This is a genomic window from Hoeflea sp. CAU 1731 (assembly GCF_039888615.1).
Classification (GTDB): Bacteria; Pseudomonadota; Alphaproteobacteria; order Rhizobiales; family Rhizobiaceae; genus Flavimaribacter.
Genome location: NZ_JBDQQS010000019.1, coordinates 55,689 through 111,462, shown reverse-complemented (window position 1 = coordinate 111,462; position 55,774 = coordinate 55,689). Strand labels below are relative to the sequence as shown.

Annotated in this window: 56 protein-coding genes (1 of these 56 running past the window's edge); 10 read left to right on the top strand and 46 right to left on the bottom strand. The window is 61.2% G+C overall.

Going from position 1 to position 55,774, the window contains the following annotated elements; genetic code table 11:
- The 3 genes from AAFN47_RS23920 to AAFN47_RS23910 all read right to left on the bottom strand — a co-directional run.
- Positions 1-671: the beginning of a sensor histidine kinase gene (locus AAFN47_RS23920; RefSeq protein WP_499811789.1), read on the bottom strand. The gene continues 733 nt to the left of window position 1, outside the view; 671 of the gene's 1,404 nt are visible here — the first part of the coding sequence; it begins with the start codon at positions 669-671; its stop codon lies off the left edge, out of view.
- Positions 672-684: 13 nt separating this feature from the next.
- Positions 685-1,434: a response regulator transcription factor gene (locus AAFN47_RS23915; protein ID WP_499811788.1), complete on the bottom strand. Its 750-nt coding sequence runs from the start codon at positions 1,432-1,434 to the stop codon at positions 685-687.
- 137 nt (positions 1,435-1,571) lie between these two features.
- Complete coding sequence (locus AAFN47_RS23910; protein WP_499811787.1) at positions 1,572-3,101, bottom strand: Do family serine endopeptidase; 1,530 nt, start codon at positions 3,099-3,101, stop codon at positions 1,572-1,574.
- 288 nt (positions 3,102-3,389) lie between these two features.
- Here AAFN47_RS23910 and AAFN47_RS23905 point away from each other — a divergent pair, with 288 nt between their 5' ends.
- Entirely contained in the window at positions 3,390-4,421 is a 1,032-nt protein-coding gene (locus tag AAFN47_RS23905; protein ID WP_499811786.1) for an alcohol dehydrogenase catalytic domain-containing protein, read from the top strand.
- Between the two features lie 72 nt (positions 4,422-4,493).
- Here the strand turns inward: AAFN47_RS23905 and AAFN47_RS23900 are convergent, their stop codons facing one another.
- The 9 genes from AAFN47_RS23900 to AAFN47_RS23860 form a co-directional block, all read right to left on the bottom strand.
- Complete coding sequence (locus tag AAFN47_RS23900) at positions 4,494-4,970, bottom strand: SRPBCC family protein (protein ID WP_499811785.1); 477 nt, start codon at positions 4,968-4,970, stop codon at positions 4,494-4,496.
- Entirely contained in the window at positions 4,963-5,301 is a 339-nt protein-coding gene (locus AAFN47_RS23895; protein ID WP_499811784.1) for an ArsR/SmtB family transcription factor, read from the bottom strand. The genes AAFN47_RS23900 and AAFN47_RS23895 overlap by 8 nt, the downstream gene beginning before the upstream one ends.
- A 185-nt stretch (positions 5,302-5,486) precedes the next feature.
- Positions 5,487-5,696: a hypothetical protein gene (locus AAFN47_RS23890; protein ID WP_499811783.1), complete on the bottom strand. Its 210-nt coding sequence runs from the start codon at positions 5,694-5,696 to the stop codon at positions 5,487-5,489.
- The gene (locus tag AAFN47_RS23885; RefSeq protein WP_499811782.1) at positions 5,683-6,810 is read right to left on the bottom strand and encodes a C4-dicarboxylate TRAP transporter substrate-binding protein; all 1,128 of its coding nucleotides are present in this window, start codon (positions 6,808-6,810) and stop codon (positions 5,683-5,685) included. The genes AAFN47_RS23890 and AAFN47_RS23885 overlap by 14 nt, the downstream gene beginning before the upstream one ends.
- Positions 6,811-6,838: 28 nt before the next feature.
- Positions 6,839-8,149, bottom strand: a complete 1,311-nt coding sequence (locus AAFN47_RS23880; protein ID WP_499811781.1) for a TRAP transporter large permease — start codon at positions 8,147-8,149, stop codon at positions 6,839-6,841.
- Positions 8,146-8,655 (bottom strand): TRAP transporter small permease, encoded by a 510-nt coding sequence (locus AAFN47_RS23875; protein WP_499811780.1) that lies wholly within the window; start codon positions 8,653-8,655, stop codon positions 8,146-8,148. Before AAFN47_RS23875 ends, AAFN47_RS23880 begins: the two co-directional genes overlap by 4 nt.
- Before the next feature lie 24 nt (positions 8,656-8,679).
- Entirely contained in the window at positions 8,680-9,834 is a 1,155-nt protein-coding gene (locus tag AAFN47_RS23870; protein WP_499811779.1) for a DSD1 family PLP-dependent enzyme, read from the bottom strand.
- A 40-nt stretch (positions 9,835-9,874) separates the two neighbouring features.
- Positions 9,875-11,353, bottom strand: coding sequence for an NAD-dependent succinate-semialdehyde dehydrogenase (locus tag AAFN47_RS23865; RefSeq protein WP_499811778.1), 1,479 nt, complete (start codon positions 11,351-11,353; stop codon positions 9,875-9,877).
- Positions 11,350-13,092 (bottom strand): GMC family oxidoreductase, encoded by a 1,743-nt coding sequence (locus AAFN47_RS23860; protein WP_499811777.1) that lies wholly within the window; start codon positions 13,090-13,092, stop codon positions 11,350-11,352. The genes AAFN47_RS23865 and AAFN47_RS23860 overlap by 4 nt, the downstream gene beginning before the upstream one ends.
- A 228-nt stretch (positions 13,093-13,320) precedes the next feature.
- Here AAFN47_RS23860 and AAFN47_RS23855 point away from each other — a divergent pair, with 228 nt between their 5' ends.
- Positions 13,321-14,127: an IclR family transcriptional regulator domain-containing protein gene (locus tag AAFN47_RS23855; protein ID WP_499811776.1), complete on the top strand. Its 807-nt coding sequence runs from the start codon at positions 13,321-13,323 to the stop codon at positions 14,125-14,127.
- Between the two features lie 17 nt (positions 14,128-14,144).
- Here the strand turns inward: AAFN47_RS23855 and AAFN47_RS23850 are convergent, their stop codons facing one another.
- From AAFN47_RS23850 to AAFN47_RS23795, 12 genes are all read right to left on the bottom strand, one after another.
- A complete protein-coding gene (locus AAFN47_RS23850) occupies positions 14,145-14,954 on the bottom strand; it encodes a carbohydrate ABC transporter permease (protein WP_499811775.1) in 810 nt (269 codons plus the stop codon).
- Positions 14,951-15,856 carry a carbohydrate ABC transporter permease gene (locus tag AAFN47_RS23845; RefSeq protein ID WP_499811774.1) on the bottom strand — a complete coding sequence of 302 codons (906 nt, stop codon included), beginning with the start codon at positions 15,854-15,856 and terminating at the stop codon, positions 14,951-14,953. The genes AAFN47_RS23850 and AAFN47_RS23845 overlap by 4 nt, the downstream gene beginning before the upstream one ends.
- 46 nt (positions 15,857-15,902) lie before the next feature.
- Positions 15,903-17,165, bottom strand: a complete 1,263-nt coding sequence (locus AAFN47_RS23840; protein WP_499811773.1) for an ABC transporter substrate-binding protein — start codon at positions 17,163-17,165, stop codon at positions 15,903-15,905.
- Positions 17,166-17,177: 12 nt separating this feature from the next.
- Positions 17,178-18,278, bottom strand: a complete 1,101-nt coding sequence (locus tag AAFN47_RS23835; RefSeq protein ID WP_499811772.1) for an ABC transporter ATP-binding protein — start codon at positions 18,276-18,278, stop codon at positions 17,178-17,180.
- A 1-nt stretch (position 18,279) separates the two neighbouring features.
- The gene (locus AAFN47_RS23830) at positions 18,280-19,044 is read right to left on the bottom strand and encodes a DeoR/GlpR family DNA-binding transcription regulator (RefSeq protein ID WP_499811771.1); all 765 of its coding nucleotides are present in this window, start codon (positions 19,042-19,044) and stop codon (positions 18,280-18,282) included.
- Between the two features lie 107 nt (positions 19,045-19,151).
- Complete coding sequence (locus AAFN47_RS23825) at positions 19,152-20,819, bottom strand: ABC transporter permease subunit (RefSeq protein ID WP_499811770.1); 1,668 nt, start codon at positions 20,817-20,819, stop codon at positions 19,152-19,154.
- The gene (locus tag AAFN47_RS23820; protein ID WP_499811769.1) at positions 20,816-21,811 is read right to left on the bottom strand and encodes an ABC transporter ATP-binding protein; all 996 of its coding nucleotides are present in this window, start codon (positions 21,809-21,811) and stop codon (positions 20,816-20,818) included. Before AAFN47_RS23820 ends, AAFN47_RS23825 begins: the two co-directional genes overlap by 4 nt.
- Before the next feature lie 50 nt (positions 21,812-21,861).
- Positions 21,862-22,911, bottom strand: a complete 1,050-nt coding sequence (locus AAFN47_RS23815) for an ABC transporter substrate-binding protein (protein WP_499811768.1) — start codon at positions 22,909-22,911, stop codon at positions 21,862-21,864.
- Between the two features lie 316 nt (positions 22,912-23,227).
- Positions 23,228-23,575 (bottom strand): hypothetical protein, encoded by a 348-nt coding sequence (locus AAFN47_RS23810; protein ID WP_499811767.1) that lies wholly within the window; start codon positions 23,573-23,575, stop codon positions 23,228-23,230.
- Positions 23,576-23,880: 305 nt separating this feature from the next.
- Complete coding sequence (locus AAFN47_RS23805) at positions 23,881-24,381, bottom strand: YHS domain-containing (seleno)protein (RefSeq protein ID WP_499811766.1); 501 nt, start codon at positions 24,379-24,381, stop codon at positions 23,881-23,883.
- Positions 24,382-24,503: 122 nt separating this feature from the next.
- Positions 24,504-25,115, bottom strand: a complete 612-nt coding sequence (locus tag AAFN47_RS23800) for a pyridoxamine 5'-phosphate oxidase family protein (protein WP_499811765.1) — start codon at positions 25,113-25,115, stop codon at positions 24,504-24,506.
- A gap of 3 nt (positions 25,116-25,118) precedes the next feature.
- Positions 25,119-25,580 carry a nuclear transport factor 2 family protein gene (locus AAFN47_RS23795; RefSeq protein WP_499811764.1) on the bottom strand — a complete coding sequence of 154 codons (462 nt, stop codon included), beginning with the start codon at positions 25,578-25,580 and terminating at the stop codon, positions 25,119-25,121.
- 123 nt (positions 25,581-25,703) lie between these two features.
- Between AAFN47_RS23795 and AAFN47_RS23790 the strand changes: the two genes are divergently transcribed.
- Complete coding sequence (locus tag AAFN47_RS23790) at positions 25,704-26,582, top strand: LysR family transcriptional regulator (RefSeq protein WP_499811791.1); 879 nt, start codon at positions 25,704-25,706, stop codon at positions 26,580-26,582.
- Between the two features lie 133 nt (positions 26,583-26,715).
- On the opposite strand, the gene AAFN47_RS23785 is transcribed toward AAFN47_RS23790, so the two are convergent.
- The 10 genes from AAFN47_RS23785 to AAFN47_RS23740 all read right to left on the bottom strand — a co-directional run bounded on the left by AAFN47_RS23785 (position 26,716) and on the right by AAFN47_RS23740 (position 38,004).
- Positions 26,716-29,325, bottom strand: coding sequence for an autotransporter outer membrane beta-barrel domain-containing protein (locus tag AAFN47_RS23785; protein ID WP_499811763.1), 2,610 nt, complete (start codon positions 29,323-29,325; stop codon positions 26,716-26,718).
- A gap of 319 nt (positions 29,326-29,644) precedes the next feature.
- A complete protein-coding gene (locus AAFN47_RS23780; RefSeq protein WP_499811762.1) occupies positions 29,645-30,883 on the bottom strand; it encodes a bifunctional alpha/beta hydrolase/OsmC family protein in 1,239 nt (412 codons plus the stop codon).
- Positions 30,884-30,922: 39 nt separating this feature from the next.
- On the bottom strand, positions 30,923-31,393 hold the full coding sequence (locus AAFN47_RS23775) for a cytochrome c-type biogenesis protein (protein ID WP_499811761.1): 471 nt from the start codon (positions 31,391-31,393) through the stop codon (positions 30,923-30,925).
- Positions 31,390-33,381 carry a heme lyase CcmF/NrfE family subunit gene (locus AAFN47_RS23770; RefSeq protein WP_499811760.1) on the bottom strand — a complete coding sequence of 664 codons (1,992 nt, stop codon included), beginning with the start codon at positions 33,379-33,381 and terminating at the stop codon, positions 31,390-31,392. Before AAFN47_RS23770 ends, AAFN47_RS23775 begins: the two co-directional genes overlap by 4 nt.
- A gap of 3 nt (positions 33,382-33,384) precedes the next feature.
- Positions 33,385-33,822, bottom strand: a complete 438-nt coding sequence (gene ccmE, locus AAFN47_RS23765) for a cytochrome c maturation protein CcmE (protein ID WP_499811759.1) — start codon at positions 33,820-33,822, stop codon at positions 33,385-33,387.
- A complete protein-coding gene (gene ccmI / locus AAFN47_RS23760) occupies positions 33,819-34,955 on the bottom strand; it encodes a c-type cytochrome biogenesis protein CcmI (RefSeq protein WP_499811758.1) in 1,137 nt (378 codons plus the stop codon). Before ccmI ends, ccmE begins: the two co-directional genes overlap by 4 nt.
- Positions 34,956-35,153: 198 nt before the next feature.
- A complete protein-coding gene (locus AAFN47_RS23755) occupies positions 35,154-35,576 on the bottom strand; it encodes an RT0821/Lpp0805 family surface protein (protein WP_499811757.1) in 423 nt (140 codons plus the stop codon).
- A gap of 76 nt (positions 35,577-35,652) precedes the next feature.
- Positions 35,653-37,050, bottom strand: coding sequence for an ATP-binding protein (locus AAFN47_RS23750; protein WP_499811756.1), 1,398 nt, complete (start codon positions 37,048-37,050; stop codon positions 35,653-35,655).
- Positions 37,037-37,711 (bottom strand): response regulator transcription factor, encoded by a 675-nt coding sequence (locus AAFN47_RS23745; protein ID WP_499811755.1) that lies wholly within the window; start codon positions 37,709-37,711, stop codon positions 37,037-37,039. Before AAFN47_RS23745 ends, AAFN47_RS23750 begins: the two co-directional genes overlap by 14 nt.
- Positions 37,712-37,746: 35 nt before the next feature.
- Positions 37,747-38,004, bottom strand: coding sequence for a hypothetical protein (locus AAFN47_RS23740; protein WP_499811754.1), 258 nt, complete (start codon positions 38,002-38,004; stop codon positions 37,747-37,749).
- 340 nt (positions 38,005-38,344) lie between these two features.
- Between AAFN47_RS23740 and AAFN47_RS23735 the strand changes: the two genes are divergently transcribed.
- A complete protein-coding gene (locus AAFN47_RS23735) occupies positions 38,345-39,727 on the top strand; it encodes a metallophosphoesterase (protein WP_499811753.1) in 1,383 nt (460 codons plus the stop codon).
- A gap of 5 nt (positions 39,728-39,732) precedes the next feature.
- Here the strand turns inward: AAFN47_RS23735 and AAFN47_RS23730 are convergent, their stop codons facing one another.
- Positions 39,733-40,194 (bottom strand): YcgN family cysteine cluster protein, encoded by a 462-nt coding sequence (locus AAFN47_RS23730; protein ID WP_499811752.1) that lies wholly within the window; start codon positions 40,192-40,194, stop codon positions 39,733-39,735.
- 145 nt (positions 40,195-40,339) lie between these two features.
- Here AAFN47_RS23730 and AAFN47_RS23725 point away from each other — a divergent pair, with 145 nt between their 5' ends.
- The 4 genes from AAFN47_RS23725 to AAFN47_RS23710 all read left to right on the top strand — a co-directional run bounded on the left by AAFN47_RS23725 (position 40,340) and on the right by AAFN47_RS23710 (position 44,740).
- Positions 40,340-42,490 carry a transglycosylase domain-containing protein gene (locus AAFN47_RS23725; RefSeq protein WP_499811751.1) on the top strand — a complete coding sequence of 717 codons (2,151 nt, stop codon included), beginning with the start codon at positions 40,340-40,342 and terminating at the stop codon, positions 42,488-42,490.
- A 6-nt stretch (positions 42,491-42,496) separates the two neighbouring features.
- Positions 42,497-43,087, top strand: coding sequence for a DUF1214 domain-containing protein (locus AAFN47_RS23720; protein ID WP_499811750.1), 591 nt, complete (start codon positions 42,497-42,499; stop codon positions 43,085-43,087).
- The gene (locus AAFN47_RS23715) at positions 43,080-43,625 is read left to right on the top strand and encodes a DUF1254 domain-containing protein (protein WP_499811749.1); all 546 of its coding nucleotides are present in this window, start codon (positions 43,080-43,082) and stop codon (positions 43,623-43,625) included. Before AAFN47_RS23720 ends, AAFN47_RS23715 begins: the two co-directional genes overlap by 8 nt.
- 143 nt (positions 43,626-43,768) lie before the next feature.
- Positions 43,769-44,740: a hypothetical protein gene (locus AAFN47_RS23710; RefSeq protein WP_499811748.1), complete on the top strand. Its 972-nt coding sequence runs from the start codon at positions 43,769-43,771 to the stop codon at positions 44,738-44,740.
- Here AAFN47_RS23710 and AAFN47_RS23705 read toward each other — a convergent pair.
- From AAFN47_RS23705 to AAFN47_RS23695, 3 genes are read right to left on the bottom strand one after another with little or no spacing between them, the layout of a single operon-like run.
- Positions 44,727-45,068, bottom strand: coding sequence for a DUF1491 family protein (locus tag AAFN47_RS23705; protein ID WP_499811747.1), 342 nt, complete (start codon positions 45,066-45,068; stop codon positions 44,727-44,729). The genes AAFN47_RS23710 and AAFN47_RS23705 overlap by 14 nt on opposite strands.
- The gene (locus AAFN47_RS23700) at positions 45,068-45,916 is read right to left on the bottom strand and encodes a peptidoglycan-binding domain-containing protein (protein WP_499811746.1); all 849 of its coding nucleotides are present in this window, start codon (positions 45,914-45,916) and stop codon (positions 45,068-45,070) included. Before AAFN47_RS23700 ends, AAFN47_RS23705 begins: the two co-directional genes overlap by 1 nt.
- A 7-nt stretch (positions 45,917-45,923) precedes the next feature.
- Positions 45,924-47,693, bottom strand: a complete 1,770-nt coding sequence (locus AAFN47_RS23695; protein ID WP_499811745.1) for an ATP-binding protein — start codon at positions 47,691-47,693, stop codon at positions 45,924-45,926.
- Between the two features lie 334 nt (positions 47,694-48,027).
- Here AAFN47_RS23695 and AAFN47_RS23690 point away from each other — a divergent pair, with 334 nt between their 5' ends.
- The gene (locus tag AAFN47_RS23690) at positions 48,028-48,318 is read left to right on the top strand and encodes a hypothetical protein (RefSeq protein ID WP_499811744.1); all 291 of its coding nucleotides are present in this window, start codon (positions 48,028-48,030) and stop codon (positions 48,316-48,318) included.
- A gap of 66 nt (positions 48,319-48,384) precedes the next feature.
- The gene (locus AAFN47_RS23685) at positions 48,385-48,807 is read left to right on the top strand and encodes a SufE family protein (protein ID WP_499811743.1); all 423 of its coding nucleotides are present in this window, start codon (positions 48,385-48,387) and stop codon (positions 48,805-48,807) included.
- A 155-nt stretch (positions 48,808-48,962) separates the two neighbouring features.
- On the opposite strand, the gene AAFN47_RS23680 is transcribed toward AAFN47_RS23685, so the two are convergent.
- The 8 genes from AAFN47_RS23680 to AAFN47_RS23645 all read right to left on the bottom strand — a co-directional run bounded on the left by AAFN47_RS23680 (position 48,963) and on the right by AAFN47_RS23645 (position 55,554).
- Entirely contained in the window at positions 48,963-49,385 is a 423-nt protein-coding gene (locus AAFN47_RS23680) for a Ros/MucR family transcriptional regulator (protein ID WP_220230166.1), read from the bottom strand.
- Positions 49,386-49,655: 270 nt separating this feature from the next.
- A complete protein-coding gene (mnhG, locus tag AAFN47_RS23675) occupies positions 49,656-50,000 on the bottom strand; it encodes a monovalent cation/H(+) antiporter subunit G (protein WP_499811742.1) in 345 nt (114 codons plus the stop codon).
- Entirely contained in the window at positions 50,000-50,332 is a 333-nt protein-coding gene (locus tag AAFN47_RS23670; protein WP_499811741.1) for a cation:proton antiporter, read from the bottom strand. The genes mnhG and AAFN47_RS23670 overlap by 1 nt, the downstream gene beginning before the upstream one ends.
- Positions 50,329-50,802 (bottom strand): Na+/H+ antiporter subunit E, encoded by a 474-nt coding sequence (locus tag AAFN47_RS23665; RefSeq protein ID WP_499811740.1) that lies wholly within the window; start codon positions 50,800-50,802, stop codon positions 50,329-50,331. The genes AAFN47_RS23670 and AAFN47_RS23665 overlap by 4 nt, the downstream gene beginning before the upstream one ends.
- Entirely contained in the window at positions 50,799-52,370 is a 1,572-nt protein-coding gene (locus AAFN47_RS23660) for a Na+/H+ antiporter subunit D (protein ID WP_499811739.1), read from the bottom strand. Before AAFN47_RS23660 ends, AAFN47_RS23665 begins: the two co-directional genes overlap by 4 nt.
- A gap of 17 nt (positions 52,371-52,387) precedes the next feature.
- Positions 52,388-52,765, bottom strand: coding sequence for a Na+/H+ antiporter subunit C (locus AAFN47_RS23655; RefSeq protein ID WP_499811738.1), 378 nt, complete (start codon positions 52,763-52,765; stop codon positions 52,388-52,390).
- Positions 52,765-53,184, bottom strand: a complete 420-nt coding sequence (locus AAFN47_RS23650) for a Na+/H+ antiporter subunit B (RefSeq protein WP_499811737.1) — start codon at positions 53,182-53,184, stop codon at positions 52,765-52,767. Before AAFN47_RS23650 ends, AAFN47_RS23655 begins: the two co-directional genes overlap by 1 nt.
- A gap of 12 nt (positions 53,185-53,196) precedes the next feature.
- A complete protein-coding gene (locus tag AAFN47_RS23645) occupies positions 53,197-55,554 on the bottom strand; it encodes a putative monovalent cation/H+ antiporter subunit A (protein WP_499811736.1) in 2,358 nt (785 codons plus the stop codon).
- Between the last annotated feature and the right edge of the window lie 220 nt (positions 55,555-55,774).

Sequence of the window (55,774 nt, the reverse complement as noted above, 5' to 3'; positions counted from 1 at the left end):
GAAAGCCGGTCGAATTCGTCGTTCGATCCCTGGATCGGAAGCCGCTGACTGAGGTCGCCGGCCAGGATCTTTTCGCTCGCCCGCGACATTCGCTCGATGCGACGCAAGGCGCGACGGCCGAGGAAGAACCAGATGACCAGGGCGCCGGCGACCATCATGCCGAGCGCAAGCGCCAGCGAACCGCGCACGAGCGTGCGAAACTGGGTCGGCTCCCTGAGGTCGCGCCCGACCAGAAGCCGCATGCCGTTGGGCAGCAGAATCACTTCAGCGAGCGCCGTGTGGATCGGGGTTTCGGGCGTCTGTGTGAACCGACCATAGGTAAAGGCCGTTTCCGTCCAGCCCTGCTTGTCGAGCACGCCCGTCTGGATGCTCTCCACATTGCCGGCGATCACCTGTCCGTTCGGAGCGGCGATGAGGTAGAGATTTGCGCCAGGCTGGCGCGACCGGCGGTCGATATAGCTGATCAAAAGCGTAACGCCGCCGGTGCGATAGGCCCGACCAAGCAGCTCCAGTTCCTCATGCACGACTTCCTGGGTCTGGTCGATCATGATCCTCGACGTCAGGCCAGAAATGTAGAAGACCAGAACAAGGGCGCAAATCAGGAATAGCGCGAAATAAAGCGCCGACAGTCTGACGGCGGTCGTTCGCAACACCATTCCCAAGCGACTCATGACGAAGCGGGCCCTAGCTTTCCGCTTTCAGGATATATCCGGCGCCCCTGACGGTGTGGAGAAGGGGCGTATCGAAATCGCGTTCGATCTTCGAGCGCAGCCGCGAAATATGCACGTCGATGACATTGGTCTGGGGATCGAAATGATAGTCCCAGACATTTTCGAGCAGCATGGTGCGGGTGACCACCTGGCCGGCGTGTTTCATAAGATACTCCAGCAGCCGAAATTCACGCGGCTGCAGCAGGATTTTCTGCCCTCCCCGGTGAACTTCATGGGCAAGGCGGTCAAGCTCCAGTTCGCCGACGCGGTAGACCGTGTCGTTATCGCGGGTTCCCTTGCGCCGTCCGAGCACTTCCACGCGGGCCAGCAGTTCCGAAAAGGAATAGGGTTTGGGCAGATAGTCGTCGCCGCCGGCGCGCAATCCGGTCACGCGGTCGTCGACCTGGCCGAGCGCCGAGAGGATCAGCACCGGCGTGTCGATGGACTTTTCGCGTAGGGCGCTGACGATGGACAGTCCGTCGCGCTTCGGCAACATGCGGTCGATCACCATCACGTCGTAACTGTTTTCGGTCGCCATGTAGAAGCCGATATCGCCGTCGCTGGCGTGATCGGTCACCATGCCCGCTTCATTCAATGCTTTCGTAAGATACGCCGCCGCCTCGAGGTCATCCTCGACAATCAATATTTTCATAGGTGCACCATTGAGCGCTCCGCGCTCCAATATGAATTTCGACAGTGCACACGATACTGGTTGCGTACTCATACAGCAATCCACACGAGTGTTGCTTTTGCAGATCAAGTGGCCTCAACGTGAGGAAGGCAGCGAGCCGATGGGGGCTCGCTGCCACAGTTTCGAGCGTTTGGTCTGGGGGCGACATGATAGACCGCCTGCCCGAACTGTTAGCCATGCGCGACCGGAAGCGCGACGAAACGGCTGTTGTTTTCGTTACGCAACTGGAACAGCACTGCCTTTCGGCCCTGTTCTCCGGCTTCTTCGACGGCTTTGGCGATATCCTCAATGGAGCCGACCTTCGCGTTGTTGACGGCGACGATGGTGTCGCCCTGCCGCATTCCGCGCTCTGCGGCAGGGCTGTCAGGATCAACAGATGTGATCATGAGACCTTCGCCTTCTTCCGCCGGCTGAACCGTCAGGCCAAACTCCTCGAGCTCATCGCCCCTATCGGGTTTGCCCGGCGTTTCGTCTTCGGCGGCTGCTGCTGCAGTTTCCTGCAATTCGCCGATTTCGACCGCAATGGTCTTGCTTTCACCCTGGCGCCAGACGGTGACGTCGGTCTTTTCGCCCGGATCTTCGCTCGCGATTCGGCGGGCAAGATCCTGCGGGCTTTCAACGACTTCGCCGTTAACGGCCGTGACCACGTCGCCGGATTTCAGGCCGGCGCGTTCGGCTGGCGAGTCCTTCTGGGGCTCGGTGATGAGCGCGCCCTTGGCTTCGGCCAGCCCGAGGGATTCGGCAATGTCCGCGGAAACCGGCTGGATCTGAACGCCGAGCCAGCCGCGCTCCACATTGCCGTCGTCCATCAGGTCAGTGACGACGTCGTTGGCAAGCGCCGCCGGAATGGCGAAAGCGATGCCGACATTGCCGCCCGACGGCGAGAAGATGGCAGTGTTGACGCCAATGACCTCACCGCGCAGGTTGAAAGTCGGACCGCCGGAGTTGCCGTGGTTGACGGCGGCGTCCACCTGAATGAAGTCGTCATAGGGGCCTGCGCCGATATCGCGACCGCGCCCTGAGATGATGCCGGCGGTGACGGTGCCGCCAAGGCCGAACGGGTTGCCGACGGCGACGACCCAGTCGCCGATCCGCGTCGTATCTTCAGGGGCGAATTCGACATAGGGGAACGTGCGGTCGCTGCTGACCTTCAGAACCGCGAGATCGGTGCGGGCGTCCTTGCCGATCAGCTCTGCGTCGAGCTCCGTTCCGTCATCGAGAACCACTTCGAATTCGGTTCCCTTGTCGACAACGTGATTGTTGGTAACCAGCAGGCCGTCTTCGGAGATAAAGAAGCCAGAGCCCTGGGCGATCGGCCGGGCGCGCTTGCTCCAGCGATCGTTCTTTTCCTCGTCGCGCTGGCTGAACCGCTCCTGGTCGTCATCGTCGAACGGGCTACCGCGGAACTCCTTGAAGAACTTTTTCATCGGATGATCGTCCGGCAGATTGTCCATGCCGGGAACGCCGAAACCGCCGCGGTTGGCGACGGGGCGCAGGTTTGACTTGACGCGCACCGAAACAACAGCCGGGGAAACGGCTTCGACAACGTCCGCGAAACTCGGCATCGCCGCCGGGGCCTCGACCCTGACCGCGTCGGCCCGCGCCTGCTCAAGGAGCGGCGGCACGCCTGCGGCGGCGACTATCGCGCCCAGGCCGAGAACCGCGGTTGACGTCATCAGCTTCTTTTTCGTGGAGGTCATGAAACCACTCTGTCGCATCTGGAATTCCTCTGCTTGTCAGGTATTCGATATGTTAAGCAATATGCGCCGCAACATTACGGGAGGCTGGATGGATCATGAACTTTTGGTAAGGTTCGGGTATTCGGCAAGTAATGGCGCCGTCGGAGACAGAAACCAGCCGACCTTGTTTGACTACTGCGTTATTGGCCCTGTGGCGCCAATGACAGTCGTCAGGGCGCATTCGTTTGACCGCAGCGCCCTCCCCGGCCCATATTGCTTACATCGAAAACACGATTTGAGGCTTGCGCGATGAAGGGGCTGCTGCTGCGGCAAGGCGGATTTGCCGAAAAGTCGGAATTTACCGGCGCCCAACTCGACCGGCCCGGCGAGTTTCTGGAGCTGGCGGAATTCCCGAAGCCGACTCTGGCGCCGGGACAGATACTGATCAAGATGCGTCGGGCGACAATCAATCCGTCAGATATCGCCTTCGTTCGGGGCGTTTACGGGCAACCGCGCGTCGCGGGAAAGCCGGCGGGTTTTGAAGGTGTGGGCGTCGTCGTCGACGCCGGTCCCGGTTTGTACGGCCGGTTCCTCAAAGGCCGAAGAGTGGGTTTCTACGTAACACCTGACGGATCGGGAACCTGGGCCGAGTATGCGGTGACCCAGGCGATGCTTTCCTTGCCGTTGAAAAAAGGCGTGGCGGATCGCGACGCCGCCGGGCTGGTCGTCAATCCGGTGACGGCGGTGGCCATGCTGGATCTGGTGAAACCCGGAGAGGCCTTCGTCTTCTCCGCCGCCGCAAGCCAATTAGGTAAGCTGATGGCCGGACTGGCGAAGGACCAGGCCAAGCGCATGATAGCGCTGGTGCGCCGAGAAGCGCCCGTAGCCATGCTCAAAGATCTGGGCGCCGCCTACGCGCTGAACGAAACGGACACGGATTACGAAGCGGATCTGGCGAACGTTCTGGAGAAAGAAAAGCCGGTCGTCTTCCTCGACGCTGTCGCAGGCGGAAGGAGCGCGCAGACCCACAACATGATGGGCGATCAGGCGCGGTGGGTCATTTACGGCAGACTGGACGATTCGCCAGCCGAGATCCTCGATCCCGGCGCAATGATCTTCAAGCGCAAGGTGATCGAAGGCTTCTGGACCACGGATTGGGCCGCCAAAACCAGCTTTGTCCAAAAAATGCGGGTATTCAACGAGGTGCAAAACCGTTTTCGTGACGGGCGCTGGAAAACCGACGTATCAGTGGAACTGCCGCTGGAGCAAGCGATCGAGCGGCTGCCGCAGGCCTTGGCCCAACCGGACGGGAAAGTGCAGATCGTCATGCCTGACGGCTGACGGCGCGGTTTGAGGTCGCAAAGGAGCGGCGATCCGGACAATCAGGCGTGCGATTCCAGCGCCTCTGGCGCGTCAGCCCATCAACTTTGCAAGCTTGTCGAACGCCTGGTTCCAGCCGCCTTCTGCGGCTGATCCTCCCGGAACGCCGACATGGATCATCGTCATCCTGGTCTTGTCGTCGGTCTTGGACAGCTCGATGATCACTTCGGTCACGTCCGGATGACCCTTCGGCATGCCCAACGCCTGGGGCGGGATCAGTGTGCCGTCCTCTTCACACATGCTTTCGGTGTAGACGAGACGAAAAGGAGCGTTGACCTCCTTGTAGACGCCGATGAACCACATCGACACGGTTCGCTCCGGCGAGGTCATTTCCATGCAGATTTTGCGTGTCCCGCCAACCCTGAGATCCATGTCGGCGACCTGGATCGACATGCCCTTTGGCCCATACCATTTTTTGAAGAGTTCGGGATCCGTCCACATGCGCCAGACATCGTCTATCGGCGCATCGAAGACGCGTTCTATTCTGACGTTGGATTGTTCGCTACTCATGATTTTCGCCCTTCATGGTCTTGAGAATTTCATCCATCGCGTCGAACCGCGCCTCCCATATGGGGCGATACTGCTCGGTCCAGTCGGCGACAACGCGCAGCGGATCAACGTTCAGCGCGCAAGGTCTGAACTGAGCCTCGCGTCCCCGAGTGATCAATCCGGCGTTTTCCAGCACACGGATATGTTTGGACACGGCCGGCAAACTCATTTCCAACGGTTCGGCCAATGTGTTCACGGTCGCCTCCCCCTGCGCCAGCCGCGAAAGGATGGCGCGACGCGCCGGATGCGCCAAGGCGGCGAAGGCGGCGTCAAGTTGTTGGTCCCGGTTCATGGAATGAGTATTAAACCATCTGGTTATTTAATCAAGTGGTTTAATAAAATCGGTCTATCCGGATGCCGCCCTACTTGATCCCCGCACGAAGGAAGGCCTGAACGAACTGTCGCTGACAGCTTGATGTATGAGCGGGCTTGTGGCGTCGTTGACTGGGAGCCGCCATCCCCCGCAGCCCTAAACCGTCAATACCAGTATCCGAGATATCTGGCTGAGCGGCCCTTTGCGAAAGCGCCGACCACGGCGCCGGCGATTTTACCGCCGATGCCGCGTCCGACTTTTTCCGCCCGCTTTTCGCCGGCGGAGCCGTCGTCAGAATAACGGGAAATGTGAAACCGGTTGTTTTTCCAACCGGTTTCCAGTCGCTTGCGCGGGAATTTCCTAGTCGACGCCATAGGTGGCCGGATCGAGCTTGTCGTAGATCTCCGTGCGGGCCAGCGCCGCAAGCGCGTCCACGTCTGTGCGGTCCACGCCTTCCAGTAGCGCGTCCCAGCGGTCCACCACGGCCTTGAATTCAGCCAGGATTTCCTGCGGATTTTCCACGCCTCGCTCTTCGGCGGCGGCGATCAGGGCGGCTTCGTCGGAGGCGACGAACTCATCCAGCGCAGCCTTCAGCGCGTCATCGGGTTCATAGACAGCCATTCCTTCCGCTTTGGCGTTTTCGATGGCCTTGTCCACGTCGGCGCTGAACTCGACGCGGCCCTTCGCCAGGAAATAGGCCATCTGATCGAACAGGATGGAGCGTAGCTCGGGCGTCAGCTCTTGCCAGAACGACTTGTTGTATCCCCACAGGAAGCCCGCGTAGTAGTTGCCGATCGCCAGGGTGTTCATCGAGTTGATCACGTCGCTCAGGCTGAAGCTGTCGATGGAATCGCCCGGCGTCACGGCGCAGTCCAGCGAACCGGTGTCCAGGCCGGTGTACATCTCACTCGACGGGATGGAGACGGGCACTGCGCCCACGTGCTCCGCAAAACGCGACCATGCTCCGCCGGCCATGCGCATCCGCTTTCCCTGCACGTCGGCGAGCGTTTCGACGGGCTTGTTGCAGATCATGTAGTACTCCGAGGTCGAGTAACCGCCGCCGAACACCATGCCGTTCTTCTTCCATTCGTCGAGGGCGACCGGGTTCGTCATGCTGAATTCCGTGGACGCCATCGCCATGACGAACGGGTCCGTATTGTAGAAGGCCATGTTGCCGATCAGGTTTTCGACCGGCAGTTCCGCAGGCGTGTATGTGCCGGCGTGATAGGTGACCTGGGCGACGCCGTCCCTGACGCCCTGCAACGAGGCGTTGGCGGGTATCAGCGAGCCGCCTGAAAAGACGCGAAAATCAATCTCTCCATTGGTTGCTTCCTTCACTTTTTCGGCGAATTCGACATAGGGTCCGCGCACCAGCGAGTGGCGTTCGGCGAAAAAGTGGTTCGCGTTGTACTCGTCGGCCAGGGATGGATACGCGACCGAGGCGATCGTCAGTGCAGTGGCTCCTGCCAATAACCTTTTTATGTGCATTACATGTTCCCCTTTCATTGTGGGTGGGTTAGCCCGCCATCAACGACGGCAGGTAGAGACTGATTGCCGGAAAGGCGATCAGAAGAGCGAGGGTCACCAGGTCCATAGCGATGAACCAGGTTGCGCCGGCGATGATGTCGCCGAGGCGAACGCGCCCGGAAAGCGCGCTATGCAGGACGTAGAGATTCAAGCCTACCGGCGGAGTGACGAGTCCAATCTCCAGCAGTTTGACCGTGATGATCCCGAACCAGATGAGGTTCACATCAGTGGCTTCGAGAACCGGAAGGATGACCGGCAGCGTCAGCAGCATCAGGCCGATGGAGTCGATGAACATGCCCAGCACGACGTAAAGCGCGGCAATCATGACGATAACGACGATCTTGTTTTCGGATATCGCCAGCATCCCGTCCGACATGAATTGCGGCACGCCGGACAATCCCATGAACCGGGTGAACATGACCGCGCCGATCGTCAGGAAGAAGATAGAGGACGTCGCCACAACGGTCTGTCGAATGGCCTGCCACAGTGCGTCCAGCGTCGCCTGCCGGCGAATGAATGCGATCAGCAGCGCCAGGGCCGCGCCCACGGAGCCGGCCTCTGTGGGCGTGAAATAGCCGCCGAAGATGCCGCCCAATACGCCGATGACAAGCACCGGAAAAGGCCATACGGACAGGATCAGTTCGGCGAGGTTCGAGTGATCCTCGACAATTTCCCGCCTCGGCGCCAGGTCCGGATTGCGGCTGCAGCGCACGGTGATCATCATCATGTAAATGGCGGCGGAAAGGACGCCCGGAATGAAGCCGGCGATGAACAGCTGTCCGATCGACTGTTCGGTAAAAATTCCGTAAAGAACCATCAGGATGGACGGCGGAATGAGCGACCCCAGCGTTCCGGAAGCTGCGACCACGCCGGTCGCCAGGGTGGGGTGATATCCCGCCTTCAGCATTTCCGGCACGGCGATGCGCGACATCGCGGCGGTTGTCGCGATGCTCGAACCCGAAGCAGCCGCGAACATCCCGCAGGCGCCCACCGCGGCCGAAGCCAGACCGCCCGGCACTCTTGCGAGCACAAGCCGCAGCAATTCGAACGCCCCCGCCGTCATACCGGTATTGGCGGCGACGAAGCCCATGAACAGGAACATCGGAATTGCGGTCAGCGACCAGTCGCCGATCAGGTTGAAGGGAAGCGCGCTGACGATCCCGAACGCCGCCGTCAGGTTCAGCATGATCCATATGCCGACGAATGAAACGGCCATCAGCGCCACGCCGATTGACATGCGGATCGCCAGGAGAGCAAACAGCACGCCGATGCCGGTCAATCCTATCGCCAGATTGCTCATGCCGTGTACTCGTGGCTGGATCGGGTCACCGGCATGCCGAGCGCCGCCATCACCATGCGTAGGCCCGATGCGATCGCCGCCAGGCCAAAGCCCAGCGGCAGCATGCATCTCGCCGGCCACACGATGATTTCGCGATTGCCCATCACAACCTCGCCGACGCGGAACGCCCGGATCGCGTCCTGGCCCGTCCGCCAGGTCATGACGAGAAGTATCGCCATGGCGGCGGCGCAGACCAGCGTCAGGCAGATGCGCTGCAGCCAGGCGGGGAAATGATTGAAGGCGAGGTCGACGACGACCTGCTCGTCATCCAGTTCGACCAGCGCCATCGGCAGCATCACGATGGCGACCATGTAGTAGTAGGACGAGATCTCGATCGTCCCCTGAATAGGCGTGTTCCAGATAACCTTCAGGAGGACGTCGAGGGTGACGTTCGTCATCATGAGGACAACGCCTGCGCCGCCGAACAGCATCAGCGCCTGACAGATTTTCCGGAAAGCCTTTTCCAATGACCTACGCGCCTTTCATCGCGTTCACCAGCTGCAGCCACGCGCTTCTATCGGCCAGATGTCGACCAGCGTGTCGCCGCGCACGATGTGATAGAAATCATAAAGATTGACTGTTGGGTCGCAGTGCGGCGTGACGCATGTCAGGACATCGCCCGCCATCAGGTCTTTCCCCCCTGCAGGCAGATGCACCCAACCATGCTCGTCTCCTAGAAACTTGTACTCGGTTTCGCGGGAGGCGCCGGAGAAGACCTTCGGGCTCGGGCCGTCCATCGCGAAGGATTTGTAGCCTGCGTCGGTGGTCGCCTTGCCCTCGACGTTGGCGCTGATCACCGTCGTCTGGACGAACAGTGAGGTCGCGAACGGCCCTGCCGTTTGGTCTGGTCTTGTCACCGCGTTGTATTCCACGTCCATGAAGATGTATGAGCCGACCTGGTATTCGTTGAAGACGTCCGCCTCCAGGTCGATATCGTAGGAACCCGTACCGCTGCCGGATGAAATCGGGAGTTCTCCGAAAGCCTCGAACATTGCGGCCTTCGTGTCGCCGATCCCCTTGAGAGAGCGTTTGGCCTCGAATGCGCGCTTCTCCGGGTCTTCGATATGCTGAACGTAGCCCGCATAGCACTGTATCCCGGAAAGCGTGACGCCTGCCTTCGACGTAATGTATTTGCCAAGATCGACTGCCGCCGCCGTGTCGCGCGCGCCGGTTCGATTGTTGCCGATGCCGATGTCGACGATTACCGGAATGTCGACGCCGGCTTCAGTCGCCGCGGCGGAAATCAGGTCCACGGCTAGCCTGCTGTCGACCGCGAAAATGAGTTCCTTCAATTCGGCATGCAATCCGACCAGCCTGCGAACCTTGTAGGCGTCGACGACAGGCGAAGTCAGCAACACGCTCGACACGCCCGCTTCGGCGAGCCTGATCGCCTCTCCCGGCTTGGCGCAGCATACGCCGAGCGCTCCAAGCTCTATCTGCTTTTTGGCGATGGTTGCGCATTTATGCGTTTTCGCATGCGGCCGGAGGTTCTGCGGCCGCTTCGAGAAGATGTCGGCCATCGTCCGCATATTCTTCTCCATCACGTCGAGATCGATGACGAGAGACGGCGTCGCGAGTTGCGCGCGCGATCCCTCAATGCCAATCAATCGCTGGTTCGGGCCGAGATCCTCAGCGGTATTCCCCATAAATTCGGTTCCTTCTCATGTTAATTGCAAGGCCCGGACGCTAGCGCGCAATAGCCCGTTTCGTCATTTTCTTCTGCAGAAATTCCTCGAGAGCGCCCGGCCCGCCTTCGCGGCCGATCCCGCTGGCCTTGACGCCGCCGAAGGGCGTGTCGGCGCCGGCCAGCGCCAGATTGTTGACGCCGACCATGCCGGTGTCGAGTCCATCGGCGGCCTGTTCGGCCAAGGCCTGGTCGTTGCACAGGATGTAACCGCCGAGCCCGTATTCGACGTCATTGGCCATGGCGACGACATCGTCTGTGTCGCCGAACGCCACGACGGGCGCGATCGGCGCGAAAGGCTCCTCCTTCATGATCCGACTGGAAGGCGCGACATTGGAGAGAACCGTGGGCTCGAAAAAGAAGCCGGTGTTCCGGTCGCCGGGCCTGCCGCCGCCGCAATGCAGGATCGCGCCCTGGTCGAGAGCGTCCTTGACCAGATCTTCCGCCGCATCGAGCCGCGACCGGTTGACGAGCGGACCCATCGTCGTTTCGCTGTCGGTTCCAGGACCGAGTTTCAGGGATTTTGCAAATGCGACGAGCTCTCCGGTGAATTCATCCGCGATGCGCTCGTGCACGAAAAAGCGGCTCGGCGAGACGCACGCCTGACCGGCGTTACGAAATTTGACCGCCCCCGCCAGGGAAGCAGCCACTTTCGGCGAGAAATCGGGATAGACGATGACGGGCGCGTGTCCGCCGAGCTCCAGCGTCATGCGTTTCAGCGACGCGGCCGCCATCGGCGCCAGCAGTTTGCCGACCCGCGTCGAGCCGGTAAAGGACATGGCCTTTACCTGCGGCGCGGCAAGCCAGTGCCGGGAGACTTCAGACGGCTCGCCGAACACCATGTTGAGCGCGCCTGGCGGCAGTCCCGCGTCGTGCAGCGCCTGGACAATCAGCATTGCGATGCCGGGCGCCTCCTCGGAGGGCTTGAGAACCACCGTGCATCCGGCGGCCAGGGCGTAGGCGACCTTGGCGGCGATCTGGAGCGCCGGAAAATTCCACGGCGTGAAGGTCGCGACCACGCCGACGGGAAGATGTTCCACGGTAGTGATCGTTCCAGCCGGGCGCGCCGGCACGATCTGGCCCGTCAGGCGGATCGCCTCTTCGGCTGCCCAGTCGAAGTGATCGGCGGCCATGCCGATTTCACGCACCGCTTCCGCGATCGGCTTGCCCTGTTCGAGGCTGAAAATCGCCGCGTGGGCCGACGCGTTCTCACGCAGAAGCCGAGCGGTTGTCTTCAGAAGCGCGGCCCTGTCCCAGGCGTGACTCCGGCGCCATGTTTCGAATGCGCGTGACGCTGCCTGCACGGCCTTTTCAAGATCCGCCTCGCGGGCAAGCGGAATGCGTCCGATCACATCTTCGCTGGCGGGGTCGACCACGTCGAGAGGCCGCGCATCATCCGGAAACTCCCATTTTCCGTCCAGATAAAAGCCGCACGCGGCGTAGAGCTGCTGATTGGGCGTTGAGGGTTCGATTCGGTTCATGAAGATAGCCTTTTGTTCTTGACGTGATCGCTGATCTTTTCCGCCATCATGATGGTTGTCAGATTTGTGTTGGCGCTGACGATGGACGGCATCGCCGAGGCGTCCACGACCCGCAGCGCATCGACGCCGATGACGCGGCAATCGCTGTCCAGCACCGCGCCGGGGTCTTCGCGCGCGCCCATTCTGCAGGTTCCGCAGGCGTGCCATCCGTGGGTGACGTTGCCGCGAATCCAGTCGACAAGCCGGTTTTCGTTTGAAATCAGCGCAGAGAGATCGCCTTGGGGCGCGATGATATGGTCCGTGACGAACCGTCTGGAAAAGGCGTTAGAATCGATCAACGCCGCGCCGACGCCGGCGAGCAGCCTGTTCATCGGCGTGGATTTTCCGAGCCGGCGTTCGCGATCCGTGTAACTCGCCGCGAACGGCGCCGGAGCCACCGCGCGCAACGCTTCGTGGCGATACAGTTCGGCGATGAACTTCACGGCGCCCACCAGCCTGGCCATGTCGCGCTGGTCGTCGAGGAGATTCAGGTCGACGATCGGTTCCCCGTGCGGGTTCCGGCTGTCGAGCCTGGCGGAGCCGCGCGAATAGGATTTGTTCACCCAGGCGATCAGCGCGGCGTATTGCTTGCCAATGCTGTGCCATGCGACCTGATTGGCGCAAAGCAGGTACATGTCCCCTTCCGAGCATCCGTACAATCCGGAACTGTAGCGCGCTCCCAGCAACAGGTGCCTGCGCATTTGGGCTGACAATCGCGCCGAAGGGACGATGTACGAGGCTATACCAACGGTCGGATGGTCCTGCAGATTGGCGCCGACGCCCGGCCGGTTCAAGCGGGCCTCCAGTCCCGCGTTGGACAGCATGCTTGCCTCTCCGACGCCGGATCGCATCAAAAGCGTCGGTGTGTGCAAGGCGCCGCAGCAAAGGAAGACCTCCTCCGCCGTATGCGTGACGGAGACGTGGTCAAGCCGCGCGACGACGCCCGTCGCCCGACCGCCGTCGATTTCTATCCGCTCGGCGTGCGCATTGCACTTGATGGACAGGTTGGGTCGGCTTCGGACCCCGGAATCCAGATAAGCCGCGGCGACCGACACGCGCTCATCGCCGCGGTTGTTGATCGGCATAGGGTAGACGCCGTTCTCCGAACCGTCATTGTGATCTTTCCTGTAGGCAAATCCGGCATCTTCGATGGCGCGGCAGGCGGCTTCAGAAAAACCCGGCCATTCGGTGCGCGGAATGCGGCGCACCGGAAGCCTGCCTTCCGATCCATGGCCGGCCCCGGTCATGTCCAGATCGCGCTCCAGCTTCCTGAAATACGGAGCGACGTCGTCCCATGCCCAGCCAAGCGCGCCAAGGGATTTCCAGTCGTCGAAATCCGAAGGGAGCGCCCGGATGGCCATCATGCCGTTTATGCTGGAACTACCGCCCATGATGCGGCCCTGTTCATAGGCCTTGGTTTCGGCAGCTTCGCCGAGCACGCCGTTCGCCACCTTCAATCCCGGCCAGTGGTAGGCGGCGTTGTAATAGGCGTGGTGCGGATAGCTGTCGAGAATGTCAGCCGGCACTTCGCCGGGCTTCGTGTCCGGACCGGCTTCGAGCAGCAAAACCCTCTTCGTGTGATCTTCCGACAGCCGGTTCGCCAGAACGCAACCGGCGGATCCCGCGCCGACGACGATGTAGTCGAAATGATCGCCTTTTGCCGCAGGGGCGGCGGGAGGGGTCGTGTTGCGATCCGGCATCCGGACAGCGCTCCAAAATATGTGTTCACTATGCGAACAAATGTTCGTACAATGAACACTATGATTCTTCTCATGGAGTTGTCAACATTGCAGTCGCAAAAACGCCGGCCGGGTGATTACGATCGATTTTTCGTGTAACTGGACGTCGCTCCCGAATCCTGTCGGGGCGATTGGCGACGCTGCGCGACGATGAACGACAGGCGTAGTTTGTTGGATGGAGGCATCAGAATGGCGGAACCAAAGCAGGACCAGAAGGAATGGGTGCGCTCTCTGGAGCGCGGCCTTCATATTCTCGAGGCGTTCGATGGCGGACCGAACGGTTTGACGCTGTCCGAAGCCGCAAGGCGCACGGGACTTTCGCGCGCGACCGCCCGCCGGCTCCTGCATACGCTGACGGGAATGGGTTACCTGAAGTCCGACGGCAACCTCTTCGTTCTACAGCCGCGAATCCTCACGCTCAGCCATGCTTTCCTGTCTTCCGTTGCGGTCACAGACCTGATGATGCCGCACATGGAGCAGGTCATCGAGGGTTCGCTGCATGTCTCGTCGTCAGCCTCCGTGCTCGACGACACGGACGTCATTTTCGTGTGCGGCGTGCCGGCGAAGGGCTTCGTCCGCACGTCCATGACCGTTGGGCTTCAGTTTCCCGCGCCGCTGACTGCGACCGGCCGCGCAATGATGGCGCAGATGCCCGTCGAGGAGATGGAGGACATTCTGGAACGCAGCGCGCTCACGCAATTGACGCCAAGGACGATCACCGACCGAAAGCAGCTTCACGACATCGTCACGGAAGCGACGAAAAAAGGCTATGCGACTAATGACGGCGGCCTCGACCTGACGATCAAGAGCGTCGCGGTGCCCGTTTTCAGCCGCGACAACCATTGCTTCGCCTCGATCAGTATCAGCTGCCACAACATGGATATCGAACTCGACGAACTGGTCGAGCAATTCCTGCCACGTCTCAGAGCAGCGGCCAACAGCATCTCAAGAAGCTACCCGACGTCGGTAATGACGACGAAAACCAAGGCGGTATGACTGGGCGCCGCGCCGCCCTACTTGATCCCCGCCCGTAGGAAGGCCTGAACGAACTGTCGCTGGAAGACCAGGAACAGGATCAACAGCGGCGCGATCACCATGATCGTCGCAGCGGAAATCACTGATATGTCCACGCCGTTCTCCGGCGCTGCGAAGATCGACAGACCCACCGTCAAAGGCCGCGTCGTGTCCGAGTTCGTCACGATCAGCGGCCACAGGAAATTGTTCCAGTGGGTGGCGATCGAGACCAGCGCATAGGCGAGATAGGTCGACCGGGCGGCCGGCACGTAGACACGCCAAAGCACGCCCAGCGTGCTGCAGCCCTCCACCCGGGCCGCCTCGTCCAGTTCTTTCGGGACGGATTTGAAGGTCTGGCGCATCAGAAAAATGCCGAAGGCTGACGCCATGTAAGGCGCGCCAATGCCGAGAATGCTGTCCAGCAGGCCCAGTTGTGCGGCGACCGCGTAGTTCTCGACGATCAACACCTCCGGCAGGATAAAAAGCTGCAAGAGCACGAGCACGAAGAGCACGTCCTTGCCGGGTATCTCGATTTGCGCAAAGGCGAAACCCGCTAGGGTACAGAGAAAAAACTGCCCGGCCAGCACGCTGGTGACCAGCAGGAAAGTATTTAGGAAATAGCGCAGCCACGGCGCGCCGTCCCAGGCGGTCCGGAGATTGTCCAGCGTCCAGGGCGCGGCAAGGTTGAAGTTGATCGCATCGGTCGGTGCGTGGAACGCCGCCCACACGGCGAACACCAGCGGCGAGATCCAGACAATCGCCACGACCAGCGCCAACGCCGCCTCGGCATGTCTTGCTATCCAGCTCATTGATAGTGAATCCTTCTGTCGAGCAGCCGAAACTGCAGCGCCGCGACAACGCCGAGCACGATCAGCACGACGACGGTCATCGCCGCTGCGGCGGGCGCGTCGAAGAAAGCGAAGGCGCTCTCCCAGATGTAGTAGAGGATCAGCTTGGTGCTGTTCGAAGGCCCTCCTTTCGTCAGTATGAAGAGATGGTCGATCAGCTTGACCGAATTTATCAGCGCGTTGACCAGCACGAAGAGCGTGGTCGGCATCAGGAGCGGCAGCACCACGCGGCGCGTGTATGTCCAGCGGCTCGCGCCCTCGATTTCGGCCGCCTCGCGAAGGTCTTCGGGAATGGTCTGGAGCGCGGCGAGGTAGAAGATCATGAAGAAACCGGATTCCTTCCAGATGGTCACGGCGCAGACCGCCCACAGGGCCGTTTCCGGTTGGCCGAGCCAGTTCACCGATGGCGCTCCGAACAAAGACAGTATCTGGTCGAGCACGCCGAAACCGGGCGTGTAGAAAAACAGCCAGAGGTTCGCCGCCGCGATCATCGGCAATACCGTCGGCGTAAAATAGGCGGAACGCACGAAACTGCGCGCCGGAATCTTCGAATTCGCCCAGAGCGCCATGACAAGCGCGATTGCGATCGATACAGGGATCGTCACCGCGGCGTAGAGAATATTGTTGAGCGCCACCTCGCGAAACGTCGGATCCTCGAACAGCCGCGCATAGTTCTCCAGTCCGACGAATTCCGACGGGTTGCGGCGTTTCCCGCGGCTGAACAGGCTCGTCCAGACGGTGGCGATAGAGGGATAGAAGGCGAACGCCGTCAGCATCACCAGCGTGGGCGTCAGCAGAAGCCAGCCGTGGATCGCTCGGCGGCGGCGTTCGGAGTGATAAAAATCGGCAGCGTTGGCGGTCATGGTGATTGGTCGGACGCGCCGGGCTTGCCGGCGCGTCCTCGTTCGATCAGCGATAGTTGGACAGCAGGCGGTCGGCCGACTGCTGCGCCTCGCCGAGCGCTTCAGCAGCGGTTTTTTCGCCGGTCAACGTCGCCTGGATCGCGTTGTTGAGGCCTTCACGCACGCGAGCTGTCTCGAAGGTCGAGAATTCCGCAACGGCGTGTTCGAGCTGGTCTCGCGCAACGAGCGCCGGCGGGAACTCCGCCGTATAGGCCTTCAGCGCTTCCGTTTCGTAAGCCGCCGGAGAAACGCCCATATAGCCTGTCGCGATCGACCATTTGGCGGCCTGTTCGGGAGACGTCATGAATTTGATCAATTCCAGAGCCGCCTTGCGTTCCTCTTCAGAAGCGTCCTTGAAGATGTAGAAATTGCCGCCGCCGGTCGGCGAGCCAAGGCGTTCGTTGCCTGGCAGCATGGCGACGCCAAAATCGAATTCGGCGTTGTCCTTGACCGCCGTCAGATTGCCGGTCGAATGCCACATCATCGCCGTCTTGCCTTCAAGGAAGGCCTGACGCAGGGTGCCCCATTCCACGGTTCCTTGCGGCATGACGCCGTGCTCGGTCGAAAGCGACTTCCAGAAGTCCAGCGTCTCGACAACTTTCTCGTCGTCGAAATTGGTCGTCAGACCATCATCCGACATCAGTTCCTTGCCGTTCTGGATCGCCAGCGCCTGGAACATCCAGTAGGGGTAACCGGTGGACGGGATCATCAGGCCATAGTGCTCGTCATTGGTCAACGCCTTGCCGGCTTCAACCAGTTCGTCCCAGTTGCTGGGCGGATTTTCCGGGTCGAGGCCGGCCTCTCGGAACATGTCCTTGTTGTAGTAGGCGACGATGGTCGAGCGCTGGAACGGAACGCCCCAGGTCTGTCCCTCGACGGTTCCATTAGCCATCAGCGCCGGATAGAAGCCGTCCAACCAGGCCTTTTCCTCATCGCTTGCAACCACGTCGTCGAATGGCGCGATCAGGTCCTGCTCGATCAGGTCATAGGAGTCGATGGAGAACATGACGGCCAGCTGCGCCGGATCCCCGGATTTCAGCGCCGCGAGCGCCTTGATGCGGGTATCGTCGTAATTGCCGGCGTAGATTGCTTCCACGGAGATGTCCGGGTTCTGCTCTTCGAACTCGGCGACGATCCCGTCAACAACCGCGGTCAGCGGCCCGCCGACGGCGATCGGGTAGTACATGGTAAGTTCGGTCTCTGCCTGGGCCGGATTGACAATTGCAGTGCTCGCGGCGAGCATTGCCGCGGCAGTGGTGTAGCGAAGCATGGTCTCTTCCTTTCAGTCGGTCACAGATTGTGGATGATGTGCCGTGTGGCTATCACGGGGCTCCGTTTGGCGATGGCTCGCCCCGCAATTCTGCTGCGGGTCCTTTTTGTTTCGCCCGGTGTGGGCGTCAAAAAGGACCCGGAATTTTCCTGGTAGCGTCAATCCGATGCTCTGACCCGGGCGCCAGTCGGAATACCCTGAGGCGGAGACGATCAGGCCGCGGGCCGCGTCGTGATCGACAACGACATGCGTCTCCGCTCCCAGATATTCGACCTCGCGGACAAGCCCGGTCAGGTCAGCCTGTCCTGCTGCTGCAACGGACAGGTGTTCGGGCCGTACGCCGATCCACGTATCAGGCGCGCCCAGCGCCGCGCCGTCGACCATGGCCATGGGCGGCTCGCCCACGAACTCCGCTGCGAATATGGTTTCCGGTTCTGAGTAGAGTGCCTGCGGCGAACCGATCTGCTCCACCCTTCCCTCGCGCATCAGCACGATCGTGTTCGAAAGCGACATCGCTTCGGTCTGGTCATGCGTGACGTAAATCACCGTCAGTCCAAGCCGGCGTTGCAGAGCCTTGATATCCCGGCGCACGGAGTGACGCAGCTTCGCGTCCAGGTTCGACAGCGGTTCGTCCATCAGGCACAGCGGATGTCCGGAGACCACCGCGCGGGCCAGCGCCACGCGTTGTCGCTGGCCGCCGGATAGCTGCGAGGGTTTGCGCCGCTCCAGCCCCTCCAGTCCGAGCATCGCGGTCGCCTCGGCCAGTTTGGCCTCCCGCTCGCGCGCCGGCGTCCGGCGCACCCGCATGCCAAACAGTACGTTCTCGCGAACGGTCAGGTGCGGGAACAGCGCATAGGACTGGAAGACCATTGACAATCCGCGCTTCGAGGCCTGCACGTGGGCCTCGTCGCGGCCGGACATATGCACCGTCCCGCTCTGCGGCGTCTCCAGCCCGGCGATAATGCGCAGCAAGGTCGACTTGCCACACCCGGAAGGGCCGAGAATCGATACGAATTCGCCTTCGCCCACCTCAAGCGAAACATCGGCAACGCCGCCGCGACCGTCCCATTGGCGGGTCACGTTGCGCAGCGCGACATAGGGAGCGCCCTGCATGTCAGGCCTCCGCCATCGCGGCTACAACCAGCCGATCGGCGATCGGGTCCAGCAGCGCCGCGTAGGGTTCGTCGGGGCGCGCATCAATAACGACGCTGTCGGCGTCGCCGAGTGTTCCTCCGGCTGCGGCGGCGCGGCGACCGAACTTGCTCTTGTCCGCGACAAGAACCGATTTACGGCTGTTCGCCCTTATCTGCTCGCGGACGCTCACTTCGGTCGAATGGAAATCGAACAGACCGCCTGCCTTGTCGACGCCGCCCACGCCATAAACGCCGAAATCGGCCTCATGCGACCCAAACAGCTCCATCGACGCCTCGTTGAGGAAGTCACCGTCAGGAAGCCGCATTTCGCCGCCCGGCAGAAATATCCGGTTCGTCGTGTTCTCGGAGAGCGCCATGGCGGCGTTCAGATTGTTGGTGACGACGGTGAGCGCTTCCTTGCGCGACAGGGTGCGCGCGATAATGGCCGGCGTGCTGCCGATCGATATGAACACCGTCGCTCCGTCGAAAACCATGTCGGCGACCGCCTCGGCGATGGCGCGCTTGGCGTCGTAGTTCAGCACGGAGCGAGCGCCGTAAGGCATGTTCGCTGTGCCGTCCATGAACTCGGCCCCGCCGTGCAGGCGCCGCAGTTTGGCTTCCTCGCAGAGCGCGTTCAGGTCGCGGCGAATCGTGTGGGCGGACACGCCAAGCTCGCCGGCCAGCCCGTCCACCGTAACCCGACCGTGCCGCTGCGCCGCCGCGAGAATTGCCGACCGCCTGTCCATGCGTCCTCCACTGTTTTGCTCATATGAGCAAACCTTCGTGACAGCCGGTTGACAGAAACGGCGCTGTCATGTGGAGGAAGCGTCAGAGCATCGACGACCGCTGGCGATCACCGCACCAGGCTGACGCCGCGAATGCCCGCCAGTCGTAAAGCGAGCTGGGTGATGATGAGGAACGCGACGACTGTCGCCATGATGCACACGGCGAAGGCCGCGGCCTGGTTCAGCGCGCCGCGGTCGTCGAGATAGAGCACCGAGACGGCGGCGAGCTGCGTCGACGGCGTTATCAGGAAGATCACCGCCGACAGCGTCACCATGGCGCGCATGAAGAAGAACACGCCGACCGCCAGCACCGTCGGCCAGATCATCGGCAGCGTCACCCGCCACACCGTTCGAAGCTTCGTCGCGCCCAGCGTCGCGGACGCCTCGTCGAAGGTCGAACTGATCTGCTTGATGTTCGTCGTCGCCAGCAGGAATCCCTGTGCGTGGTAGTGATAGACGTTGCACAGCGCGATGATGAGGATCGTGTCGTAGATCCAGTAGACGGGCTGACCCGGGGTATTGAAGGCGAGGATGTAACCAAGCCCCAGCACCATGCCCGGCACCGCTGCGGGAAGGATCGCCATGAAGTACAATACGCGGCTCGCCCGCATCGGAAAGGCGTGGTTGACGTAGGCGGCCCCCGTAACGAAGAAGACCGACAAAAAGGCTGTCAGAAGCGCCACATAGATGCTCGTCCACAGCGGCTGGATGCCGTTCTGCACGTCGAACTGGTAATGGCGCAGCGAGAAGCTGAGATTGTACGGCCAAAGCCTGACGAAGCTGGCATAGATGACGATCGCGACCAGCGACAGGATCGCCAGCGCCACGATCACCGAATAGACGAACCAGGCGGCGTCGCGCGCGCGGTTCGGCTGCACCACCAGGGGGATCGACTGCGAGGTGAGCGAGGCGAACTGCCGTCGCGCGATCCATTTTTCCCCTATCACGGCGAGTGCGGCCGGCAGCAGCAGCAACACGCCGATGACGGCGCCCATGGAGAAGTTCGCCTGCCCCGACACCTGATTGTATATCTCGACCGCCAGAACCGAGTAGTTGCCGCCGATGACGACCGCGTTGCCGAAATCTGTGATCACGATTGTGAAAACGACGAAAGCGGCCGACGCGAGGCCGTACCGCGTCGCCGGCAGCGTCACTGTTCTGAATATCCTCCACGCGCCTGCGCCCAGGCTGTCCGCCGATTCGTAAAGCCGCGCATCGGCAACCGCAAGCGCCGTCGACAGGATCAGGAAGGCGTGCGGAAAGGCGTATACCAGGTCAGAAATGAAGATGCCCCAGAATCCGTATATGTCGATCTCGGTGCCGAAGGTGCGATTGACGAACCCGTTGCGGCCGAGAAGGAACTGCAGGCCCAACGCCTGCACCAGAGAAGGCGAGAAAATAGGAAGCAGCGCGACGATCCTCAGCACGTTCCTGAAGGGCATCGTGGTGCGCTGGACCGCATAGGCGAACCCGTAAGCGAGCGCCAGTGCGGCCAGCGTCACGCTGATCCCGACTTCGAACGTGTTGCCGACGATCGTCACGAAACGCGCATCGGCGAAGTAATGGATAAAATTGCCGAAGCCGATGCTGCCGTCCGGTGTGACAAAGGAGTTCTTCAGGATCGCCCAGAGCGGGATCAGCACAAATGTGACGAGCAGCAGAATGGTCGCCATCACCGTGGCGACGCCGAACACACGGTCCGATTCCAGCAGGCGGGACGTCCGGGAAACCGTCATGGCGACGATGCGGCGAGCCGCCTGACACGGTCGTCGGGCAGATCGAAGGTCACCGTGTCGCCAACCTGCATGCGTCTGCGCCGGCCATGCACCTCGATTTCGAGATCTTGCCCGCCCGCCTCGACGCCGAGCCGCATGGTGTTGCCCAGGAAAGCAACGTTGCGCACGGTTCCGCTATGCGCACCGCCGTCGGTGACGATCACATGCTCGGGCCTGATCGCAAGCACCGTTTCCCCGGCTGTCGTATCAAGTCCGGCGCAAAGATCGGGCGAGCTCAACATGTTGATGCGGCCGATGAATTCGCCGACAAAGCGCGTCGCCGGATCCCAGTAGAGCTCTTCCGCGCTGCCGACCTGCTCGATGCGACCGTGATTGAGCGCCACGATCCGGTCGGCCATCTCCATCGCCTCGTCCTGGTCGTGGGTGACCATGATCGTGGTAATGCCAAGACGTTTCTGCAGTTCGCTAATTTCGCCGCGCAGCGATTCACGCACCTTGGCGTCGAGCGCCGACAAGGGTTCGTCGAGAAGCAGCACGGCGGGTTCAGGCGCCAAAGCGCGCGCCAGCGCGACCCGTTGCTGCATACCGCCGGACAGCTCGTGCGGATATTTGCCGGCGTCGTTGCTCAGATGCACGAGATCAAGCATCTCGGCCACACGAGCCTCGATTTTCGCCTCCTGCCATTTTCTGCATTCCAGACCGTAGGCAACGTTCTTCGCCACCGTCATGTTGGGAAACAGCGAATAGGACTGGAAAACGACGCCGAAATTGCGCTTGCGCGCCGGCAGGCCTGCAAGGTCGGTTCCTTCGAGCAGCACTTCGCCTTCGTCCAGCATCTCCAGGCCGGCGATCAGGCGCAAAAGGGTCGTCTTGCCGCACCCTGACGGGCCGAGAAAGCAGACAAATTCACCCTCGGTGAGATCGAGATCGACGTGATCCACCGCCACCAGAGAGACGAAGCGTTTGGTGACGCCACGTAAACTCAGAAACATGCAAGGCCTCAAAGGAAAAGCGGGGAAGCTTTGCCTCCCCGCGCGTCTACTCAGTTTTCGTACCGCTTCTGCCATTCGGCGATAATGCGGTCGCGATTTTCTGCGGCCCAACCGTAGTCGACTTCAAACAGCACGGTGGAGATGTCGTCGGGAAGCCCGGCGTCGGTAAACTTCTCTGGCATGTCGCGACCCTGCATCGTCACGATCGACTTCCACTTGTTGTACTCGGCCTCGGCGCCCTTGGAGACGGTCCAGTCGAGGAATTTCTTGGCGTCTTCCTTGTTCTGCGATGTTTTCATCAGCGCGTTGGCTTCCAGTTCGTGCCCGGCGCCCTCGCTCGGGATCACCATCGTGATCGGATAGCCTTCGTCGATGTTCTTGATGGCGCGCAGCGCGAACGAGATGCCGATGGTGTTCTCGCCGGCGCTCGCCGCGTTGCAGGGCTTGGAGCCAGACTTGATGTACTGGTCCATATTCTTGTCGAGCGCGTCGAGATAGGCCCAGCCCTCTTCCTCGCCCATCATCTGGAGGATTGAGGCGATGTGCAGATAGCCGGTGCCGGAGCTCGCCGGGTTCGGCATCACCAGCTTGCCCTCATATTCGGGCTTGGTGAGATCCTGCCACGAAGTGGGCGTCGTCAGGCCGTCCTTCGCCATCTCTTCGTTGTTGACGCAGAATGCGCCCATATACCCGGTGGTGGCGAACCAGTTGCCGTCCTTGTCGCGGAAGCGCGCCGGCACCTTGTCGATATCGGCCGGCGAATAGGGCTCGATCATTTCGACGATGCGCGGGTCGACCATTGACGTCGCCGCCCACCCCCAGATGACGTCGTGTTTCGGATTGCCGGCCTCGGCCAGCATGCGGGCCCTGAGGTCGCCCGTCGACAGACGCAGCACGTCCACATCGACGTCCGGCAGGTCCGCCTTCATTGCCTCGAGAAACGCCGCCAGTTCGTCTTCTTCATAGGAAGTATAGACAGTAATGTTGCCAGCCTGGGATATTCCCGGAACTGCGGCGACAAGCGTCGCGCCGATAAACACGCCGGCCGCCAACCGACCGATGCTTGTGCGTACTGTGTTTGAGATTCTGCTTTTGGCCATGGAAAGTTCTCCCGTTCGAGGCTGGTTCCCGTTGTTACTGTTTTGTCATATTTCTGTCACAAACGACTTATCCGAATTGGGGCAGCGGTTCAAGATGACCAGAAGAGATGCTTCTTGCGCCATCAACGAATCCGGTTCCATCGCAAGGTCTACGCAGCTTTGCATTTTCAGCTCAGAAAGGAGCGCGCCAATCCGTCGTCCACGGATCGCCGCTTAAAAAACTCAGGAAATGCGGCGTTGTCGCTCAGAGCCGCGATCTGGACTGTTGCGGGATGTCCAAAGCGCCGGCCAAGTGCGGCGCTTCGACCCGGCGCTATCAGAGTGCGCCTTCGTCGCCCAGGAACATGAGCGACGCGCCCCGTCCGTCATTCGCCACCAGGCAGCGCCAGGGCGCGCCATTGGCGCCGACCCGCATGTAGACGGCGCTGTTCGCCTCGGAAAACTCGGATCCGACCACCTGCACGGCTCCGTCCGTCTGCGCATCCAGCGCATCACGGCAGGCGCTGACCGCCACGTTGCTCACCGAGGCGTCCATTGTTGTGACAAACGGAGGCCCGGACGGCGACGCCTGCATGGTTCCGCCGCCGCTGCCGGAAGTTTCACTGCAGCCCACCAATGCCGCAAGAGCAACGGCGCCTGTTATAATTCTGATGATATGAGGCATATTTCCCTATCCCTATCATTTTCGTCAGTAAAACCATGATTAACCGACAGAATAATTAGTCTTAACAGCAAATTCTGAAATAAAAAAAGTACAACAGGCTTTAATGTTTAACATAAACAATAATTACATCATCAAAATTCAAACAGGCGGCTTCGGTTTCTTATAAACAGCATCACACCCTTTCTCTCAAGTCACTCCTCCGCGATCTCGATCATCATGTCATTCAAAGCCGTCAGTGCATAAAAACGCAACGGCGGCCAAAGCCGCCGCCGAGCATTTCGCAACCTGGCTTCAGCCGGTCGGGATCAGACGCCGCCATTGACTTCGGCGACGGCACGATGATGCATGGCGGGCCAGTTCTTCTCCGCCTTGGCCAGCGTTCCGGCCTTGTCTTCCTTGTATTTTGCGAAGGCGACCGCGTTCAGAAAGACATAGAGCTTGCCGTCGACGATGTCGGCGTAGCGCGGCGCGGCGTCCAGCTTCTTGCCGATGGCGACGCCGAAGGCGCAGAAACCGCCATATTGCGGCATGTAGCGCTCGGGATTCGTCTGGAACTGGTTCATCGTCTCTTCGGAAGCGAAGTAATAGGCCACGCCGTCGCGCTCGACAGTGTATTTTGCATGGCCGGCCGCAACCTCCAGACCAGTCGCCAGGGCGACCACGTCGTCGCCCCGCAACGCGACGCCTGCGCCGCTCAGCGTAGTGCCCGTCGAGACATTGTATTCGTCCGCAGCGAAGGCCGGCGCGCCGGTCGATACGAAAGTCGCGAACGCCGCTGCCGTGATGATGTTTCTGATCGTGTTCATTGCATTTTCCTTTCATGACGCGTCTTCATCGACGCAGGGTTGAGCCTCCTCTTAGCGTTTGCGGGAGGCGACCGCCTGGTTCAGCGGATTCTTTGATGCGACGTGACGCCGCCGTGTTTTGTTCAGGGCGCCGTCGCCGCGATTTGCGCCAATCTGGCTTCGAGTTCCGCAATCCGCGCATCGCGCTGTGCGATCGCCTCGGCCGCAGCAGCGGCGTCCACGATCACGGGTATGTGCGCGGGACAGTTGATGTCCCAGGTCGTCACCTCGAAAAGGATGGCGCGCTCCGCCCGGCCGCCCGTCTCGGGCCGCAGGAGGGCGACCAGATCCGGATCGTCTTCGACAACCCGGGCCGCACCCCAGAACTTCACGCGGCTGCGGGTGGCGTAATCGATCAGGAACAGGAATGCCGCCGGGTTCTCCGACAGGTTCCCGATCGTTATGTACTGCCGGTTCCCGGCGAGGTCGGCGAAGCCGATCGTCCGCTCGTCAAGCACGCGCATGAAACCGGGCGACCCACCGCGATGCTGGATATATGGCTGGCCTTCCCGGCTTGCGGTGCCGAGAAACGCGCTGTTTCGCTGAGCAATAAAATCGATGATCTCAGGAGTCAGCCGATTGGGCCAGTGACGCCTCTCCGTCATTCGCTTTATTGACTCGCGGGAGCCGCGCGCCGACTGCTCCTTTCGGACGGCTTCCGAAAAGGCAATGTCTTCCGGGTGTGACCTGTCCATTGTTCAAAGCCCCAGTTCCGAGAGCGACGGATAGTCGTCGGGCCGGCGACCCTGCGGCCAGTGAAACAGGCGGTCGCTTTCGGCGATCGGTCGGTCGTTGATGCTGGCGTGGCGCTCGGTCATCAGGCCATCGGCGTCGAACGCCCAGTTTTCGTTGCCATAGGCGCGAAACCAGCGGCCCTCTGCATCCTGCCATTCATAGGCGAACCGGACGCCGATGCGCTCACTTTCAAACGCCCATAATTCCTTGATCAGACGGTAATCCTGTTCATGCGTCCATTTACGTGTGAGAAACGCGACGATCTCGTCCCGCCCGGTGATGAACTCGTCCCGGTTACGCCAGCGGCTCGTCGGGCTGTAGGCCTGTGCGATCCTTTCGGGGTCTCGGCTGTTCCAGGCGTCTTCGGCCAGGCGCACCTTTTCCAGGGCGGTCTCGCATGTGAAAGGCGGAAGTGGCGGGCGCATGGCGTGCCTCCTTTTTGTAACGCTCGCCATGACGATAGAAGCTTCCATAATTGTTCGGAAGATAGTAATATTGGCAATCACCCTTCCAGAAAGTGAGAGCCCTTGACTGATCGCCTTCAAGCCATGTCGATCCTTTCCGCGGTCGTGGACGCCGGTTCGATTTCAGCCGGAGCGCGATCCCTTCGCTTGCCGCTCGCCACCGTCAGCCGCAAGGTGGCGGAACTCGAAACGGAACTTGGAGCGGAATTGCTGCTGCGTTCGGCGCGCGGGCTAACGCTCACAGACACCGGCGCAGCCTATCTGGAGGCGGCGCGGCGGATCCTCGAGGACGTCGCCGAAGCCGAACGCATCGCCACCGGCGAGTTCAGCAAGCCAAAGGGTACGCTCGCGCTGACTGCTCCGATCGTGTTCGGGCGCCTGCACGTCCTGCCGGTCGTGGCCAACTTCCTCAAGGCTCATCCCGAGGTGGACGTCCGGCTGGAACAGACCGACCGCCCCGTCAGCCTGCACGAGGAGAATTTCGATCTTGCAGTCCGGATAGGTTCGCTTCCCGACAGCAGCCTCATGGCGCGTCGGCTGGGCTTTGTGCGGCAGGTCGTCTGCGCAAGCCCAGACTATTTCGAGCGCAACGGAACGCCCGAACATCCCCGGGACCTGAACGATCACGATTGCATCACATTCGGCAATCTGATGTCGCCGAAGTCATGGCGTTTCGGCGAGGGCCGCGAAGCGATTGCAGTGGCTATCCGCTCACGACTGGTCGTCAATACGGCGGAAGCAGCCATCGCCGCCGCCGAGGCCAGTCTCGGGGTAACGCGGGTTCTTTCATATCAGATCGCCGACGCGGTGCAGCATGGACGCCTGGTCAGGATACTCACGTCGTTCGAACCCGAACCGTGGCCGGTCAGTTTTATCTACCCACCACGTAGCCTGGCGCCTCAGAAACTGCGCGCCTTCCTCAGTTTCGCATCACCGAGGATCTCCGACGTACTGAACCGCTGAGATCAACCGCCCTCGCCCTTCATCCGCGTCGCGACATGCGATGAAGCCTCCAGCGTGCGGTGCACTGGACACTTGCCCGCGATCTCGATCAACTTCACCGGGCAGTTCCGTACCCGGCATCCGGCCGGCTGACTCAGAAAGCCGCGACCAGCCTTGCGTTGAAGCCGTTGGCAATGGCGCCGTGGCCAAACTGGCCCTGATAGGATGCACCGATGGTGAAATTGTCTGAAGCCTCGATGTCGATCCCCGCTTCAACGACAGCCGCATCTTCGGCGATCGGCGCTCCGGTGATGGAGAACGGTGCGCTGCCGGCAATGGTGGAGGTGGAGGCCGGGTCAACGTCGCCGAAGGCATGCCGCCAGCCCACCATACCGCGAAGTGTCGCCATCCTTGCGACTTCGGCCGACATACGCAGACCCAGCGTCGCAAAGGTGGTGCTGGTCGCCTGCGACGGAGAGGATAGCGCCGCGATGCCTCCGGTCTCGGAAAACGCATCCGTCTGCAGGTCGATGTAGGAAACCCCGGCAAACGGCTCCACCGAAAACCCTTCCATCCGCGCCTTGTAGCCGGCTTCGGCGAAGAGTTGCAGCGAACGCGCGTCGTAGTCGGCTTCCAGCATCTCCGTCGCCGGATTGGTGACGTATCGGCTGCTGTCGATCGAGTGCCAGGTATAGAGCGCGCCGAGGCTCAAGCCTGCCCTGCCGTTGTCCGCCCCGCCATAGACGCCGAGCGTATAGCTGTTGGCGTCCGCCTCCGAGGCCAGCGCCTCGATTGAGGTATTGGTGCGGCTGTAGCCTCCGAGAAGGCCGAGACGGCCATAATCGCCCAACCGGTGGTCGATACCGGCCATCACGCCATAGAGGTCGTTGTCGAACTCATGGGTGTTGCCGGTAGCGTCGGTCGTCATCCAGTCCCCGTAGCCGGTCAGCCAGAAACCGCCGGCTGGATCCACGGTCTCGCCATAGGCGGCAATCGACGTGCCGGCTTCAGATGCATCGAAGGCGTCGTGGATGCGGTCGTTGACGGCTCTGACCGCCTGCTGGCCGTTCTCGATCAGCGCGCCCTTGAGCGAGGCATGGATTTCACCATAAAGCTGGTCGAAGGCGTCGATGGCGGTCTCGTCATCCCTGATGAAGATGATTGTTTCCCTGAGCGGGTTGTCGAAGGGAAGCCCGTCGAGCGCCCCGGCGATATGCATCTGGTTCGGCGTGACCGCCGCATCGACGAAATCGTAATTCTGTTCGAGCGCAAGAAGGATCGCGTTCGGGTCGTAATACAGGATGGCGTCCAGAAACAGGAAATCCTCCGTCACCGTGTCGAAAGTCCCCGTCACGCCGCCGGAGGCGGTGACGATCGTGTATTCGGTTAGTTTCGGATAGGTGCTCCCGTCGTCCGTACCGTTTTCCGGCTGGATGGCAAGCGTCGTCCCTGTCTGGATCGTGTAGCTTCCCGTGACATCCAGGAGATCGCCATTGCCGAGATTATCGACCTCGACAACGAAGGTCGAGCCGGTTTCCTGGGTCACGTCGCCGACCACGTTCAAGGCGCCGATGGAGCTTCCCGGAGCCAGAACGCCGCCATTGCCGATGGTAACCATGCCCTTGATCTGACCGGAACCGCCGAGCGCACCGCCATCCAGCACATCGACTGCTCCCCCGAGCATATTCTCCACGGCAAGGGCGCCGCCATCGACGGTCGTCGTTCCGCCGAAGCCGCTGCCGTCGCCGGTCAGCCGGGTATAGCCGGCATGGTGTTCGATCGAGGCCGAACCGCCGCCCGAGACGATGTCGGCGGCGAATGCGTAGTCGCCGGTCATATCCGTGTGGTTGAAGATGAGCGTGCCCGGCCCGTCGCCGAAGGTCAGTTTCGGCGTATCGAGTGTGCCGGGTGCGACGGCGGTCTCTCCGGCGGCAGCGCCGATCGCCAGCGTACCCGTGGCGAGAGAACTGTCAGCGATCACGACCCCCGTCGCACCGACGAGGCCGCCATCCGCGATCGTCAGCGAGCCGGTGCCGTACCAGCCGACAAGCAGTTCGCCGTCGACCTCCCAGGACGAGTTCTCACCGGTCACCGTGACCGTCCCGTGCGTGTTGATGCCGCCGATCCTGCTGTCGGTGCCTTTGACCGAACCGCCATCGGCGATGTCGAGCGTGCCAGTACCGTAAAAGCCGACGAACAGATCTCCGGTCTCCCAGACCGAATTCTCGCCGGTCACAGTCGCCATTCCGGTGGAACCGGGATATCCGGCAATCGTGCCGGAGCCGCTGCTGACCATGCCTCCGTTCTCGACAATCAGCGTGCCGGTTCCTTCATGGGCAATCGAGAGATCGCCCGTCACTTCCCAGGTCGATCCCGCCCCGGTGACGATCACCGTGCCGTCAGAGCCCGCGCCATCGCCGATGGTTCCGCTCTGGATATGAAGCACGCCGCCGCCGGAAACGCTCAGTACGGATGCACTGCCGCCGGTGTTGCCGACCCAGATATTCGAAGCGGGCAAATTCGTATTGGTCGTCACCGAAGTAATGACCGGTGAGAAGGGCGGATCCGCCTCGGCATGGTCGATATGGATGTCACTGCCGTTCGTCGGGGCCGTACCGCCGGACCAGTTGTCCGTGTCGTCCCAGTCGGTTGACTCGTTCCCCTCCCAGTCGGCTGCCAACACGGCTGCCGGGAAGGGGAAAGCCGATAACACGAGAGCGAGCGCCAACGCTCGCAACCGCAGCGATTTGCTGCCAGTTCCCATCGCCAGACCCCCGTTGACCCGCGCGCCCGCTGATCCAGCGTATGACCCGCGCAGCCCTCAATACTGAAGCTGACCGCGAAAACCGGAGAAAGTCACGCGCGGAAGTCGAATTTTAGTTTTATTAAGGATCTGATAATTAACTTGTGTTGCAAAAAGGCAACAAAAGAATAACATGCCATATAACTATAATTTTACTCTAACCGGTTCACATCAATAGAAAATTCTATGCTTGCGAACTGCTGTTCTCTGCTGTGGTGAACCGTTTCCGGTTCGCAGATTGACTGCGGAGGGAAACCGACATGAACCTCCGTCCCCGCACTCACTCCGTGTCTTTTTTCACCCGCGTCGCGATGTGAGACGTGGATTCCAGTGTCCGGTGCACCGGACATTTGCCCGCAATCTCGATCATCTTGTCGTGCAGCGAAGCCGGAATATCCGGTTCGATGGAGATCACCCGCTCGAAGCGGTCGATCTTGCCGCCGTTTTCGCGCTGCTGCAGCGTGCAATCCTCGCAATCCTTCGCATGCATCTTTTTGTGCGACACGTCGACGATGATGCGGCCAAGGTCGAGCTTCTTGTGGTCGGCGTACATGCGCAACGTCATGGACGTGCAGGCGCCCAGCGCCGCCGAAAGGTAGTCGTAGGGCGACGGGCCGCTGTCCATGCCGCCCACGGATTCCGGTTCGTCGGCAAACAGCCGGTGCTTTCCGGCGTGCACCGTGTTCTGGAACTTGCCTTCCCCGGTCTCGCTCACCCGCACCGCCTCGATTTCCTCCAGGCCCTGGGGCGCGTCTTCGGGAAGATAGCGCGACGCCCAGGCCGAGATCATCGTCGCGACGAAAGCGGCGTCCTCCTCCTTGCTGATCAGGTGATCGGCATGGTCCAGGGACACGAAGCTCTTCGGGTGTTTCGCAGCGGTGAAGATCTTCGTGGCGTTGTCGATGCCGACAATGTTGTCGAGCGGCGAATGCAGGATCAGCAGCGGCTTCTTCATGGCGGCAATGCGCCGGCTGATTTCCACCTCTCTTGCGTCTTCCACGAACTGCTTCTGTATGACAAACCGGCGTCCGCCAAGCGTCACTTGCGCCTCGCCCCGCTTCTCGATTTCAGCGAGGTCCGCGCCGAAATTCTTCAGGACATGCGCGGCGTCCGCCGGCGCGCCGATGGTCGCGACCGCGCGCGCCTCCGGCGTATCGCCGGCGACGGCCAGCATCGCCGCTCCGCCAAGCGAGTGTCCGATCAGCAGTGACGGCGCCTGGTAATTTTCACGCAGAAAATCCACCGCCGAGCGCAGATCGGCGATATTGGTGGAAAAATTGGTCGACGCGAATTCGCCGCCGCTTGCGCCAAGACCGGTGAAATCGAACCTCAGCACGGCGATACCCAACCGGGCAAGTTCGGCCGCGATCCGGCGCGCGGCGACGAAATCCTTCGTGCAGGTAAAGCAATGGGCGAACAGCGCATAGGCCCGAACCTCGCCATCCGGCGTATCAAGTCTCGCCGCCAGGCGCGCGCCTGAGTGGCCGTCAAACTCGATCTTCACGGATTTCGACGCCATGTTTGACTCCCTGTCCTGTCATGAATGGGGTTACTCGCCTTAGCCTGCGTCGAGCAGCCGGTCGAGTTCGCGTTTCTCGTCGTCGGAAAGAAGCGCGCCGGAGGCTGTCGCAGCGCGCCTGCGGATCGAGGCGAACAGCCAGATCAGTCCGATCGTCAGCAATATCGCCGGGGTCGACCACAGCGCGATCGTCTGCATCGTGAGCCGGGGCTTCAAAAGCACGAACTCGCCATAGCGCGACACGACGTAGTCAATCACTTCCTCGTCGCTGTCGCCCTCCACCAGGCGCTGGCGCACGAGCACCCGCAGATCATGGGCGAGTTCCGCGTCGGAATCGTCGATCGACTGGTTCTGGCAGACGAGGCAGCGCAGTCCAGCGGAAATCGCACGCGCGCGCTGTTCGAGCGCTGGATCGTCGAGCATTTCGTCGGGTGTGACGGCAATCGCCTGTCCGGCGGCTGCAATCAGCAGTATCAAAGCGAGCAGCGCCTGTCGGACAAGCGTTGTCATTCCGCTGGCTCCGGACTTGCTGCGGGCCTTGCCGCGCGCCGTCGGGCCGGCGCTCCGATCCGCAGTCGCCGGTCAAGCAACGATACGCAGCCGCCGATCGACATGATCACCGCACCGAACCATATGAAGGTGATCCACGATTTCCACCACACCCGCACGACCACAGTTCCGTCCTCGCCCTCGTCGCCAAGAGACACGTAAAGCTGACTGAAGCCGCGCGTCATGATGCCAGCTTCCGTGGTCGGCATGCGCCGCGCTGTATAAAGCCGCTTCGCCGATGTGATGTCGCCAATCGCGCGCCCGTCCTTCGTGACCGAGAAGCGCCCCTGCAATTCGGTGAAATTGGGGCCGACGGCCGGCTGCAACCCGTCGAAAGCGAGCTCGTAGCCCGCGGCTTCGATCACGTCGCCCGGCTTCATGCGGGTGACGAGTTCGGTGGAAAACACCGTGGAGGCGACGACGCCGATCACCGTTACGCCAACGCCGAAATGCGCCAGCGCCGTGCCGAAGGCGGAGCGCGGCAGCCCGACGAGGCGGCGCAGGAAGACAGACGGCGACGCCCGACCGAATCCCGCGCGAAGAGCGAGGTCGGTCAGGCTTCCGGCAATCAGCCAGACGCCCAGCGCGACGCCGAATGCGGCGAGAACCGGCGCGCCGGTTGTAAACCAGAGCACGGCCAGAGCGGTGACGAGCGCCAGGCCCGCCGCGAGATAGAGGCGCTGCGTGACCGCCCACAGGTCGCCGCGCTTCCAGGCAAGCAGCGGACCAAAGGGCACGATGAACAGCAGCGGAACCATCAGCGGGCTGAAGGTCAGGTTGAAGAACGGCGCGCCGACGGAAATCTTCGAGCCGGTCAACGATTCCAGCACCAGCGGATAAAGCGTCCCGGTCAGAACCGTCGCCGTCGCCGTCGTCAGGAACAGATTGTTGAGAACCAGCGCGCCCTCGCGCGAGATCGGCGCGAACAACCCCCCTTGCGAAAGCGTTCCGGCGCGCAGCGCAAACAGCGTCAGCGCGCCGCCGACAAAGATCGCCAGAATACACAGGATGAAAATGCCGCGCTGCGGGTCTGTGGCGAAGGAATGCACCGATGTCAGCACGCCCGAGCGCACGAGGAAAGTGCCGAGCAGCGACAGCGAAAAGGTCAGGATTGCAAGCAGGATCGTCCAGATCTTCAAAGCCTCGCGCTTTTCCATAACCAGCGCCGAATGCAGCAGTGCAGTGCCCGCGAGCCAGGGCATGAAGGAGGCGTTCTCCACCGGATCCCAGAACCACCAGCCACCCCAGCCAAGCTCGTAATAGGCCCAGTAGGAGCCCATGGCGATGCCGGCGGTCAGCGCAGTCCAGGCGGCCAGCGTCCACGGCCGCACCCATCGCGCCCAGGCTGCGTCGATGCGACCGTTGATCAGCGCCGCGACAGCGAAGGAAAAGCTGATCGAGAAGCCGACATAGCCGAGATAAAGCAGCGGCGGATGGATTGCGAGGCCCGGATCCTGAAGGATGGGGTTGAGGTCCTGCCCTTCCGCCGGCGCTGGCGCGAGCCGCAGAAACGGGTTTGACGTCATCAGGATGAACAGCAGGAACGCCGTCACGATCCAGGCCTGAACGGCGAGCACCGTGGCCTTGAGTTCTGCCGGCAGGTTGCGTCCGAAACCGGCGACCAGCGCGCTGAACAGCACCAGGATCAGAACCCACAAGAGCATCGAGCCCTCGTGATTGCCCCAGACGCCGGAGAACTTGTAGATCAGCGGCTTCAACGAATGCGAGTTTTCCCAGACGTTTGCGACCGAAAAGTCGGACGTCAGATAGGACCAGGTCAATACGCAGAAGGAAAACAGCACCAGCGCAAGCGTCGCCGTCGTCGCGACCGACGCCATCGCCATCAGGCCCTCGTCGGATCGGCGCACGCCGATGATCGGGGCTACCGACTGCAGAAGCGCCGCCGCCAGAGCCAGAACGAGGGCGTAATGTCCAAGTTCAATGATCACCCGTCAGTTCCCTTGCCAGACGCCTTGCTCCTTAAGGGAGTCGGCGACTTCCTTGGGCATATAGGTCTCGTCATGTTTTGCAAGCACGCTGTCGGCCCGGAACACCGGATTGCCGGCCTCGAATATCCCCTCGACGACAACGCCCTGCCCTTCCCGGAAAAGATCCGGCAAAATGCCGTTATAGACGACCTCGACGGTGTTGGCGGTGTCGGTCACGCCGAAGCTCACCTCCGCGCCTTCACCCTGGCTCACCGATCCATCCACCACAAGACCGCCAAGCCTGATGCGCTGGTTCGGCGGGGCCGCGCCCTCCGCGATATCCGTCGGAGACTGGAAATAGGCGATCTGGCTGCTGAGCGCGAACATCACCAGCAACACGGCGACGCCGATCACGCAGAGGCCGCCTGCGATCAGGGATAGCCGTTTCTGTTTGCGCGTCATTGAACCCGTTCCTCCGGCTGCACGCCCGCTTCGATCGCCGCTTCCTGCAGTTCCCGCAATGCGTCTGTTTCGCCATCGAACGCCGCCAGCGCGCGCTCGAGCGCGCCTTCGGCCTCGCCCGAGCGTCCGAGCACCATGTAGGAGCGGATCAGCCGCTTCCAACCCTGCAGGTCGTCGGGTTCGTCGCGCAACCGCGCATCCAGCGAAGCGACCATGCCTTCGATCATCTGCCCGCGTTCCTCGTCGGTCATCTCTTCGGCCGCTGCTACGTCTTCCCGCGTTGGCCCGGGCTGGGTCTGCTCGGGAGCCACGCCGTCTTGGAGTTCGGCCAGTTGCCGCCGCACGGCGGGCAGCCAGGCGGCGTCGGCTGGCGCATTGTCCAGCATTGCGCGAAACGCCGTCGCCGCTTCCTCCCTGCGCCCCTCCTGGGCCAGACCCAGCGCAAGAAAATAGGCCGAAAGGGGCTCGTCCGGGGCAAATTTCTGAACTTCGCCGAAAGCCGCCTGGGCTTCCGCGGTCACGATGCCGCCGGACTTCGCAAACAGCGCCTGTCCGAGGCCAACCTGCCGCTGCGCCGACGATCCGAGCAGCCGGATGGCGTTCGCATAGGCGATTTCGGCGTCGGCGATGCGGCCGCTTTCAAGATAAATCGGCGCCAGCACGTCCCAGCCGCGGCCGTCGTCGGGATTGCTCGACAGATAGTCCTCGGCGCGCTTGATCAACATGGCGAGATCGGCGTTTTCGGGCACGGCCTGCATGCGCGCGGACAAGGGAAGCGCCGGCATGCCCGGACTGCCGAACGACAAATATCCGCCGATGGCGATCAACGGCAAGGCGATGACAACCACCCATGCGGTGATGCGCGCCGCGCCGCCGCCTGCTTTCCTCGTCGCGTCCGCGCCGCGCGAAGCCTTGATCAGCCGTCGACCCACCTCGGCACGGGCGTATTCCGCCTCTTCGGCCGATATCAGGCCCGATTCGATATCCCGGTCGATTTCGGACAACTGGTCGCGATAGACCTCTGCGTCGAAATCACGATCCGCGACGCCGCGCGTTTCCCGCCGCATGACGGGAGCAAGCACGGCGATTGCGACAGCAACCGTCATCAGTGCGGCGAATATCCAGAACAGCATCTTGGTTACATAGGGTCCCGTTCATTGCGAAAACAGCGCTTGCGGCGCGGTGGACCGGTGGGCGGTTTCTCAGCTTACGTTCTCGTCAGCAAGCCGATAACCTAGAATGACTCCAATGAAAAATGCAAAATTGTCGCTGCCCGGGGGGAATGCGGTCGCCAGGACCGCCATTCAGGCGCGTTTACGATACGCCAGGCGTCAGCCCAGCGGCGCCCAGTTGCCGTTCTCGTCACGGCAGGCGGCGCCCCGCGAGGCGGTGCTTGCGCCGTTCTGATTGACGGTGTGATGCAACTGCCGGCAGTGCTGCGAGCCAACGATATAGCTCTGCCCGGCGTAGACTTCGCCGCCGACGCCGTCTTTCTTGCCCTGCCAGGTAATAACCTTTCCGGCCGAATCGAGTTCAAGCGCGCGATATTCCGCCTCAAGCGCCCGCGCCCTGTCGGCCCGGCTCAAGGTGGCGGAGACCTGCGGATCGATGATCCCGCCCTGGAACGCGGCGAGCGCCGCGTTGTCCGAGTTGCCCTGCGGCCAGAAGGCAATGGGCGCACTCGCCTCGTTCCCGGATGCGGCGCATCCGGAAAGGAAGACCATACTGGCGAATACAAGCGGCAATGGCTTCATTGGTAAGGGCCTTCGCATCGACTGACCGGTAAGAGTTGCTCTTTAGACCATCAATGTGGCCGTGTTTTGATCGCGTTCACCGAACCGCAACCGGAAGCGACAGACGGGCGCGCAATCCGCCAAGCGCGCTGCGCTCCAGCTTGAACGCTCCCTTGTATTCGCCGGCGATCTCGGTGACGATCGACAGGCCAAGACCCGTTCCGGGCTTGCTCTCGTCCAGTCGCTTGCCGCGTTTCAGGGCCTCCTCGAGTTGGTCGTCCGGCATGCCGGGTCCGTTGTCGTCGATGAGTATATCCATCAGCGACCTCTGACCAGAGCCGCTCATGACCTTCTCGAGCGCTTCTACTGTAATCGAAACCTTGCCGTTAGCCCATTTCGCGGCGTTTTCCAGCAAATTGCCGAGAATCTCTTCGACATCGTGCTGTTCCATTGCGAGTTGCGGCGCGCCCTCCGGCAGCGCAAGATCGAACTCGGTCTCCGGATTGAGCCGGCGCATGACCCGGGTCAGCCGCTCCAGAACCTCGGCGGTGTCTGTGCGCACGAGCAGAGAGTTCTGCTGCGCGGCGATGCGCGCCCTGTCGAGATAGTGCTGGACCTGCTGCTGCATCGCCCGCGCCTGTTCGCTCACCAGCGTCGCCTGTTCCGGCTTCATCCCGCGGGTTTCATTGAGCAGCACGGCGATAGGCGTTTTAAGGGAATGCGCCAGATTGCCGACCTGCATGCGCGCCCGTTCGACGATCCGCTTGTTGTTGTCGATGAGCGCATTGACCTCCGCCGTCAGCGGCGCAATCTCGCGCGGAAACAGGCCGGTCAGCGTCTCCGTCTTGCCCGTTCGGATGTCCTCCAGCGCGCGCTTGACTGCGTCGAGCGGTCGCAGCCCGTACAGGATAGCAAAACCGTTGACGAAGACGCTGAGCACGCCGAACAGCCCGAGATAGAGATAGAGACGATGCGAAAAGGCGGCGACGTCGCCATCCACCGCGGCCTGGCTTCCCGTTACCCGGAATCGGGCGATCGTATCGCCTTCCAGCACGATTTCGGTTTCGGCCACGACGATTTCGTGTCCGTTGCTATCTATCGTCGGGTAGAATCGTTCGTATCGCGCGTTGAACGGGATCTCGCCCGCGGACGGCACGTCGATCCGCAGCGTGCCCATGGATGGAGACGTCAGACGGTCCGTGTCGTCGCCGTCGACGAGATCAGCGATCCAGTAGAGGCCGCTGTCGGGTTGCGAAAACCCGAGATCGCCCAGTTGCACCTCGCCGCCGAGTTGTCCGTCCGCGCCGACCGATACCGAATTGATGAGATTGTAGAGGCGCGCCAGCAGGACTTCGCGAAAGGCGCGCTCGGCGTTGTTGCGATAGAGCGTCGATATCAGCACGGCGATCACCACCAGGGCGATCACGGCCCAGACGGTCGCGATCGTCAGTACCCGGGCGGTGAGCGACTGCGCCTTGGCGTTATTGTCCGCCATCGGCGGGTGCCTGGATCCGATAACCGAGACCGCGGATCGTCTCGATCATGTCGATGCCGATCTTCTTGCGCAGACGTCCGACAAACACCTCGATGGTGTTGGAATCCCTGTCGAAATCCTGGTCGTAGAGATGTTCCACCAGTTCCGTGCGCGACACCACTTTGCCGATATGGTGCAGCAGATAGGCGAGCAGACGGAATTCGTGGGAGGTCAGTTTCAACGTCCTGCCGTCAACGGTCACCTTTGCGCCGCGCGTGTCGAGACGCAGCGGACCGCAGGCGATTTCGGACGACGCGAGGCCGGCGGCGCGGCGAATCAGCGCCCTCAGTCGCGCCAAAACCTCCTCCACATGGAAGGGTTTTGCGACGTAATCGTCGGCGCCCGCGTCGATGCCGGCGACCTTGTCGCTCCAGCGGTCGCGCGCCGTCAGCATCAGCACCGGCATTGTCCGGTCGTTCTCGCGCCACTCCTCCAGAACGGTGATCCCGTCCTTTTCCGGCAGGCCGATATCGAGAATCACCGCGTCATAGGGCTCGGTGTCGCCAAGAAAATGCCCCTCGTCGCCGTCAAAGGCCTTGTCGACGACGTAACCCGCCTCTTCCAGGGCCTCGCACAGCTGCCGGTTCAGATCCCTGTCATCCTCTACTACCAGTATCCGCATGATTTCTCTTTCGTTGAAACGACCGTCACGCCCCCTCAGGGCCTGACTGTTATGGTCTTCTTGGTGCGGCGTTTGCCGCTCTGATCGCTTGCTAGCACCGTCACCCGGCAGACCACCTGGTTGCCGTTCTTGGCCGTCTGCACCGACAGCAACTGCCCGCCGGTCTGGGCGACCACGCGCGAGGCCGCGCGCGAGCAATCGGCGCGGTTCTGGGCAAGCGCCTGTCCTGTCATGGCGGAAGCGGCGAACATCGCCGCAATCGCAAAAATCACCCGTCTGTAATGTCTCATCATTGCCTTGCTCGTCTGGCCGGGCTCGTGGCCGCGACCTGAAACCTGTTCTGGTGTACTATAAGCGGGCCGGTTGCGTCCAAGATTTTCCTGAACGTCCCGCTGTGTTGCTCCCTGTCTACGCGATACTGGCTGAACTCGACATGAATGGCCCTGACAGATACATCCTGCCCGAAAATGTGTATTATGATACGACTTGCGATCAAGGGTCGCAGGCGGGCGGCCCGATGTTCCGGTCAAATCGGTTCCAAAGGCGCACAGCCTTCATCATCGTGTCACGGAAATGTTTTTGTTGAACTGAAATTATCGCTGTTTACCCCACCATCCGTATCAGGAGCCTTTGATGCTGAAATCTTCGTTCGTCCTCGACCGTCGCCATGTCCTGAAGGGCCTTCTCGCCGCAAGCGCCGCGGCGGCCGCTCCCGGTTTCGCTCTCGCCAACACGCAAGCAGACGCCGTGCTTTTCACGATCGCCGACCTGCATGCGCCTTACCCGCGCCTGCCCGCCCTGCTTGAGCAATTGAAGACGTTGCGCGACGACGCCGGCGTTCCCTCGGCCGTTCTCATCAACGGCGACATTTTCGAGCGCGGCAACGTTGTCTGCACACGCTCGGGAGGCCTCGCCGAATGGGCGTTTCTATCGGCGCTCGCCGCCGAGATGCCGGTGGTGGTCAACCTCGGCAACCACGAAGTCGCGATTTATGACGACATGTCGACCTTTGTCGCCAATGCAGATCAGGCCGGCGTCAGCGTCATCTCGAACCTTCTCGACAAACGCACCGGCCGCTTCTTCGCGCCGGTGTCCGATCGTCTGGGCCTCGGCGGCGTCGACATTTCGTTGCTCGGGCTAGCCGCGACCAATCCCTTTGTTTACCGCGAGCCAGCGCGCGACACGCTGACATTCCTCGACACCGCGCAATTCGTGGCCGACGCACTGCCGGACGCCGGCGCCGACGCTGACCTCAAGGTCATCATGAGCCACGCCGGCGTCAGCGCCGACAAGACCTTCATCGACGCCCTGCCGGAGGGCTCCGTCATCCAGGGCGCGCATGATCACCTTGATTTCGCGATGAACCACAAGGGCGTCCCCTATTTCCACGGCGCAAGTTGGGGAACCCAAATCGGCGTTCTGGAGCTGTTCAAGGGCGCCGACGGCGTGAAAACCAAGTATCACAGCGAGGCGGTCGAGCCAGTTGCCGGCGACGCGGCGCTCTCGGACGTGGTGGCGGCCCAGATGGCAGAGCATCTCGCCGACGAGGACAAGGAAATCATCGCCGACATTCCGCAGAGTTTCGACGTCCACAACTCGATCCTGCAGGCTACTGAGGCAATGCGCCAGGCGACCGAGGCGGATATCGCCATGATCGGCCACACGACCTTCGGCGCGCCCTTGTCGCAGGGCCCACTCAGTCGCTTCGATTTCAACGCTTTCGTACGGTTTGGCGGCGGCCTGCAGGTCGCGGAGGTCAGCGGAGAACAGCTTCTGCCCATGCTCGCGCGCGCCAACCAGTTCGCCGCGAAGGATCTTGAAGGCCGCACGGGCGACTATGTACACGTCGCCGATCACGACATCGACCCGTCGGGCAATTACCGTCTCGCCGTCAACGCCTGGACCGCCATGAACCAGAAAGCCTATCTCGGAACCGAGGATATCGCGTTCCAGAATGTCGAGGGACTGGAGTTGAAAGCCGTCATCGCGGATCACCTGGCCAAGACGTTCGGTTAGGCCCTTTAGTCCTCGTCAACGTCCTCGAACGGCCAATCGACGATGAAATCTTCGAAGTCTTCAACGTCCAGGCCCTCTTCCGAAACGGTTCGTCCACGCACCGAAACGCCGGCTGCGTGGACGCTGTCGGGATCGCCGGAGACAAGCGGATGCCACCAATAGAGATCGCGGCCCTCAGCGACCAGCCGATAGCCGCAAGTCGGCGGCAGCCAACTTAGCTGCCGAACGGTCTGCGGCGTCAGGCCAATGCAGTCCGACACCTCGGACTGGCGATCTTCGTAATTGCTGCAGCGGCAGCTGTTCTGGTCGAGCAGCCTGCAGGCGATATTCGTCCAGGCGATTTCGCCGGTGTCCCAGTCTTCAAGCTTGTTGAGACAGCAGCGACCACAGCCGTCGCAGAGGCTTTCCCATTGCCTCTGGTCCATGTCTTCAAGTCGGGTTGTCTTCCAGAATGGTTCACTCAACATAGATTTGTCCTGTTTATACTTCTGCAGGAGTTAATAAATACAATGTGAGAAACCCCATGTTCTTTTCAAACGGGACATGCAATAGACTGGCCGGATTATGGCTTGAAAAACAAGCCTGCCGGAGGCTTCAAACGGGACAAGCAGGGTGCAGGATCCTTTTAACGGCGCCGACAGACCGCGTTCCAGCAGAAAACTGCTGCTGCGCATCGATTCCTGGATCGATTCCACGCTCTGGTCGGCCGGGGTCTGGCTTCTGTCGTTTTGGGAAAGATCCAATATCTTCTTCATGCGCTTTCGCATGCGCGGTTTCAAGAGGGCCGTATTCGAAGTCCTCGGCGAAGCGATGACGCTTGGCACAGCCGGCGCGGTGGTCATGCTGGCGCTCGCGCTCCCGGCATTCGAATACACTCACGGAAACTGGGCCGAACAGGACGATTTCGCCGTGACGTTCCTCGATCGCTACGGCGCCGAAATCGGCCGCCGGGGCATCATACACGAGGATTCCGTGCCTATCGAGGAACTGCCGGACCACGTCATCAACGCGGTTCTGGCGACCGAAGACCGCCGCTTCTTCTACCATTACGGCATCGACGCCATGGGTCTGGCGCGCGCGATGACCGAAAACGTAAAGGCAAATTCGGTCGTCCAGGGCGGTTCGACGATCACGCAGCAGCTTGCCAAGAACCTGTTTCTGACCAACGAGCGCACGCTCACGCGCAAGGTCAACGAGGCGTTTCTCGCGATCTGGCTGGAAGCCAATCTGCCGAAAAAGGAAATTCTGCGGCTCTATCTAGACCGCGCCTATATGGGCGGCGGCACGTTCGGCATCGCGGCCGCGTCGCGCTACTATTTCGGCAAGGATGTTACCGAAGTCACGCTCGCTGAAGCGGCCATGCTCGCCGGCCTCTTCAAGGCTCCTGCCCGCTACGCCCCGCACATCAATCTGCCGGCGGCCCGCGCCCGCGCCAACGAAGTGCTGACCAATATGGTTCAGGGCCGGTTCCTCACCGAGGGCCAGGTCATCGGCGCCCGCCGCAACCCCGCCAACGTCGTCGACCGCGACAGCGCCGACACGCCGGACTATTTCCTCGACTGGTCTTTCGAGGAGGTCAAGAAGATCGCCGGGCGGATGGACCAGCATTCGCTGATCGTGCGCACTACCTTCGATCCCAATCTGCAGCGATCCGCCGAAGAAGCGCTGGAATCCGGTCTCAGACGCTACGGCAAGCGCTACCGCGTCAACCAGGGCGCCATCGTGATGATCGAGAATGGCGGGGCGGTTCGCGCCATGGTCGGCGGACGCGATTACGGCGAAAGCCAGTTCAATCGCGCGACCAATGCGTTGCGGCAGCCGGGATCCTCCTTCAAGGTCTATGTCTACGCGACGGCGATGGAAAATGGCTTCACGCCGGAATCGCGCATCAGCGACGCGCCGATTACCTGGAACGGCTGGTCACCGCGTAACTACGGACGCGGCTATTCCGGCCGCGTCGATATAACCAGAGCGCTGGTCAAATCCGTCAATACGATACCGGTCCGCCTCGCCCGCGATCATCTCGGCACCCCGGCGATCGCCGAAACGGCGCAGCGCCTCGGCGTGGAATCGCCCGTGCGGACCGACAAGACCATGCCGCTCGGCACGTCGGAGGTCACCGTGCTGGACCAGGCCACGGCCTACGCGGTGTTTCCCGCCGGCGGTATTTCGTCGGACCGGCACGGCATTACCCAGATCATCAATTACGACGGCGAGGTTCTGTATGATCACGCGGTCGACGCGCCGCCGCGCAAGCGGGTGCTTTCCGTCGAGGCGACGCGGTCGATGAACTCCATCCTGGTGCAGATTCCCGAATGGGGAACGGGTCGCCGGGCGAAGCTCGACAATATCCGAACCGCCGGCAAGACCGGAACGACGCAAGCCTATCGCGATGGCTGGTTTATTGGCTTTACCGGCAATTTCACAACCGCCGTTTGGTTTGGAAACGACGATTTTACCACCACAAACCGGATGACCGGGGGGTCGCTGCCGGCCATGACGTTCAAGCAGGTCATGACCTACGCCCATCAGGGCATAGAATTGCGTCCGATCCCCTATATAGACGATCCGCTTCCCGACGGCGCGGCGGCGCCGGCGACTGTGGCCGGCTCCGGTCTTGAAGGCGAGAACGGCGATATCATCGAGCGGCCGCGCTTCATGTCCAGGGAAACGACCGATATTCTGCGCGCACTCGTCGAGGATTTCGAGAATGCCCCGCAACTGACCGTCGAACCCCAGCGCTCCGCTGAAGTGAGACGCTGACGAGCGATGTTTCGCGTACCCCTGTCGATAGCCATCGTGCTCGTCATCGCCTTTGCCGGCGCGACGTTCAGCGCCGTCTACGCGCTCAAGGCGTCGGTCGGCTTCGGATCCATCGAAATCGGCGCATGGAAAGCCTGGCCGGTGGCGCACACCAAAAACGCCGACCCTTACGCCAAGGCGCATAGGGCGCGGGCAGGCAAGGTCCTGCTCGCCGGCGCCGAGGGGCTTGTCTTCGTCGCAGACAATGATGATTCGGGGCAGCGCCTGCGTGGAAACTGCAGCTACCTCATTGGCGGTAAAACACCGCCCGCCCGCTTCTGGAGCCTGCACATGACCGACGCGGAAGACCGGCTCTACGCCGTCGACGGTCCCTTCCCCTACGCCTTCCATTCGCATGAAGTCACCCGCGACGACGACGGCCTGTTCACCATCGTCCTCGACCGGTCTCCTTCGGCCGGCAACTGGATGGCGATCGACGGCACGCCGCGGCATTTCCGACTGATCCTCACCCTATTCGACACGCCGACGGCGGGCAGCACGCGGCTGGAAGAACTGGAAATGCCAAAGATCGAACGTCTGGGCTGCGACGATGCTTAGGGCGCTGTTCCTGCTGCTCGCAGGGCTGGTCGGGGCGGCGCTGCTGCACATCGTCATCATCATGGCGATCCCGCGCTACGCAGACCGCAACGCCTGGAAGCAGATCGAAGCCCTGGGGCCGACGAACTTCTTCCACGTCCTCCCCCCGGGCCGCGAAAGCCTGCTGTCCTACAGCAACCCCTTCGTCCGCAGCGCCATCTGCCGTTTCGATATCGCAGACCAACCGGTGCGCGTAAGTTCCGAAAGCGAAAGCCCCTACTGGTCGCTGGCCATCTTCAATTCCGCATCGGACGAGATCTACAGCATGAACGACCGCAGCAGCAGTGACCGTGGGCTCGACGTGGTCATCGCGACGCCGCGCCAGATGACCCGCTATCGCAAGAACCTGCCGGGTATTCTGTCGGAGGCCGTGCTGATCGAATACCCCGGCAATGAAGGCTATCTTGCCCTGCGCACGGTCTCGCCCGATCCAAGCTGGGAGGAAATTTCCAGACAGTTTCTGGCCGACGCCGACTGCAGCCCGGTGCCCGAGAGCTGATCGCAGCGTCGAGGCGGGTTCCGCTGCTCCAGAGCGCCGACGCATTTCCTCGATTCAGCGTGAAAGAGAGAACATAGTTAATAGTTTTATAAAGGTTTTTCTCTAATTTGCAGCATCGATAGTACTGCGTATTGGGTGTTGTGTTGGATCGTTTTCGCGACCTTGAGAGAGCCGGCGTTTCGGGCAAGAAGGACTCTGCCCTGCTTGCCGCCGTGGCTGGTTACGAGGCCGTCCAGCGTCCGGCGGATCGCGAGAAGGCGCAATTTACCAAGCTCTTCGTGGCGCTGTTCGAATTCGCGTCCGATGAGGCCAGACGCACCGCCTCCGCCGCGCTCAGCCGCCTTCCGGATACGCCACACGACGTCGCAATGGCCATCGTTCGCGCTCCCCTCGAAATCTCCGCCCCGTTTCTCGCATTTGGCCTTTCGCTTCAGGACGACGTGCTCGTCGAGCTTACCGCCACGCTGGAGCTTTCCAAAGTCAGGGCGATCGCCCGCCGGTCCTTCCTGTCCGCTTCTGTCGAAGACGCCTTGCGCAGCCGCTTCAGGCAGGAGGCCGCGCCATCGGCTACCGAGGAGCGGGTCCGAACGGAACTCAAGGCGCTGGTCAGCCGACCGTTGCGCGCAAGCGAACTCGCACTGCCCGAACCGACCGCTGCTCCGGTCGCCGTCGACGCCCTCGTCGAAGCCGCGGCGCTGGGCGATCGCGCGCGTTTTTCGAACACGCTCGCCGATCGGCTTCAATCAACGGCGGCGCTGGCCGAGCGGATCCTGATGGATGCCTCCGGGCGGCAACTCGCGATGACCCTGCAGGCGCTGGGACTGGGCGACGCGCAGACCGTCGCAACGCTTGAATCCGTGTTTCCGCATCTGCAGACTGTCCTGGACGACCAAAGCCAGGCTGCGCTTCTCCTCGCGGATTGCGACCCCGAAATCAGCCGCCGGAAAGTCACCGCCTGGCGGAACGCCAATCCTCCGCTTCGGGACAACCGCGCCCGGCACGCCCGCCAGGTCATGGAGACGGGCGACCGCTCTGTGCCGACGGCGGAGCGTCGTCATGCAGCGCCGGCGAGCGGAACCGCTCCGGCAGCGGACAAGTCCTTCAGTCGGGCATGATTTCCAGATAATTTTCCGGCCGTTCGGTCTCCAGTTCCACGATCCAGAGGTCGGAATCGAACCGGGCCTCGCGTTCAAGCAGCGCGTCGACATCGTCGTTGGCGACAGAAGACAGGCGTCGCTCGAACACGCGGTCCTGTGGCTTTTTCTCGTCAAAAATCGCCTGCGGCGCCGGCGCAAGCAGCGTCGCCGTGCCGTCCCGATGGCGAACGCGAATGAACACCGCGCCCGCCTCGCCTGCGCCGCGTCGCTCGATGACAGCGTAATCGCCGTCGCCGAACAGCCGCCGGACAAGCGCGCTGGTCCACACTGCGGTTGTCAGACGCATTAGAGCGCCCCGATTTCCCTGAGCTTCATGAGGACGATTTCATCCGGAGCGCCGGTGACCGGCAGATTGTAGTGTTTCTGGAAATCGCGGATCGCCTTCGTCGTTTCCTGGCCGGCGACGCCGTCGATCTCGATATCGGCGTAGGCGAGTTTGCTGAGCCCGGTCTGGATATTCTTGACCAGATCGGAAGACGCGGCCGGAACGGGCGCCGGATCAAGTGTGGCGCGGGCAACCTGGCCAGTCTTCTCGCCTGTCGCCTCGATGGTCTCCTCAATGGTCGTCGCGCGTGGCTTGACCGCCGGCGTTGCGTTCGTTGCGATTTGCGCCGCCGGCTTCGGGCGCGGCGTTGCGACAGTCGTCAGGCTGCGTATGCGCGCATGCACCAGCAACTCGTCGGACACCTTGCCGGTGGCGTCCAGGCTCGCCAATTTCTGGTAGGCCATGATGGCGTGCCTGGTTTGCGGCCCTAAAATACCGTCGGGTTCGCCCTCATAAAGGCCGAGACGACCGAGCGCCGTCTGCATCTCGGAAATCGGATTGTCGAGTTGCGGGCGCGGCGTCGGAATGCTTGCGGTGCGCACCGGGTCCTGCTGTTCGATGCGATAGGTCGCAACCTTGCGGACGGGAACGGGAATATCGTCGCTGTTCGCGACCAGTTTCTGAACCGGCGGCTTGCGCGTGTCGAAAAACGGCGCGGGATGTTCGCCCGGCTGGAACTGGGTCGCATTGATGGTCACGAAGCCAAACGCGACGGCAAACGCCACGGTTCCCGCCGCCAGAGACGGATACCGGGTAATCGTCTCTCCGATCGATCCGGCCATCCGTCTGATGAAACCGGCTTCGCTCATTCGTCTATCAGGCCGATTTCGCGTGGCCATAACGCATCTCCCCTGATTCTTCCTCGTTATCCGCCGAATCCGGCGCCAGGTCCGGCCAACCACCATGTCGGACTCCGTCCCGTCCGGTCAAGGGACCGGCGTTCGGCAGATCGACAGTGACGGTCGCGCCCTGCGCCGCGTCGCTTTCGACGCTGAAACGCCCTTCATGGGCTAACGCCAGGCCCTTCACCAGGTAAAGGCCGAGGCCGATTCCCTCGTTCCGGCGATGATTCTGGCGCCGAACCTGAAAGAAAGGATTACCAATCATCGGCAAATCCGTATCCGATATGCCGAAGCCGGTGTCGCTGACCCTGATAACGGTCCGGTCTTCCCGGCTCTCGACATCCAGCGTGACCGCGCCGCCGGTTGGCGTGTATTTGACCGCGTTCGACAGGAGATTCATCACGATCTGCTCCATCGCGCGCTTTGAGGCGGTCAGCCCGTCGTGACCACGCGCAACCCGTGCGGTCAGAACGATCTGCTTGTCCTGCGCCGCCGGTCGCATCATCGCCTCGCATGCGCCAACCACTTCGCGCATGTCGACGAGCTCGCATTGGGCTGCATAGCCGCCGCGGTGAAGACGCACAGCGTCCTGCACGTCGTCGAGCACAGCCTTCAGACGCTCTCCCGATCGCGTGACGCGTTTGGCGTAATCGGCGTCGCTTGCGTCGCGGCGCACGTCGCCCAGCACTGCGTTCAGCGGAGTCTTCAGTTCGTCAGACAGGTTTGCGAGGAAACGGATCCGGGCGTCCTCCTCGCCTTCAGCCTCAATCGGCGCCTGCTCCAGTCTCGTATGGCTCTCGAAGCCCGTCATTGCCCCGGTCGCGTCACGCCGGGCGGTCAGTTCAATCATCACGCGCATGAGTTCGTGCGACGCATCCGCTTTTCGAAGCCGCACGACGACAGAAGCCGTTCCGTCGGCCACGCGCAGGCGGTCGACCGCCTGTAGGAAAGTGATCCGGTCAGAGACATGAACGTGGTCGATGAAGCGGCTTCCCTTCAACTCGCCAACCGCCTTTTCGACGCCGTCCAAATCCGCCCCGCGCGTATCGAGGAAGCGCCCCGCCGCATCATGCACACCGACCAGACCAGGCAGGCGTCTGTTCATGACCTTTCGCGGCTCGGCATGCTGCTCGTCGCCCGCATCGGCCTTCGCCGCAACAATTCGCACGCCCCTGACACCAAGCGCGCGCAACGCGACGTAGAGAGCGAGAACCGTAAGGGCGAAAACAAGGACATAGCCATTGCCGGGACCGTAGGGTCCGCTCCGGGGCGCAACCAGGTCCAGACTTGCAGCGGCGATGATCGTTGCGGCCATGGCGAGCACGGACGCCGTCGCAGTTGAACGCGCCGGCCGCACATCCATTGCGGCCAGAGGCAACGCAACGGCCCAGAACAGAAACGGCGAAAACACGCCGCCAGTCAGCGCCGCGAGCACGGCGACGGCGCCGCCGCACCACACAAGGGCCGCCATTGCGCCGGCGATGCTCCTGCCTGTTTGCAAAACGAATCCAAGGATGAGCGCGGCGCCGGCCGCCGTCACCATCAGACCGGCGGCGATCATGTCGCCAAGAGGCAGCATCAGCAGCGCTATCGGCAACACAGGCAGGCTCGCCAGCATCACGCACAACAGGCACAGGCTAAGACGCCGCCGAAAATCCCGATCGTGGTCCTTGCCGCCCGGAAAGTCTGACCAACCGAAAACTGCTCGCAATAGACGCTCGAAACCGGATCGCAATACAGGCATACGCTCTACGTGTGACTCGAAAACACTCGAATTCAGCCCAGAATGACACGGCGTGATTAAGGAATGGATAAGGTAAACACTTAAAGTTTGATCGAATTAACAAGACCTGAAAGGGATTGTTCATGAATCGCTGCCAGAGCGGGAAGGATCGCGAAACTAGTGTGGTGGATTTGAAGTTCCTTACAATGTAGCAGCTGTCTCACACAGGAACTTCAAGTCCGTAAACCACACCAGAATCATTATCTTGATAGTGCCCTTTTCGAATCTGAAGTTCGAATAAGGCGTGCTGCAGGATGTAACGAACTTCAGATTCGAGGCACTAGCCGGACAATTCATGCGTTTTTTGATCAAACTGGCGTTCTGGTTCTCCCTCTGTCTGATGATGATTGCGGAAGACAGGGGTGGTCTGCAATTTTTCGCCAATCCGGCGCCGATTGACGGCGAAGCCATCGAATATGTCCTCAAGGCCCGGGAACTGGCCGGGAACATAACCGCGTTTTGCGCGGAAAACCCCTCGGCTTGCCCCGATATCGCCGAGCTTTCGGCGATCGAGCTTCCCGAATTCGGCGATGATGAAGACAGCGTCGCAGCGCTGATACGCGAAGCGCAGACCAAGGGCGATTGAAGCAGCGGAAAATAATGTTATCTACGGGTCAAAGAACGGTTTCCGCCTGCCAAACAGGGATATGACATGATCGCCTACGAGAAGCTTGTCGAGGACTTCGAATTCCTGGAAGACTGGGAAGACAAGTATCGGTATGTCATCGAAATCGGCAGGGACCTCGAAGACATGCCCGATTCGGACAAGACCGACGAGAACAAGGTTCAGGGTTGCGTAAGCCAGGTCTGGCTCACTTACGATGTCGACAAATCCGACCCGGAAGATCCCGTCATCCGGTTCAAGGGCGATTCGGACGCCCATATCGTGCGCGGTCTCGTCGCCATCATGTTGTCGGCCTATTCCGGCAAACGCGCTTCCGAGATCGTCAAGCTTGACGAGAACGAGATATTCTTGCGGCTCGGCCTTATCGAGAATCTGACGCCGCAGCGCGCCAACGGGTTGCGCGCCATGGTCAAGCGCATCAAGCAGGAAGCAGCCAAAGTCGCCGCCTGACACCCCCGCCATCGCGGCAGGGTTCAATATCACTTGTCGCTGAGTATTGTGTTCGCCGCCTTGCCGTTGCGGAATCAAAAAAGCACGCCACCCGAATAAGGACGACGTGCTTTGAATCGGCCCGAAAATTTCGGGCGGGACCAGAAAGGGTGGCTTTACTTGCCGCCCTTGCGTTTCTGGCCAAGTCCCATTTCCTTGGCGAGACGGGACCGCGCTTCGGCATAAGCCGGAGCGACCATGGGATAGTCAGCCGGCAGTCCCCATTTCTCGCGATACTCATCCGGAGTCAGGCTGTAATAGGTCATCAAGTGGCGTTTCAGCGACTTGAACTTCATGCCGTCCTCAAGACAAATGATATAATCGTTCTGTACGGACTTCCGGACAGGAACGGCAGGTTTCGGCCGTTCCGTCGTCGGGTTCTCGCCAGAAGCTGTCGACCCCAACGCCGAATGTACGTTAGCGATAAGCCCAGGGAGATCACTCGTTTGCACTACGTTATTGCTCACATACGCTGCCACTACTTCAGCGGTGAGCTCTACCAGGAAATCATCCTTGGTATTCGTTACTACCTCATCCATTTCTTCGCGCCTCAAATATTTTAGTTAAGATTGATACCAAAACCCCATCATTTTCTGGCAGTTTTCACCTTCCGATAACTTCGAAAGGATTCCTACGATCAGTCACCCGTGGGGCTGATACCATTTGCCTGACAGGATTCAAACTACTAAATCTAGTAAAGTGGCTTTTTTTTGTCGATATTACATGGATACTCAACTTGAACTACACATTTTCAATATTAAGAGCTAATTTAGCATTACAAAATGTAACAATACACCACAACGGAACTATTACTCCGAATTACCTTCATTCATTTTCATCTCATCTGCCACCGACAAGTCGCTCATCCTGTATCCGACAGCGTAGGATGCTTTTGCAAGCAAATGAGCCGAGATTGGGGCCGTAAGCAGGAAGAATATGACGCCGGCGATCGATCGCGACAACGTTCCAAAATCATCTGAATAGATGCCGAGAGCGATCAAAACTACGCCCGATCCCAAAGTACCAGCCTTTGAAGCCGCGTGCATGCGCGTATAGACATCCGGAAACCTGACCAGTCCGAGCGCTGCGATCAGGGAAAACGCGGCCCCGATGATAATCATCAAGGCGACAAGCACAGTAAAAAACGCCTCCACTAGTGATTCTCCTTTACTGCCGGCTGTTCTGCTGCGCCTTTACTTTCCCTCAAACTGTCGCGTTCGAGAATGAACCGCGCAAAGGCTACCGTCGCCAGGAACCCGACCAGGCCGAGGGCAATGGCGATGTCGACAAACAGCGTATATCCGGTCTTTATGCCGATTACGGCGATGAAGCCGATGGCGACGGCGACAAGCATGTCGAGCGCAAGGACCCTGTCGGGCAGCGTCGGACCCATGATCACGCGCGCCACCGTCAGGAAAAGCGAGACGCACAACAGACCGAGGGCGATGAGAACCGCTAAATCGAGAAACTGTTCGGCGCCGCTCATTGGAACGCCTCCTTGATCTTCCGCTCGAAACCGTTGGCGATGTCGCGACGGTTTGCCTCGGGATCCGAGCAGTCGATCGCGTGCACGTAGAGGATCTTCTTGTCGTCTGAGACATCGACGGAAAGCGTGCCGGGCGTCAGTGTGATCATGTTGGCGAGCAGGGTGATCTCGATATCGCGCTCGAGGTTCAGATGATAGGCGAATATCCCCGGCTTGACGTCCATATTCGGCTTCAGCACGGTGATCGCCACCTTCACGGCCGACAGCACCAGTTCATAGAGAAAAAGCAGCGTCAGGCTGAGTATCTTCATTGCGCGCGAGAAATATCCGACCGACCCCACCTGCCCGCGGATCAGCGAGAGCGCGAAAATGCCAAGAAGGAATCCGAACGCAAGATTCTGGAAACTGTAGCCGCCGGTAATAGCGGCCCAGGTCAGGGCAAGCAGAACATTGACCAGGAACAAGCTCATTCAGCGCCTCCTGCCGGAAATACTGATTCTATATAGGCGGCCGGATGAATCAACTGCGAGGCCGCCGTCTGCGACATCTCCAGGAAAGGCTCGGGATAAACGCCGAGCAGCACCGCCAGAGCCGTGAGAAGCGCAACCGGCAGATAATCCACCGCGGGCTTCAGACGAACCGGGACGGCCTCACTTTCGTCAGCCTCCCTCCGCGCCCGCCAGTAGACCAGGATCCACACCCGCCCGGCCGCGATGGTGGTCAGAAAGCCCGTCAGCAGGATTGCGCCAGCCATCCACCATTCCCCGACGTCAAGCGACGCCTTGACGAGAACCGCCTTCGGCCAGAAACCGGAGAACGGCGGCAATCCCGACACCGCGAACAGCAGCATCAGCGTCAATGCGGCCAGCGGCAGATGCGAGCGATAGATGTCGGCCGGTTCGGCGAGAGAAAATCCGCCGGCGATACGCGCCGTCAGGCCGCAGACGAGATAGAGCGCCGTCATCACGATCATCGAGTGGACGGCGTAGAATATGGTTCCGGAAAGCCCCGTCATGCTGGCGAGCGCGATGCCGGCCAGCATCACGCCGATGCCGGAAATAACGAGATAGCCGAGCAAACGGCGATAGTCCGTCTGCGCCAGCGCTCCCAGCGCGCCAAACACCATGGTGAGCGCCGCGACGATGGCGATGACCAGGCCAAGCATGTCGCGTTCGGCGGGAAACAGCATGATCAGCACTCGGAGCAGCGCATAGACGCCGACCTTCGTCAAAAGCCCGGCGAACAGCGCCGACACGACGATCCGCGGCGTGTGATACGAGGCAGGCAGCCAGAAATTCACCGGAAAGGCCGCGGCCTTCATGCCGAAGGCCATGAAATACATCGCGGTCAAGGTCAGCAGCGGCGCGGTTTCGCTCATCTCGGGCGCCTTGCGCATGATATCGGCCATATTGAGCGTGCCGAAAACGCCGTAGAGATAGCCGGTCGCAATGAGGAACAGCGTCGTGGCGACCAGATTGAGGAAGGCGTATTTGGTGGCGCCGTCGATTTGCCGCGGCTCCGAGCCCAGAATAAGCAGCCCGAAGGACGAAATCAGCAGCACTTCGAACCAGACATAGAGGTTGAAGATATCGCCAGTCAGAAACGCGCCGATGACGCCGGCCATCATCAGGAACAGGAATGGATAGAAGCCATAGCGCCGCCCGCTATTGTCCACGTCGTCCGCGCCGAAGATCCCCGCCGCCAGCGCAATGATCGACGCCACGAATGTCAGTAAAGCGCCAAGTATGTCGACGGTGAAGGATATGCCGAAGGGCGGCAGCCAACGCCCCATCGTCATCGTCACCGTGCCGTTGACAAGTACATGCGCCAATAGCGCGCCGCAGACGACGACAAGCAGCGAGAGCCCGACGACGGAAGCTCCGGCCTGAATCCAGGTCGACTTTCGCAGCATCATCAAAATCGCGCCGGCCGCCATGCACAACGCGACAGGCGCCACCACCAGCCAGTCGGCCAGATGAACCGGGGCGGTTAACATGGCTGCGGAAAGATCAACCGGGTTTGTATCGGGCGACGCCATAAGGTGCTGGTCTTTCGTCAGTATTCGAGCGGCGGCATTTGCTGCCCACGGGGTTCGGCGAACCGCATTTCGTCCGTGTCATCCGTGTCCAGTTCCTGGTAGGCGCGATAGGTCAGGACCAGCAAGAAGGCGAAGAACGAGAAGGAAATGACGATTGCTGTCAGGATCAGCGCCTGCGGCAGCGGATTGGCCATGATTTCGGCTGTTCCCGCCGGCCCTGTAGCGATAATCGGAGGCGCCTCCGGCGTCAGGCGGCCCGAGGTGAAGATCAGCAAGTTGACCGCGTTGCCCAGGATTGCCGCTCCAAGCAGCATCCGGATAATGTGCCTGGACAGGAACAGATAGACGGCGACCGAGAAAAACACGCCGATGAGCAGGGTCATATAGATTTCCATCAGTCGCGCGACCTCTCTTCGAGTGCAAGCGCCACGGACGTAATCGCCCCGACGACAACGAAATAGACGCCGATATCGAAAAACAGCACGGTCGACACCGGAACTTTTTCCTCGAATACCGGCACATAGCCCCACAATCCGGTCATGAACGGCACATGGAAGAACATGGACAACATTCCGGACAGCGTCGCCAGCACCAGACCGAACCCGGCGATGCCCAGCGGGTGGAAATAGATCGCGCGCCGGACAGGCGACACGCCGCAGGCGATGCCGTAGATCGCGAATGCCGACGCCGCGATCAGCCCGCCGATGAAGCCACCGCCGGGTTCGTTGTGGCCGCGCAGCAGCACGAACACTGAAAACAGCACCATCAGGCTCGTCAGATAGGGGGCGATTGTCCTGAAAATCAGCGTGTTCATCTGCTTATCTCCCTATTCCGACGGCTCGTTCGAGGCCATCTCGCCGCGCCGCTTGCCGGAGCGAATTCTGATCAGCGCATGAATGGCCAGACCGGCGATCAGCACCACGGCGATTTCTCCCCAGGTGTCTGTTCCGCGGAAGTCGACCAGGATGACGTTGACGATATTGGCGCCGTGGGCGATCGACAGCGAATACTGCTTGAAGAACTCGGACAGGGTCGGATCGAACGGAACTTGCACCACGCGCAGCAGCATCAGCACGAAAGCCAGGCCGCAAAGGAGTGCGATCGTCGCATCCACGATGGTTTCACGCATGGATCTGTGATCGGTTGGCAAGAGGCGCAGCCTCGTCATGGCGAGAGCAAGAATGACGACGGAAAGCGTTTCCACCATGAACTGGGTGAACGACAGATCCGGCGCGCCGTAGAGCATGAAGATCAGCGCCACGGCGAAGCCCTGGATCCCGAGCGACACGATCGCCGTCAACCGGTTTTTCGCCAGCAACACCGCAATCAGGCCAATTGCGGCGATGGCCATGATGGCGAGCTCGTAAAAGTGGATGTCGTTCGACAGCGCCGGCCAGGCCGGAAGCTCTCCGTTCAGAACCATCGGCAGCAGGATCGTCGCGGCCACAAGAATGAAGGTCGCCTTCATGTAATTTTCCATGCGGCCGGACTGATGCCAGCTGGTGACCGCGAATGACACGCGTACGATAGCGTTTATGAACTGGTCGAAACCCCGATCGGGGCCCCAGCCGATCGCGTCGAGAATGCGGCTCATGATCGCTCGCGCACGGTCGAGAGACAGGTAGACAATGACGCCGAAGACGATCGTCAGCGTAGACAGGAGCAGCGGCATACCGATATGCGGTGCGAGCGAGATATGAACGGACAACGGCTCGCCTGCGACGGCTGACGCCATCGGGCTCGACAGGAGATAATGCGTCAGTGGGGAGAAGAGCGCCGTCAGAAAGCTCAACGCCGCAAGCACCGACGGTCCGAGCCAGATAAGTATGTGGCCTTCATGCGGGTGATCGGATTCCGCCTTCAGCGCCCCGAGGAAAGGCTTCAGCGCGACGGCGAAACCGATGACGAACATCAGTCCGTTTCCAACAAACGCCACGACAGTGACAAACAACGGCCATGTGTCGAGCGCAAACAGGCCAAAATACACTTCCTCCTTGGCGAGGAAGCCGAACATCGGCCAGATACCCGCCATCGATATCGCCGACACGATGGCTGCGCCGAATGTGATCGGCATAATGCGCATCAGGCCGCCCAGCCTTGTAATGTCGCGGGTGCCGGCGCCGTGGTCGATACTGCCGGCAACCATGAACAATGCGCCCTTGAAAAGGGAATGGGCGATCAGATACAGCACGGCGCCGACGATCGCCATCCCGGTTCCGAAACCCGTCAGCAGCACGAGCAGACCGAGCGAGGACACGGTCGTGTAGGCGAGCATGAGCTTCAGGTCGGTCTGGCGAATAGCGAGCAGCGTGCCGACGATCAGCGTCGCGCCGCCGAAAATCGGCAGCACCGTCTCCCACGCAACGGTGTCTCCCAGGACGGGATTGAGGCGCATCAGGAGATAAACGCCGGCCTTCACCATCGTCGCAGAATGCAGATAGGCGGACACCGGGGTCGGCGCCTCCATGGCGTTGGGCAGCCAGAAATGCAGCGGAAACTGCGCCGATTTGGTGAAGGCGCCGCCCAGCACCAGCACGAAAATCGCCAGATAGTACGGGCTTTCCCGCAGCAGGTCGCCCGAACGCAGCAGCAGTGACATTTCCGTCAATCCGGTGACGTTCCAGATCAGCAGCAGTCCGGCGAGCAGCAGCAGGCCGCCTCCCCCCGTCACGACCAGCGCCTGGATCGCCGCCCTGCGCGAGGCCGCGCGCGTATGGTCGAATCCGATCAGCAGGAAGGACGTTATCGAGGTCAGTTCCCAGTAGACGAAGAACATCAGGAAGCTGTCGGACAATACGAGCCCCAGCATCGACCCCATGAACATCAGGATGAAGGAGAAGAACCGCCCGAGATATTCATTCTTCTTCAGGTAGCCGCCCGAATACAGCACGATCAGCGCGCCAATGCCGCTGATCAGCAACGCGAAAGTCAGCGAGAGACCATCGACATACCAAGAGAAATTGACGTTGAAGGAAGGAACCCACTGGAACCCGCCTGTGACGACGCCGCCATCGGCGATCCGCGGCGCAAAGGAAGAAAAATGCACAAAAATCAGCGCCGGAACGAGTGCCAGCACCCAGGCGGCGTTGTGTTTGAGCAGGCGTGTCAGGGCAGGAGCAAAGAATGCCGCAATAAACGGCGAGAGCATTACAAGAAACGTGACCCAGGAACTGTCTGCGTTCATGCGCTCTCCGGACGAAGGTGTTTTAAGGATCAGGTTTCCGGCAAAGACCCTGATCGGATCCCGTGGTTTTGTTTTTTACCTGCCCGTATTTAGAGACCAGCCCCTCCGGTCACAAGGTCCTTGCGGGGCTATTACACGGATTTCCCTTCTATTTCTGCGCCGAAGCCGGCAAAATCGCTCAAAATACGCCATTCTGTTCGGCAGGATAATATATTCGTCG

Excerpts from the sequence above, each read along its gene's own strand:
- AAFN47_RS23690 (WP_499811744.1), top strand. The coding sequence starts at position 48,028 with ATGCGTTTTTTGATCAAACTGGCGTTCTGGTTCTCCCTCTGTCTGATG.
- AAFN47_RS23910 (WP_499811787.1), bottom strand. The coding sequence starts at position 3,101 with ATGACCTCCACGAAAAAGAAGCTGATGACGTCAACCGCGGTTCTCGGC.
- AAFN47_RS23740 (WP_499811754.1), bottom strand. The coding sequence starts at position 38,004 with ATGATGAGACATTACAGACGGGTGATTTTTGCGATTGCGGCGATGTTC.
- AAFN47_RS23715 (WP_499811749.1), top strand. The coding sequence starts at position 43,080 with ATGCTTAGGGCGCTGTTCCTGCTGCTCGCAGGGCTGGTCGGGGCGGCG.
- AAFN47_RS23700 (WP_499811746.1), bottom strand. The coding sequence starts at position 45,916 with ATGAGCGAAGCCGGTTTCATCAGACGGATGGCCGGATCGATCGGAGAG.
- AAFN47_RS23780 (WP_499811762.1), bottom strand. The coding sequence starts at position 30,883 with ATGGCGTCGAAATCCGTGAAGATCGAGTTTGACGGCCACTCAGGCGCG.
- AAFN47_RS23785 (WP_499811763.1), bottom strand. The coding sequence starts at position 29,325 with ATGGGAACTGGCAGCAAATCGCTGCGGTTGCGAGCGTTGGCGCTCGCT.
- AAFN47_RS23850 (WP_499811775.1), bottom strand. The coding sequence starts at position 14,954 with ATGAGCTGGATAGCAAGACATGCCGAGGCGGCGTTGGCGCTGGTCGTG.
- AAFN47_RS23895 (WP_499811784.1), bottom strand. The coding sequence starts at position 5,301 with ATGAACCGGGACCAACAACTTGACGCCGCCTTCGCCGCCTTGGCGCAT.
- AAFN47_RS23790 (WP_499811791.1), top strand. The coding sequence starts at position 25,704 with ATGTCGATCCTTTCCGCGGTCGTGGACGCCGGTTCGATTTCAGCCGGA.
- AAFN47_RS23860 (WP_499811777.1), bottom strand. The coding sequence starts at position 13,092 with ATGCCGGATCGCAACACGACCCCTCCCGCCGCCCCTGCGGCAAAAGGC.
- AAFN47_RS23905 (WP_499811786.1), top strand. The coding sequence starts at position 3,390 with ATGAAGGGGCTGCTGCTGCGGCAAGGCGGATTTGCCGAAAAGTCGGAA.
- AAFN47_RS23670 (WP_499811741.1), bottom strand. The coding sequence starts at position 50,332 with ATGAGCGGCGCCGAACAGTTTCTCGATTTAGCGGTTCTCATCGCCCTC.
- AAFN47_RS23865 (WP_499811778.1), bottom strand. The coding sequence starts at position 11,353 with ATGAACCGAATCGAACCCTCAACGCCCAATCAGCAGCTCTACGCCGCG.
- AAFN47_RS23730 (WP_499811752.1), bottom strand. The coding sequence starts at position 40,194 with ATGTTGAGTGAACCATTCTGGAAGACAACCCGACTTGAAGACATGGAC.
- AAFN47_RS23655 (WP_499811738.1), bottom strand. The coding sequence starts at position 52,765 with ATGGAAATCTATATGACCCTGCTCATCGGCGTGTTTTTCTCGGTCGCC.
- AAFN47_RS23810 (WP_499811767.1), bottom strand. The coding sequence starts at position 23,575 with ATGCCTCATATCATCAGAATTATAACAGGCGCCGTTGCTCTTGCGGCA.
- AAFN47_RS23805 (WP_499811766.1), bottom strand. The coding sequence starts at position 24,381 with ATGAACACGATCAGAAACATCATCACGGCAGCGGCGTTCGCGACTTTC.
- AAFN47_RS23915 (WP_499811788.1), bottom strand. The coding sequence starts at position 1,434 with ATGAGTACGCAACCAGTATCGTGTGCACTGTCGAAATTCATATTGGAG.
- AAFN47_RS23795 (WP_499811764.1), bottom strand. The coding sequence starts at position 25,580 with ATGCGCCCGCCACTTCCGCCTTTCACATGCGAGACCGCCCTGGAAAAG.
- AAFN47_RS23800 (WP_499811765.1), bottom strand. The coding sequence starts at position 25,115 with ATGGACAGGTCACACCCGGAAGACATTGCCTTTTCGGAAGCCGTCCGA.
- AAFN47_RS23745 (WP_499811755.1), bottom strand. The coding sequence starts at position 37,711 with ATGCGGATACTGGTAGTAGAGGATGACAGGGATCTGAACCGGCAGCTG.
- AAFN47_RS23680 (WP_220230166.1), bottom strand. The coding sequence starts at position 49,385 with ATGGATGAGGTAGTAACGAATACCAAGGATGATTTCCTGGTAGAGCTC.
- AAFN47_RS23840 (WP_499811773.1), bottom strand. The coding sequence starts at position 17,165 with ATGCTTCGCTACACCACTGCCGCGGCAATGCTCGCCGCGAGCACTGCA.
- AAFN47_RS23835 (WP_499811772.1), bottom strand. The coding sequence starts at position 18,278 with ATGCAGGGCGCTCCCTATGTCGCGCTGCGCAACGTGACCCGCCAATGG.
- AAFN47_RS23660 (WP_499811739.1), bottom strand. The coding sequence starts at position 52,370 with ATGGCGTCGCCCGATACAAACCCGGTTGATCTTTCCGCAGCCATGTTA.
- AAFN47_RS23855 (WP_499811776.1), top strand. The coding sequence starts at position 13,321 with ATGGCGGAACCAAAGCAGGACCAGAAGGAATGGGTGCGCTCTCTGGAG.
- AAFN47_RS23885 (WP_499811782.1), bottom strand. The coding sequence starts at position 6,810 with ATGCACATAAAAAGGTTATTGGCAGGAGCCACTGCACTGACGATCGCC.
- AAFN47_RS23775 (WP_499811761.1), bottom strand. The coding sequence starts at position 31,393 with ATGACAACGCTTGTCCGACAGGCGCTGCTCGCTTTGATACTGCTGATT.
- AAFN47_RS23735 (WP_499811753.1), top strand. The coding sequence starts at position 38,345 with ATGCTGAAATCTTCGTTCGTCCTCGACCGTCGCCATGTCCTGAAGGGC.
- AAFN47_RS23650 (WP_499811737.1), bottom strand. The coding sequence starts at position 53,184 with ATGAACACGCTGATTTTCAGGACAATCGCCCCCTATCTGACGAGCCTG.
- ccmE (WP_499811759.1), bottom strand. The coding sequence starts at position 33,822 with ATGACGCGCAAACAGAAACGGCTATCCCTGATCGCAGGCGGCCTCTGC.
- AAFN47_RS23755 (WP_499811757.1), bottom strand. The coding sequence starts at position 35,576 with ATGAAGCCATTGCCGCTTGTATTCGCCAGTATGGTCTTCCTTTCCGGA.
- AAFN47_RS23890 (WP_499811783.1), bottom strand. The coding sequence starts at position 5,696 with ATGGCGTCGACTAGGAAATTCCCGCGCAAGCGACTGGAAACCGGTTGG.
- AAFN47_RS23870 (WP_499811779.1), bottom strand. The coding sequence starts at position 9,834 with ATGGGGAATACCGCTGAGGATCTCGGCCCGAACCAGCGATTGATTGGC.
- AAFN47_RS23820 (WP_499811769.1), bottom strand. The coding sequence starts at position 21,811 with ATGTTTCTGAGTTTACGTGGCGTCACCAAACGCTTCGTCTCTCTGGTG.
- AAFN47_RS23705 (WP_499811747.1), bottom strand. The coding sequence starts at position 45,068 with ATGCGTCTGACAACCGCAGTGTGGACCAGCGCGCTTGTCCGGCGGCTG.
- AAFN47_RS23825 (WP_499811770.1), bottom strand. The coding sequence starts at position 20,819 with ATGACGGTTTCCCGGACGTCCCGCCTGCTGGAATCGGACCGTGTGTTC.
- AAFN47_RS23720 (WP_499811750.1), top strand. The coding sequence starts at position 42,497 with ATGTTTCGCGTACCCCTGTCGATAGCCATCGTGCTCGTCATCGCCTTT.
- AAFN47_RS23645 (WP_499811736.1), bottom strand. The coding sequence starts at position 55,554 with ATGAACGCAGACAGTTCCTGGGTCACGTTTCTTGTAATGCTCTCGCCG.
- AAFN47_RS23880 (WP_499811781.1), bottom strand. The coding sequence starts at position 8,149 with ATGAGCAATCTGGCGATAGGATTGACCGGCATCGGCGTGCTGTTTGCT.
- AAFN47_RS23695 (WP_499811745.1), bottom strand. The coding sequence starts at position 47,693 with ATGCCTGTATTGCGATCCGGTTTCGAGCGTCTATTGCGAGCAGTTTTC.
- AAFN47_RS23750 (WP_499811756.1), bottom strand. The coding sequence starts at position 37,050 with ATGGCGGACAATAACGCCAAGGCGCAGTCGCTCACCGCCCGGGTACTG.
- AAFN47_RS23900 (WP_499811785.1), bottom strand. The coding sequence starts at position 4,970 with ATGAGTAGCGAACAATCCAACGTCAGAATAGAACGCGTCTTCGATGCG.
- AAFN47_RS23845 (WP_499811774.1), bottom strand. The coding sequence starts at position 15,856 with ATGACCGCCAACGCTGCCGATTTTTATCACTCCGAACGCCGCCGCCGA.
- AAFN47_RS23665 (WP_499811740.1), bottom strand. The coding sequence starts at position 50,802 with ATGAGCTTGTTCCTGGTCAATGTTCTGCTTGCCCTGACCTGGGCCGCT.
- AAFN47_RS23685 (WP_499811743.1), top strand. The coding sequence starts at position 48,385 with ATGATCGCCTACGAGAAGCTTGTCGAGGACTTCGAATTCCTGGAAGAC.
- ccmI (WP_499811758.1), bottom strand. The coding sequence starts at position 34,955 with ATGCTGTTCTGGATATTCGCCGCACTGATGACGGTTGCTGTCGCAATC.
- AAFN47_RS23830 (WP_499811771.1), bottom strand. The coding sequence starts at position 19,044 with ATGGACAGGCGGTCGGCAATTCTCGCGGCGGCGCAGCGGCACGGTCGG.
- AAFN47_RS23815 (WP_499811768.1), bottom strand. The coding sequence starts at position 22,911 with ATGGCCAAAAGCAGAATCTCAAACACAGTACGCACAAGCATCGGTCGG.